Source organism: Amycolatopsis sp. NPDC031561, from assembly GCF_055580625.1.
Genome location: NZ_JBVILA010000009.1, coordinates 1 through 57,671 on the forward strand (window position 1 = coordinate 1; position 57,671 = coordinate 57,671).

Annotated in this window: 38 protein-coding genes and 1 rRNA gene (1 of these 39 running past the window's edge); 13 read left to right on the forward strand and 26 right to left on the reverse strand. The window is 67.3% G+C overall.

The genetic code is table 11. The features are described from left to right. From ACZ5IK_RS19835 to ACZ5IK_RS19850, 4 genes are all read right to left on the reverse strand, one after another. Nucleotides 1-74, reverse strand: a 16S ribosomal RNA gene (locus ACZ5IK_RS19835); the annotation flags it as partial. Between the two features lie 397 nt (nt 75-471). After that, nucleotides 472-2,034, reverse strand: a complete 1,563-nt coding sequence (locus tag ACZ5IK_RS19840; protein WP_465488990.1) for an amidase — start codon at nt 2,032-2,034, stop codon at nt 472-474. 11 nt (nt 2,035-2,045) lie between these two features. Continuing rightward, the gene (gene glnA, locus ACZ5IK_RS19845) at nt 2,046-3,389 is read right to left on the reverse strand and encodes a type I glutamate--ammonia ligase (RefSeq protein WP_037303423.1); all 1,344 of its coding nucleotides are present in this window, start codon (nt 3,387-3,389) and stop codon (nt 2,046-2,048) included. A 68-nt stretch (nt 3,390-3,457) separates the two neighbouring features. After that, nucleotides 3,458-4,723, reverse strand: a complete 1,266-nt coding sequence (locus tag ACZ5IK_RS19850) for an MFS transporter (protein WP_465488991.1) — start codon at nt 4,721-4,723, stop codon at nt 3,458-3,460. Nucleotides 4,724-4,811: 88 nt separating this feature from the next. Here ACZ5IK_RS19850 and ACZ5IK_RS19855 point away from each other — a divergent pair, with 88 nt between their 5' ends. Beyond that, on the forward strand, nt 4,812-5,480 hold the full coding sequence (locus tag ACZ5IK_RS19855; protein WP_465488992.1) for an LppX_LprAFG lipoprotein: 669 nt from the start codon (nt 4,812-4,814) through the stop codon (nt 5,478-5,480). A gap of 79 nt (nt 5,481-5,559) precedes the next feature. Here the strand turns inward: ACZ5IK_RS19855 and ACZ5IK_RS19860 are convergent, their stop codons facing one another. After that, nucleotides 5,560-7,116 carry an alpha/beta hydrolase gene (locus ACZ5IK_RS19860; RefSeq protein ID WP_465488993.1) on the reverse strand — a complete coding sequence of 519 codons (1,557 nt, stop codon included), beginning with the start codon at nt 7,114-7,116 and terminating at the stop codon, nt 5,560-5,562. Between the two features lie 52 nt (nt 7,117-7,168). Then, complete coding sequence (locus ACZ5IK_RS19865) at nt 7,169-8,740, reverse strand: alpha/beta hydrolase (RefSeq protein WP_465489186.1); 1,572 nt, start codon at nt 8,738-8,740, stop codon at nt 7,169-7,171. 149 nt (nt 8,741-8,889) lie between these two features. On the opposite strand from ACZ5IK_RS19865, the gene secA2 reads away from it, so the two are divergent. Beyond that, complete coding sequence (secA2, locus tag ACZ5IK_RS19870) at nt 8,890-11,217, forward strand: accessory Sec system translocase SecA2 (RefSeq protein WP_465488994.1); 2,328 nt, start codon at nt 8,890-8,892, stop codon at nt 11,215-11,217. A gap of 223 nt (nt 11,218-11,440) precedes the next feature. Next, a complete protein-coding gene (locus ACZ5IK_RS19875; RefSeq protein ID WP_465488995.1) occupies nt 11,441-13,198 on the forward strand; it encodes an NAD+ synthase in 1,758 nt (585 codons plus the stop codon). Here ACZ5IK_RS19875 and ACZ5IK_RS19880 read toward each other — a convergent pair. After that, nucleotides 13,169-13,795 (reverse strand): VOC family protein, encoded by a 627-nt coding sequence (locus ACZ5IK_RS19880; protein WP_465488996.1) that lies wholly within the window; start codon nt 13,793-13,795, stop codon nt 13,169-13,171. The genes ACZ5IK_RS19875 and ACZ5IK_RS19880 overlap by 30 nt on opposite strands. Nucleotides 13,796-13,892: 97 nt before the next feature. Here ACZ5IK_RS19880 and ACZ5IK_RS19885 point away from each other — a divergent pair, with 97 nt between their 5' ends. Then, complete coding sequence (locus ACZ5IK_RS19885; RefSeq protein WP_465488997.1) at nt 13,893-14,429, forward strand: methylated-DNA--[protein]-cysteine S-methyltransferase; 537 nt, start codon at nt 13,893-13,895, stop codon at nt 14,427-14,429. On the opposite strand, the gene ACZ5IK_RS19890 is transcribed toward ACZ5IK_RS19885, so the two are convergent. Both ACZ5IK_RS19890 and lysX read right to left on the reverse strand, forming a co-directional pair. Beyond that, nucleotides 14,426-15,013 (reverse strand): DinB family protein, encoded by a 588-nt coding sequence (locus ACZ5IK_RS19890; RefSeq protein ID WP_465488998.1) that lies wholly within the window; start codon nt 15,011-15,013, stop codon nt 14,426-14,428. The two genes, ACZ5IK_RS19885 and ACZ5IK_RS19890, sit on opposite strands and share 4 nt — an antisense overlap. A gap of 148 nt (nt 15,014-15,161) precedes the next feature. Next, nucleotides 15,162-18,479, reverse strand: a complete 3,318-nt coding sequence (lysX, locus tag ACZ5IK_RS19895) for a bifunctional lysylphosphatidylglycerol synthetase/lysine--tRNA ligase LysX (protein WP_465488999.1) — start codon at nt 18,477-18,479, stop codon at nt 15,162-15,164. Between the two features lie 255 nt (nt 18,480-18,734). Between lysX and panB the strand changes: the two genes are divergently transcribed. The 3 genes from panB (at nt 18,735) to pip (ending at nt 22,053) form a co-directional block, all read left to right on the forward strand. After that, nucleotides 18,735-19,610 carry a 3-methyl-2-oxobutanoate hydroxymethyltransferase gene (panB, locus tag ACZ5IK_RS19900; RefSeq protein WP_465489000.1) on the forward strand — a complete coding sequence of 292 codons (876 nt, stop codon included), beginning with the start codon at nt 18,735-18,737 and terminating at the stop codon, nt 19,608-19,610. Nucleotides 19,611-20,029: 419 nt separating this feature from the next. Then, nucleotides 20,030-21,004: a right-handed parallel beta-helix repeat-containing protein gene (locus tag ACZ5IK_RS19905; RefSeq protein WP_465489001.1), complete on the forward strand. Its 975-nt coding sequence runs from the start codon at nt 20,030-20,032 to the stop codon at nt 21,002-21,004. 89 nt (nt 21,005-21,093) lie between these two features. After that, nucleotides 21,094-22,053: a prolyl aminopeptidase gene (pip, locus tag ACZ5IK_RS19910; protein ID WP_465489002.1), complete on the forward strand. Its 960-nt coding sequence runs from the start codon at nt 21,094-21,096 to the stop codon at nt 22,051-22,053. A 1,797-nt stretch (nt 22,054-23,850) separates the two neighbouring features. On the opposite strand, the gene ACZ5IK_RS19915 is transcribed toward pip, so the two are convergent. From ACZ5IK_RS19915 to ACZ5IK_RS19930, 4 genes are all read right to left on the reverse strand, one after another. Continuing rightward, nucleotides 23,851-24,318 carry an SUKH-3 domain-containing protein gene (locus ACZ5IK_RS19915; protein ID WP_465489003.1) on the reverse strand — a complete coding sequence of 156 codons (468 nt, stop codon included), beginning with the start codon at nt 24,316-24,318 and terminating at the stop codon, nt 23,851-23,853. A 170-nt stretch (nt 24,319-24,488) separates the two neighbouring features. Next, nucleotides 24,489-24,812 carry a hypothetical protein gene (locus ACZ5IK_RS19920; protein ID WP_465489004.1) on the reverse strand — a complete coding sequence of 108 codons (324 nt, stop codon included), beginning with the start codon at nt 24,810-24,812 and terminating at the stop codon, nt 24,489-24,491. Between the two features lie 256 nt (nt 24,813-25,068). Beyond that, nucleotides 25,069-25,524 (reverse strand): SUKH-3 domain-containing protein, encoded by a 456-nt coding sequence (locus ACZ5IK_RS19925; RefSeq protein ID WP_465489005.1) that lies wholly within the window; start codon nt 25,522-25,524, stop codon nt 25,069-25,071. 1 nt (nt 25,525) lies between these two features. Beyond that, nucleotides 25,526-35,113, reverse strand: a complete 9,588-nt coding sequence (locus ACZ5IK_RS19930; protein ID WP_465489006.1) for an RHS repeat-associated core domain-containing protein — start codon at nt 35,111-35,113, stop codon at nt 25,526-25,528. A 442-nt stretch (nt 35,114-35,555) separates the two neighbouring features. On the opposite strand from ACZ5IK_RS19930, the gene ACZ5IK_RS19935 reads away from it, so the two are divergent. After that, nucleotides 35,556-38,534 (forward strand): PQQ-dependent sugar dehydrogenase, encoded by a 2,979-nt coding sequence (locus ACZ5IK_RS19935; RefSeq protein ID WP_465489007.1) that lies wholly within the window; start codon nt 35,556-35,558, stop codon nt 38,532-38,534. A 51-nt stretch (nt 38,535-38,585) separates the two neighbouring features. On the opposite strand, the gene ACZ5IK_RS19940 is transcribed toward ACZ5IK_RS19935, so the two are convergent. The 5 genes from ACZ5IK_RS19940 to ACZ5IK_RS19960 form a co-directional block, all read right to left on the reverse strand. Further along, nucleotides 38,586-39,392, reverse strand: coding sequence for an ABC transporter permease (locus ACZ5IK_RS19940; protein ID WP_184899918.1), 807 nt, complete (start codon nt 39,390-39,392; stop codon nt 38,586-38,588). A gap of 9 nt (nt 39,393-39,401) precedes the next feature. Then, nucleotides 39,402-40,286, reverse strand: a complete 885-nt coding sequence (locus ACZ5IK_RS19945; protein ID WP_465489008.1) for an ABC transporter permease — start codon at nt 40,284-40,286, stop codon at nt 39,402-39,404. Nucleotides 40,287-40,364: 78 nt separating this feature from the next. Then, complete coding sequence (locus ACZ5IK_RS19950) at nt 40,365-41,570, reverse strand: ABC transporter substrate-binding protein (RefSeq protein WP_465489009.1); 1,206 nt, start codon at nt 41,568-41,570, stop codon at nt 40,365-40,367. A 27-nt stretch (nt 41,571-41,597) separates the two neighbouring features. Further along, on the reverse strand, nt 41,598-42,713 hold the full coding sequence (locus ACZ5IK_RS19955; protein WP_465489010.1) for an ABC transporter ATP-binding protein: 1,116 nt from the start codon (nt 42,711-42,713) through the stop codon (nt 41,598-41,600). Further along, the gene (locus ACZ5IK_RS19960) at nt 42,710-44,131 is read right to left on the reverse strand and encodes a gamma-aminobutyraldehyde dehydrogenase (protein ID WP_465489011.1); all 1,422 of its coding nucleotides are present in this window, start codon (nt 44,129-44,131) and stop codon (nt 42,710-42,712) included. Before ACZ5IK_RS19960 ends, ACZ5IK_RS19955 begins: the two co-directional genes overlap by 4 nt. Before the next feature lie 164 nt (nt 44,132-44,295). On the opposite strand from ACZ5IK_RS19960, the gene ACZ5IK_RS19965 reads away from it, so the two are divergent. Continuing rightward, nucleotides 44,296-45,039 carry a FadR/GntR family transcriptional regulator gene (locus tag ACZ5IK_RS19965; RefSeq protein WP_101612597.1) on the forward strand — a complete coding sequence of 248 codons (744 nt, stop codon included), beginning with the start codon at nt 44,296-44,298 and terminating at the stop codon, nt 45,037-45,039. A gap of 32 nt (nt 45,040-45,071) precedes the next feature. Beyond that, entirely contained in the window at nt 45,072-45,803 is a 732-nt protein-coding gene (locus ACZ5IK_RS19970; RefSeq protein WP_465489012.1) for a cache domain-containing protein, read from the forward strand. Here ACZ5IK_RS19970 and ACZ5IK_RS19975 read toward each other — a convergent pair. Next, complete coding sequence (locus tag ACZ5IK_RS19975) at nt 45,787-47,274, reverse strand: PucR family transcriptional regulator (RefSeq protein ID WP_465489013.1); 1,488 nt, start codon at nt 47,272-47,274, stop codon at nt 45,787-45,789. The two genes, ACZ5IK_RS19970 and ACZ5IK_RS19975, sit on opposite strands and share 17 nt — an antisense overlap. Before the next feature lie 109 nt (nt 47,275-47,383). Between ACZ5IK_RS19975 and gabT the strand changes: the two genes are divergently transcribed. Both gabT and ACZ5IK_RS19985 read left to right on the forward strand, forming a co-directional pair. Further along, on the forward strand, nt 47,384-48,715 hold the full coding sequence (gene gabT, locus ACZ5IK_RS19980) for a 4-aminobutyrate--2-oxoglutarate transaminase (protein WP_465489014.1): 1,332 nt from the start codon (nt 47,384-47,386) through the stop codon (nt 48,713-48,715). After that, a complete protein-coding gene (locus ACZ5IK_RS19985) occupies nt 48,712-50,142 on the forward strand; it encodes an aldehyde dehydrogenase family protein (protein ID WP_465489015.1) in 1,431 nt (476 codons plus the stop codon). Before gabT ends, ACZ5IK_RS19985 begins: the two co-directional genes overlap by 4 nt. A gap of 55 nt (nt 50,143-50,197) precedes the next feature. Here ACZ5IK_RS19985 and ACZ5IK_RS19990 read toward each other — a convergent pair whose 3' ends face one another. Beyond that, nucleotides 50,198-50,959 (reverse strand): helical backbone metal receptor, encoded by a 762-nt coding sequence (locus tag ACZ5IK_RS19990; RefSeq protein WP_465489016.1) that lies wholly within the window; start codon nt 50,957-50,959, stop codon nt 50,198-50,200. Continuing rightward, nucleotides 50,956-52,365 carry an RNB domain-containing ribonuclease gene (locus ACZ5IK_RS19995; RefSeq protein WP_465489187.1) on the reverse strand — a complete coding sequence of 470 codons (1,410 nt, stop codon included), beginning with the start codon at nt 52,363-52,365 and terminating at the stop codon, nt 50,956-50,958. The genes ACZ5IK_RS19990 and ACZ5IK_RS19995 overlap by 4 nt, the downstream gene beginning before the upstream one ends. 134 nt (nt 52,366-52,499) lie before the next feature. Between ACZ5IK_RS19995 and ACZ5IK_RS20000 the strand changes: the two genes are divergently transcribed. Then, the gene (locus tag ACZ5IK_RS20000) at nt 52,500-53,465 is read left to right on the forward strand and encodes an ATP-binding protein (RefSeq protein ID WP_465489017.1); all 966 of its coding nucleotides are present in this window, start codon (nt 52,500-52,502) and stop codon (nt 53,463-53,465) included. Between the two features lie 455 nt (nt 53,466-53,920). Here the strand turns inward: ACZ5IK_RS20000 and ACZ5IK_RS20005 are convergent, their stop codons facing one another. The 5 genes from ACZ5IK_RS20005 to ACZ5IK_RS20025 all read right to left on the reverse strand — a co-directional run. After that, a complete protein-coding gene (locus tag ACZ5IK_RS20005; RefSeq protein ID WP_465489018.1) occupies nt 53,921-54,118 on the reverse strand; it encodes a hypothetical protein in 198 nt (65 codons plus the stop codon). Between the two features lie 34 nt (nt 54,119-54,152). Beyond that, the gene (locus tag ACZ5IK_RS20010; protein ID WP_465489019.1) at nt 54,153-55,283 is read right to left on the reverse strand and encodes a hypothetical protein; all 1,131 of its coding nucleotides are present in this window, start codon (nt 55,281-55,283) and stop codon (nt 54,153-54,155) included. A gap of 102 nt (nt 55,284-55,385) precedes the next feature. Next, nucleotides 55,386-56,384 (reverse strand): C40 family peptidase, encoded by a 999-nt coding sequence (locus ACZ5IK_RS20015; protein ID WP_465489020.1) that lies wholly within the window; start codon nt 56,382-56,384, stop codon nt 55,386-55,388. Between the two features lie 4 nt (nt 56,385-56,388). Next, a complete protein-coding gene (locus tag ACZ5IK_RS20020) occupies nt 56,389-56,985 on the reverse strand; it encodes a hypothetical protein (RefSeq protein ID WP_465489021.1) in 597 nt (198 codons plus the stop codon). Nucleotides 56,986-56,988: 3 nt separating this feature from the next. Next, nucleotides 56,989-57,671, reverse strand: partial view of a magnesium transporter gene (locus ACZ5IK_RS20025; protein ID WP_465489022.1) — the 3' end only. 1,483 nt of this gene lie beyond the right edge of the window; 683 of the gene's 2,166 nt are visible here — the last part of the coding sequence; its start codon lies off the right edge, out of view; its stop codon occupies nt 56,989-56,991.

A 57,671-nucleotide genomic window follows, 5' to 3' on the forward strand; every position in this document is an offset into this window, starting at 1 on the left:
CTTCATCGTTCGACTTGCATGTGTTAAGCACGCCGCCAGCGTTCGTCCTGAGCCAGGATCAAACTCTCCAACAATGTCAAATTTGATCGAGGCAAATTTTACTTGCTCTCAAAGGAACCTCAAACGAGGTTCAAATACATAAGCTCTACTGGCTTAGTTCACTAGCACACTGTTGAGTTCTCAAGCAACACGCTTTGTTTCAAAGCGATATTCACAAGCTTTTGGTCGAGCATGCCGAATCCTACGTTGTTAGCCGTAGGGAGTCGGCGGCCGCTCGTGGGCCGACGTAGAACGTTACCTGGTCCGGTTCGCGGTGTCAACCCGCTCGGCCCGTGTTCCTGGCCTGGGGCTTTTCGGCCCCGGTGGCCCGGTGTTCTTGGCGACGAAGAGAAGATTACATGCCCCGGAACCCCCTGAAAACAGGGGGGTCACTTAAGGACATCGCCGCAGGTCAGCCGGTATGGACCCCCGTCATCCGACGGTCTTCAGGTAGCGAGGCGGTTTGCGGGCGGGGACGACGCGTTCGAAGTCGGCCGCGTAGGAGAGCACTCGGGCGTCCGTCCACCGCCCCGCCATGAACGAAACCCCGACCGGGAGCTCGCCGACGAAGCCGGCGGGCACGGTCACCGCCGGATACCCCGCGACCGCGGCCGGCGTCGACGACGGGATCACGTCGTTGTCGCCGGTCTTGCAGTCGGTCTTCCAGGCGGGCGGGTTCGTGGGCGCGGCGATCGCGTCGAGGCGGTACTTGGCGAGGGTCTCGTCGATCGAGCGTTTCGCCAGGTCGGTCAGTTCGCGGCGCATGGCCAGATAGCCGGGATCGGACGGGCCGGGTGCGGCGAGTGCCTGCTCGAAGAGTTCCTGCCCGGCGAAGCAGGTCTGCTCCAGCGGGTCGGACCGGTTGTAGTCGATCAGCGCGGCGAGGTCGCGCGGCCCTTGCGGGCGCGTGGCCAGGTAGCGATCGATGTCCCGGTGGAACTCGGTGAGCAGTGCCGGGAACTCCAGTTCACCGAGCCTGGCCTGGTACGGCGGAGTCACCTCGACGACTTCGGCGCCTGCCTTGACCAGCGAACTCCTGGTTCGCATCATCACGGCGTCGACGTCCGGGCCGAGGACCGGCAGTCGCCAGAGTCCGATCCGGGAGCCCTTCAGCACGCCGGGACGGAGGTGTGCGGCGTAGTCGGTCGGCTGATTCGGCGGGTACGCGCCGGTGGCGGGGTCGGCCGGGTCGCGGCCTTGGAGCGCGGAAAGGGTCAGCGCGACGTCGACGACGTGCCTGGCCATCGGGCCGGCGGTGTCCTGCTCGGCCGAGATCGGCACCACGCCGGTGCGGCTGACCAGGCCGAGGCTTGGTTTGTGTCCCACGGTCGAGGTCATCCCGGCCGGGCAAACGATCGAGCCGTCGGTCTCGCTGCCGATCGCGACCTGGGCGAGTGACGCGGCGACACCGGCGGCGGATCCGGCGGACGACCCACAAGGATTGCGATCGAGCACGTACGGGTTGTTCGTCTGCCCGCCGACGCCTGACCACCCGGAAGTGGGTTTGGCGGCGCGGAAGTTCGCCCACTCGGACAGGTTCGCCTTGCCGAGGATCACCGCGCCCGCCTCACGCAGGCGGCGGAGCAAGGTCGCGTCTTTCGCGGGCTTGCTGCGCAGGGCGCGTGAGCCGGCGGTCGTCTGCATAGAGCGGGTGTCGACGTTGTCCTTCACCAGGACCGGGATGCCGTCGAGGGGGCCGCGGGTCTTGCCCGCCCGGCGCCTGGCGTCGCTCTCCGCGGCTTGCGCGAGCGCGGCCGGGTTGACCGCGATGACCGCGTTGACCTTCCGGTCGACCTTGTGGATGCGATCGAGGTAAGCCGAGGTCAGACCGATCGCCGTCAGCCGTCCGGAGGACATCCGGGCCTGGAGCGCGGGGATGTCGGCGGCGTCGAGATCGAGAGGTTTACCGGTGGCGGAGGCTGCGGGTGCGGCACTCGCCGCGATGGTCGCGGCGACCAGTGTCGTCAGAACTCGGAACACCGGTCGCCGCACCATCAGGTCTCCTTCTAGAGCACCGGAAGCAGGGTCCGCAGTTCGTACGGGGTCACCGCACTGCGGTAGTTGTCCCATTCAACACGTTTGTTGCGCAGGAAGAAGTCGTAAACGTGCTCCCCGAGCGCTTCGGGCAGAAGTTCCGATTTTTCCATTTCGGACAGGGCCTCGCCGAGGTTCTGCGGGAGCTGGGCATATCCGGCCGCGCGGCGTTCGGCGTCCGAGAGCTGCCAGATGTTGTCCTCGGCGGGAGGTGGCAGCTCGTAGCCCTTTTCGATGCCTTTGAGGCCGGCGGCCAGGATGACCGAGTACGCCAGATAGGGGTTGCAGGCCGAGTCGAGCGTGCGGATCTCCACGCGGCGTGACGACGCCTTGCCGGGCGAGTACATCGGCACCCTGACCAGCGCGGAGCGGTTGGCCCGGCCCCACGAAACGGTCGTCGGGGCCTCGCTTCCGCTGATCAGCCGTTTGTAGGAGTTCACCCACTGGTTGGTGACCGCGGAGATCTCCTTCGCGTGGTGCAACAGCCCCGCCACGAAAGCTTTACCGGTCGCCGACAACTCGTACGGGTCTTCTGCGTCGTAGAAGGCGTTGCGATCGCCTTCGAACAGGCTCACGTGGGTGTGCATCCCCGAGCCCGGCTGGTTGGTGAACGGCTTCGGCATGAACGTCGCGCGGACCCCTTGGGTGAGCGCGACCTCCTTGACGACGTAGCGGAAGGTCATCACGTTGTCCGCCATGGTCAGCGCGTCGGCGTACCTGAGGTCGATCTCCTGCTGGCCGGGCGCGCCTTCGTGATGGCTGAACTCGACCGAGATCCCCATCGCCTCGAGCGTCTCGATGGCGTGGCGGCGGAAGTGCGTCGCGGTCGCGTGGCTGGCCTGGTCGAAGTACCCGCCGTTGTCCGCGGGCTCGGGTTCGCTGCCGTCGTCCGGCAGGCTGGCGAGCAGGAAGAACTCGATCTCGGGGTGGACGTAGCAGGTGAAGCCCGCTTCGGCCGCCTTCGAGAGTTGCCTGCGCAGGACGTGCCGGGGGTCCGCCCACGACGGGGAGCCGTCCGGCATCGCGATGTCGCAGAACATGCGCGCCGAGTACGGGCCGCCGTCCGGGGTCTCCCACGGCAAGACCTGGAACGTGGCCGGGTCTGGCTTCGCGACCATGTCGGATTCGTAGACGCGCGCGAATCCTTCGATGGCCGATCCGTCGAAGCCGATGCCTTCACTGAAGGCGCCCTCGAGCTCGGCGGGAGCCACGGCGACGGACTTGAGAAACCCCAGCACGTCGGTGAACCAGAGCCTGACGAAACGGATGTCGCGCTCTTCCAAGGTACGGAGCACGAACTCCTGCTGGCGATCCATGGCCGCACCCTAACGAGAACGTGTTAACGACATGTTTCGCGACGCGCCGATCGACCGGAAGTGGTGGATCACCCCACCAGAACCGGCTCGGGCTTGGCTGCCTTCGTGATGGCCAGCGAGGCGACCGAACCGAGCACGGCGAGGCCCGCGGCGATGTACCAAGCGAGCGCGTAGCTGCCGGAGGAGTCGCGGATCGCGCCGGCGCCGAAAGCCGCGAGACCGGCTCCGAGCTGGTGACTGGCGAAGACCCAGCCGAAGACGATCGGCCCGGCGGCACCGTATTGGCGGACGCAGAGCGCGACCGTCGGTGGAACCGTCGCCACCCAGTCGAGGCCGTAGAAGACGATGAACGCCCACATGCTCGGTTCCACCGATCCGCTCAACAGCTGAGGAAGAAGCGCGAGTGAAACCCCGCGAAGGGCGTAGTAGACGCCGAGCAGGATGCGCGGGTCGACCCGGTCGGTGAGCCAGCCGGAGGCGATGGTGCCGACGACGTCGAAGATCCCGACGAGGGCGAGCAGGCCGGCGGCGGTGGTCTGTGGCATGCCGTGGTCGTGCGCCGCGGGGACGAAATGGGTGCTGACCAGGCCGTTCGTGGTGGCGCCGCAGATCGCGAAGCCGACGGCGAGCAACCAGAACGTCTTGGTGCGTGCTGCCGAGCCGAGGACGGTGAGCGCCCGGCGGGCGGAACCACCGGTGCGGGTGACTGGAGCGACTTCGCCGGGCTCGGCGCCGTACGCGGTCGTTCCGACGTCGGACGGGTGATCGCGGACGACCAGGAGGACGACGGGGACCACGGCCAGGGCGGCGATGGCGATGACGAGTGAGGCGGTCCGCCAGCCCTCGTCGATGGCGAGGTTCGCCACGATCGGGAGGAAGATCAGCTGGCCGGTGGCGCCCGCCGCGGTGAGGACCCCGGTGACGACGCCGCGGCTGCGGACGAACCAGCGGGCGGCGACCGTCGCGGCGAAGCTCATCGCCATCGAACCGGTGCCGATGCCGACCAGAACGCCCCAGCAGAGGATGAGCTGCCAGCTCGCGCTCATGAACACCGTGCCGCCCGCGCCGATCGCGACGACGAACAACGCCGTCGAGGCGACGCGTCGCATGCCGAAGCGCTCCATGAGAGCTGCCGCGAAGGGCGAGAAGAGGCCGTAGAGCACGAGGTTCACGGAGACGGCTGACGCGATCGTCGCGCGCGACCAGCCGAACTCGTCGTGGAGCGGGTCGATGAGCACGCCGGGGGCCGCGCGGAAACCGGCGGCGGCGAGCAGGGCGATGAACGCGGCGGCGGCGACGAACCACGCACGGTGGAGCCGGGTCTCAGGGTGCACGGGTACAGCGTCATCGGCGGCGGCTCCCGGCGGAAGCGGCTGGAAGGACACCGTGCGCAAGATTCGGGCCAAGCCATAGGCTCTGGCCATGCGCTGCCGTCACCTCGTGCCGGCGCTGCTGCTCACGATCGGGATCATCGGCGGCTGCGCGGGATCGCCCCCGTTGCCGTCCGCCCAGGAATTCGTGAGCGCGGCGGCCGACTCCCTCATCTCGTTACGCAGCGTTCGCTTCACTCTCGGGGTGAACGGCGTGGTCACCGGGTTGCCGGTGCGGGGGCTCGATGGCGAGGTCAGTCTCGAGGGTGGCGCGGTCGGTAATGCCGACCTGCAGGACGACTTCGAACGGATGAAGGTCAAGTACCGGCTTTCCGGGTCGGAGATCACGCTCAGTGGGCCTGACGGGGAGCGGGTGATTCCGGCTTCGGCGCCGTATACGCCTCAGGCGATGCTCGGGGCTGAAGGCGGGCTTCGGCGACTGCTGACCGGGGCGACCGAGCTGAAGGGCGAGCGGTGGGAGCGGGTGCAGGACACCGACTCGTTCCGGATCGCGGCGAAGGTGCCCGCGGCGGTGATCGGCGGGATCGTGCCGGAGATCAGGTCGGACGTGTTCGTGAAGCTGTGGATTTCGAAGGACGGGCCGCGGCGGCTGGTGCGGGTGTGGCTGCAGGTGCCGCCGACGAGTCCGCAGGACTTCGCGGTGATGCTGGAGCTGGCGTTGACCAGGCATGACGCGGTGGTCGTCGGGGGCGGGCGATAGCAAAGGTCCCCTGCTTCCCTGGCGGGGCGAAAGGCCAGGTCAGCGGGGGTGGCGACAGCAAAGGTCCCTTGCTCCCCCGCTAGGTGCAGCGGGTGTCGGGGGCGGGCAGCTTCCCGTCGATCAGGTAGGCGAAGCCGGCGCCGTCCACGCAGGCGTTGCCGTCCAGGAAGACGGTGTGCTGCGCGCCCTCGAACGTGAGCAAAGCTCCCTTGAGGTCCCGCGCCAGGTTCACGCCGGACGCGTACGGGGTCGCCGGGTCATCGGTGGTCGAGATGACCAGCGGACGCGGCAGGCCTTCGATGTCCGGTTTGTGAACCTCGGAGGTGGCGGGCACCGGCCAGACCGAGCAGATGTCGAGCTCGCTCATGTCCGGGGTGCCACCGGCGAGGAACGGCGCGCCCTGCAGCATCCGCTCGTGGGCTCCGTCGATTACGCGCCGGTCGGTGATCCGCGTGCTGTCGACGCAGCGAACCGCGAAGTACACGTCGAGGATCCCGGTGTACCGGCCGTCCGACTCGCGGCCGTAGTAGTTGTCGGCGAGCGCGACCAGGGTTTTGCCGGTCCCCCGTTCGAGCTCGGCGAACCCGTCGTTGAGGAACTTCCACGCGTCCTGCGAGTACAGCGCGGCGCTGGTGCCGGTGATGGCGTCTTCGAACGACAGTTCGCGGTTCCCGGCCGGGACCGGCTTGGTGATCAGCGGTTGGACCAGGTTCTGGAACGCCTTCGTCACCGCGCCCGCATCGCGGCCGAGCGCGCAATCCGCGCGGGCGACGCACCATTCGCCGAATTCGGTGAACGTGTTCTGGAAGCCGGCCATCTGCGTGACCAGCGATTCGGCGGTGTCGAGTCGAGGATCGACAGCGCCGTCGAGGAGCAGCGCCCGCACCTTGTCCGGATAGGCCTCGGCATACGCGGTCCCGATCTGCGTGCCGTACGAAAAGCCCAGGTAGGTGAGTTTCTCGTCGCCGAGGGCCGAGCGCAGGACGTCGAGATCGCGGACGACGTCCCTGGTCCCGATGTTGGCGAGTAGCTCCTTGCCGTGCTTCGTGCGCTCGGCGCACTTCGCGGCGTACGCCCTCGCGTCGGCGAGTTGCTTCGCGATGCCGTTCGGGGTCGTGTCGCTTTCCGAATCCTCCGCGCGGTCCGCGTCCCGTTCCGCGTCGGTGAGGCACACGAGTTGCGGATCGCTGGTCCCGACGCCGCGGGGATCGAAACCGACGACGTCGAAGCGTCCGGCCAAGGTCGCCGCGGGCGGCGACTTCGCGATGCGCGCGGCCGCCGAGACGCCCGAGCCGCCGGGCCCGCCCGGGTTGACCACGAGCGAGCCGATCCGCTGGTCCGCCTTCTTCGCCTTGTGCCGGAGGACGCCGATCGAGATTGTTTCGCCGTCCGGCTTCAGGTAATCGAGCGGCACGGTGAGCTTCGCGCAGTCGAACGCCTTGTCCTTGAAGGACTCACACGCGCCCCACGCCAACTTCTGCTCGGTGAACTTCTCGAGCGCCTTCGGATCCGGAGTCGGTGACGCCGTGGTCGGCTGGGGCGCCGACGCGGGCGGCGGCACAGGCTGCGGCGGCGACGTGCACGAAGCGACGAGCACGACGACGGCGAGCGTGGCCGGGACGCGGCGAAGGCTCATCTCGCGATCTTCGCAGCGTCCCAGCGGCTTATGGCCCTTCGCGCCGAACTCGTTACTTGGCCGCGCAGCGGGTGCCCTCGTCCGGCACGGCGCCGTTCACCAGGTAGTCGATGCCGATCCGGTCGACGCACGAGACGCCCTGGAGGAACACCGTGTGCTGGGTGCCCTCGAACGTCAGCAAAGCTCCCTTGATCGCTTTCGCGAGGTTGACGCCCGCCTGGTACGGGGTCGCCGGGTCGTTCGTCGTCGAGATGACCAGCGTCTTCGGCAGGCCTTCGACGTTGGGCTGGTGCGGCTCCGAGGTGTTCGGGACCGGCCAGAAGGCGCAGGCGTCGCGGGCGGAACCGTCCGGCCTGCCGTCGTCGAGGAACGGCGCCGCCTGCCCGTACCGCTTCTGCGCGTCGAGGATCTTCGCCGGATCGGTGACCCGCGGGTCGTCGACGCACCGGATCGCGACAAACGCGTCCTGCGTGGTCCCGTAGCGGCCGTTGGCGCCGCGTTCGTTGTAGAGGTCGGCCAGCCTCTCCAGGCCGTCACCGCGCTGACGTTTCAAGTCGTTGAGCGCGGTGTTCAGCGGTTCCCAGAGATCCTGCTGGTAGAGGGCCTGGATCACGCCTGTCGTCGCGTCCTCGTACGACAGTTTCCGGCCGTCGCTGACCGGCACCGGGAAGTCGATCAGCGGTCGCACCAGGTCCTGGAACGCCTTGGTCACGCCTGCCGCGTCACGCCCGAGAGCGCAGTCTTCGCGCGCGGCGCACCAGTTCGAGAACTCTCCGAACGCCTTGCCGAAGCCCTGCCCCTGCGCGACCAGCGATTCCACCGCGTCCTGCTCGGGGTCGACGGCACCGTCGAGCACCAGCGCGCGGACGTTCGCCGGGAACGCCTCCGCGTAGGCGGATCCGATCCTCGTCCCGTACGAGTAGCCGAGGTAGTTCAGCTTCGGGTCGCCGAGGACCGAACGCAGGATGTCGATGTCCTTGACGACGTCGCGGGTACCCACGTTCGCGAGCATCGAGGCGCCGTGTTCGGTCCGCTGAGCGCACCTGGTAGCGAACTCCTGGGACTCGGTCTCCTGCTTTTTCACCCCGTCGGGTGACCCGTCCGTCTCGCTGTCGTCCGCCCGGTCCGCGTCGCGTTCGGCGTCGGTCAGGCAGCGGATCTGCGGCTGGCTCGCGCCGATGCCGCGCGGGTCGAAACCGACGACGTCGAAGCGTTTGCCCAGCTCGTTCGTCGCCGTCCGCGAGGCGAGACCGGCCGCGGCCTCCATGCCGGAAGCACCCGGTCCACCCGGGTTGACCACGAGCGACCCAATCCTTTCGTCGGTTTCCAGCGCCTTCCGACGCAGCAGGCCGAGCGTGATCGAGTCGCCTTCAGGCTTCGCGTAGTCGAGCGGGACGGTCAGCCGGGCACATTGTGCGTCCTTCACTCGAAACGCCGCTTTTGCGTCATCGGATGTCGCGTAGGGTGCACAGTCGGCCCAGGTCAGACTCTGTCCGTAGAACTTCTCGAGTCCTGCGGGCACCGGTCCGGTCGGAGCGTGCGATTCGGTCGCCGGAGGCGGCGGCTGGGTTCTACCCTCTCCCGACGAGCACGCGGTGAAAGTGACCGCGAGCAGGCCGGACAGCGTGATCGCGGCGAATCGACGGGCACGGGACCTGGCGCTGACATGAGTGGACACGGTTGGATCGTGCCATCGGCCGTGGAACTCGGCCGCACCACCACTGCGTTGGTGATACGAGTGCGGACGGCAGAAGAACAGACGGGAGCACAGGGGTGGCAGCACTGATCAGCCGGGTGGGCAAGAAGCTGCGCCGGATCATCCAGCGGCCGGGCAGCGTCGAGCTGACCCGCTACGAAGCGCTGCTGCCGGCCATCGAGAAGCTCGAGCCCGAGTTGGAGAAGCTCTCCGACGAGGAGCTGACAGAGCGGGCCGGCAAGCTTCGGAACGCCACGTCCTTCGGCAACGACCAGCTGGTCGAGGTCTGCGCGCTCGGCCGCGAGGCCGCTCGGCGCGCGCTCGGCGAGCGTGCCTTCGACGTCCAGCTGCTCGGCACGATGGGCCTACTCAGCGGGCATATCGTGCAGATGGAGACCGGTGAGGGCAAGACGCTGGCGGGCGCGCTGGCAGGCGCCGGGTACGCGCTGCGAGGGAAGCACGTCCACGTCGTCACGGTGAACGACTACCTCGCCCGCCGTGACGCGGAATGGATGGGCCCGATCTACGACCTGCTCGGCGTCTCCGTCGGCTGGATCGAGCCCGCTCACTCGCGCGACGAGCGCCGCGAGGCGTACGCGAAGGAGGTCACGTACGGCGCCGTCAGCGAGATCGGCTTCGACGTGCTTCGCGACCGCCTGGTGACCCGCGAAGAGGACTTGGTCCAGCGCGATCCCGAGGTGGCGATCGTCGACGAGGCCGACTCCGTGCTGGTCGACGAGGCGCGCGTGCCGCTGGTGATGGCGGGGTCGATCGACCACACCGACGCCGACGAAGAGGTCGCGAACATCGTCCGGCGGCTGCGGCTCGGGCTGCACTACGAGACCGACGCCGACGGCCGCAACGCCTGGCTGACCAAGGCGGGCGCGTCGGTGGTCGAGAAGGCCCTCGGCGACGACATCAACCTTTACGACGACACGGGTTCGGACCGGCTGCCCGCGGTGAACGTGGCGCTGCACGCGCACGCGCTGCTCACCCGCGACGTCGACTACCTCGTGCGTGACGGCAAGGTGCAGCTGATCAACGCCGCGCGCGGCCGCGTCGCCGAACTGCAGCGCTGGCCGGACGGCCTCCAGGCCGCCGTCGAGGCGAAGGAACAGGTCAAGGCGACCGACCGGGGCGAGATCCTCGACTCGATCACCGTGCAGGCGCTGCTCGCGCGCTACCCCGAGGTCGCGGGCATGACCGGTACCGCGGTCGCGGTCGCCGAGCAGCTGCGCGAGTTCTACAAGCTCGAGGTCGCGGTCATCCCGCCGAACACGCCGAACATCCGCGAAGACCAGGAGGACAGGATCTTCGGGTCGCCGTCGCAGAAGCTGCGCGCGATCGAAGAGGAGATCCGGCGGGTGCACGAGAGCGGGCGGCCGATCCTCGTCGGCACCCAGGACGTCGCCGAATCGGAGGAACTGGCCGAGAAGCTGGCGAAGGTCGAGCTCGAATGCGTCGTGCTCAACGCGCGCAACGACGCCGAGGAAGCCGAGATCATCGCCGACGCCGGCAAGAAGGGCGCTGTCACCGTTTCGACCCAGATGGCCGGCCGAGGGACCGACATCCGGCTGGGCGGCAAGGACGGCGACGGTCGCGACGAGGTCGTCGAGCTGGGTGGCCTGCACGTGATCGGTACCGCCCGCTACCCGTCGAGCAGGCTGGATGGACAGCTTCGCGGCCGGTCCGGGCGGCAGGGTGACCCGGGCAGCGCGGTGTTCTTCGCCAGCCTGAACGACGAACTCGTGCTGTCGAACGCGCCGGACGTGCCCGAAGGCATCAGCTCCGACGTGGGCAGCGGCGAGGTCACCGACCCGGCGGCGCTGCGGCAGATCAACCACGCGCAGCGCGTCGCCGAGGGTGTCGACCTGGAGATCCACCGGAACACCTGGCGCTACACGCGGCTGATCGAGCGGCAGCGCGGCGAGCTGCTCGAGCACCGGGACAAGGTGCTGCGGACGGCGCACGCGGCGGAGGTGCTGGAGAAGGCGCACCCGGAGAAGTTCAAGGAGCTTTCAGAGGCCGTCGACGACGAGGCTCGTGTCGAACAGCTGGGCCGTGAGGTGCTGCTGTTCCACATCGACCAGCTGTGGTCGGACCACCTGGCGTTCCTGACCGACGTGCGGGAGAGCATCCATCTCCGCGCGCTGGCGCGGGAGACGCCGATCGACGAGTTCCACCGCGCGGCGATCCCCGAGTTCCACAAGATCATCCCGGAGGCGGCCGAGCGGGCGGCGAAGACGCTCGAGGAAGCCGAGATCACCGAGAACGGGATCGACCTCGGTGACGCGGGCGTGCGGCGGGCGAACACGACGTGGACCTACCTGGTGCACGACAACCCGTTCGACTCCGACTTCGAGCAGACCATCAAGAAGGTGCGGAGCATGATCAAGCGGAAGTAGCTCCGGGTCCGGAACGCAGCGGGGGACCTTTGCTATCGCTCTCCAAAAGAGAGTGACAGCAAAGGTCCCCCGCTCTCTTTTTCGGCGAAACCCCAGGTCAGGCGTCCGGCGATAGCAAAGGTCCCTTGCTCCCCCGCCGGTCACGCCCCGGCGAACAGGACCCAGGTGGGCGATTCGGCACATCCACTCGTCCCGGCGGACGCCGGTGGGTGAGAATGACGGCATGCCGCAACTGCGCATCGCACTGGCCCAGGTCAACACCACCGTCGGGGACCTCGAGGGCAACGCCGAACTCACCGTCGAGTGGACCCGCAAGGCCGCCGAAGCAGGCGCTCACATCGTGGTCTTCCCGGAGATGTCCCTCACCGGCTACCCCGTCGAGGACCTTTCCCTCCGCCCGACGTTCGCCTCCGCCTCGAAGCAGATGGTCGAAGCGCTCGCCCGGCGGCTCGAGGAAGCCGGATGCGGCGAGGTGCTCACCTACATCGGGTACCTCGACCTGGACGAGGCCGGCCCGCGCGACGCGGCGGCCGCGCTGTACCGCGGCGAGGTGGTCGCCCGCCAGTTCAAGCACCACCTGCCCAACTACGGCGTCTTCGACGAGCACCGCTGGTTCAAGCCGGGCCACGACCTCGAGGTCGTCCGCTTCCACGGCGTCGACGTCGGCATGGTCATCTGCGAGGACGTCTGGCAGGACGGCGGCCCGATCTCCGCGCTGGGCAAGGCCGGGGTGGACCTCGTGGTCGCGCCCAACGCTTCGCCGTTCGAGCGCGCGAAGGACGACATCCGCCTGCCGCTCATCGCCCGCCGCGCGGCCGAGGCCGGGGCGCCGCTGGTGTACACGAACCAGGTCGGCGGTCAGGACGACCTCGTCTTCGACGGCGATTCGATCGTGGTCGGCGCGGACGGCCGGTTGCTGGCGCGCGCTCCGCAGTTCGTCGAGCACCTGCTCGTCGTCGACACGGACCTCGTCGCGGGCGGGCACACCGCCGAAGGCGAGTTCGAGGGTCTGCGGGTCAAGCGCCGCGTCCTCAGCGAGGAGCCGGTTCCGGCCTACAGCCCGAGCAGCGATTCGGCGATCAGCGAGCCGCTGTCGGACGAGGCCGAGGTCTGGCACGCGCTCGTCGTCGGCCTGCGCGACTACGTGCACAAGAACGGCTTCTCATCGGTGACGTTCGGTTTCTCCGGCGGCATCGACTCGGCGGTCGTGGCGGCGCTGGCCGCCGACGCGCTCGGCGGCGACAACGTCTACGGCGTTTCGATGCCTTCGGAGTACTCCTCGGGGCACTCGAAGGACGACGCCGCGGATCTCGCCCGCCGCATCGGCGCGCACTATCGCGTCGAGCCGATCGCGGACATGGTCAAGATCTACGTCGAACAGCTTCAGCTGACCGGCCTCGCCGAAGAGAACATCCAGGCCCGCGTCCGCGGCATGCTGCTGATGGCACTGTCCAATCAGGACGGTCACCTGGTGCTCGCCACCGGCAACAAGACCGAGCTCGCCGTCGGCTATTCGACGATCTACGGCGACGCCGTCGGGGCCTTCGCGCCGATCAAGGACCTGTTCAAGACCTACGTCTGGCATCTGGCCAAATGGCGCAACGCGGAAGCCGAAAAGAACGGCGAGACCCCGCCGATCCCGGAGAACTCGATCACCAAGCCGCCGTCGGCCGAGTTGCGGCCCGGGCAGCTGGACAGTGACTCGCTGCCCGACTACCTGATGCTCGACGACATCCTCGACGACTACATCGAGGGCGACCGCGGTTACGTCGACCTGGTGGACGCGGGCTTCGAGCCGGAGACCATCGATCGTGTGGTGCGCATGGTCGACAAGGCCGAATACAAGCGCCGCCAGTACCCGCCGGGCACCAAGATCACGTTCAAGGCGTTCGGGCGGGACCGGCGGCTGCCGATGACCAACGGCTGGCGCGAGGGCGCGGTCGTGACCCGCTCAGCTCAGCGTGACCTGCTTCCCGGCTGAGTTCTGGAGCACGGCCACCAGGCCGGGCTTCGCGTCGCGCCGGACGAGCATGTCCATCCCGAGCGCCCGGACCGCGGACTCCACCGCGGCGGGCTCGGGGTGGACACCGGTGACCAGGAGCAGCGGAATCGAGGGGAGTCCCCGCGTCGTCGGATGCGGGGTGTTCCCCCAGTCGATGAGAAAGGGCGCGAGCCCGTTCAAGCCGCCGGCGCCGGTGAGGCGCCAGGTCAGCAGTTCGCCGTCGTCGGTGGCGCGCGACATCTCGAACGCCTCTCCCGGGTCGTAACCACGTTCGCGGGCCTCGGCGATCGCGTCGTCGATGCCCTGAACACGCGCGGCCCAGGTGACCAGGGCGGGCTCGGTCAGCTCGTCGATGCCGAACGGCCGCGGCCCGGCGTGCCCGGGTTGGTCCGGGTCGGGCCCCACCACTTCGAGGTAGGCACCGGCGCCGAGATCGGCCAGATAGTTGGCCGTGCCGAGCCCGACATGCCTGCCCCCGCGTACGGGCGTGACGCCGGTCAGATCCGCGACGCGCGCGACAGCGTCTTCGAGATTCGGCCCGGCGTAGACGAGGTGATCAAGCACGAGGTCGGTCATGCCCATAGTCCTATCGCAGCCGTCACGTCCTTGGCACTGAGGTGTCGCCAAATGCGGCTAAGCCGAAACTGTCGGACCTGTCTCGTACCCTGGATTCATGACGGCACCGGGCTACGCCGTGTTCGGCACCGCGATCGGCGACTGCGGCATCGCGTGGAGCGAACGCGGGGTCATCGCGGTCCAGCTACCCGAAGGCAGTGAAGAGAAGACCAGGGCGCGGCTCACCGCACGCCTGCACGACGCGGTCGAGTCCGCGCCGCCGGCGGAGGTCCAGCGGGCGATCGGCGACGTGGTCTCGTTGATGAACGGCAAGCGCACGGACCTCACCGGCGTCGAACTCGATTACGAGGGCGTGCCGGAGTTCCATCACCGGGTGTACGAGTTCATCCGCTCGATCCCCGCGGGCAAGACGCTGACCTACGGCGACATCGCGAACATCCTCGGCATGCCCGGTGGGGCGCAGGCCGTGGGGCAGGCGATGGGCCGTAACCCGTTCCCGATCATCGTGCCGTGCCACCGCGTGCTCGCCGCGGGCGGCAAGGACGGCGGGTTCTCCGCGCGGGGAGGGGTCGCCACCAAGCGCCGGATGCTGGTCATCGAAGGCGCTTTGGCGGACGAACCGACGTTGTTCTAAACGGTCTGGGCGGGCGACCACGGCTTGAGCCAGGGCGTCTCCGGCCAGCCTTCCGCGGCGGCCATCAGCGGGATCGCGGTCGCGCCGTCGATATGCTCGCGGATGATGTCGGCATGCCCGGCGTGCCGTGCGGTCTCCTCGATGAGGTGGAGCAGCACCCAGCGGACAGACCAGGCCTCGACGTCCTTCGGATACCAGGGCACGCCCTGTGGCACCGGGACCGGCTGGCCGAGGTCGGCGATCCCGGCGATGACGTCCGAGGTGCGGCGGGCGACCTCGTCGTAGCGCGCGTAGACGCTTTCGATCGTCTCGTCCGGCGCCATCACGTAGCCCGCTTCGTACTCCTTCATCGTCTCTTCCATCGGCTTCGCGGGCTTCTGGAGGATGATGTCGAGCCAGCCGTCTTCGACGTGCGCGGTGTGCTTGATCAGGCCACCGACACTCAGTGAGCTTTTGGTCGGGACGGCTCTGGCCTGTTCTTCGGTGAGGCCGTGGGCCGCGATCCGCAGGACGTGGCGCTGCTGCTCGAGGTAGGCGAGGAGACCTTCGCGCTCGTCGGCGACCGGGGGAACGTTTCCAGCCATGGTGGCTCCTTCCATCGGGAAGGAGATCTTTACATCCGGCTCCGACTTCCCGAAGCGATTCGGCCAGGAAGAGAGCAGGGGACCTTTGCCATCGCTCGTTAGTGAGGCTAACGAGCGATAGCAAAGGTCCCCTGCTCCCCCACCGCCGCTACGACTGGGGACGCACGAACGGGAACAGCACCGTCTGCCGGATCGACGCACCGGTCAGCATCATCAGCAGCCGGTCGACGCCGATGCCGAGCCCGCCGGTCGGCGGCATGCCGTGTTCGAGCGCGAGCAGGAAGTCCTCGTCCAGCTCCATCGCCTCGACGTCCCCGCTCGCCGCGCGCAGCGACTGGGCCTCGAGCCGCCGCCGCTGTTCGAGAGGGTCGGTCAGTTCGGTGTAGGCCGTGCCGACCTCGGAGCCGAACGCGATCAGGTCCCAGCGCTCGGCCAGCCGCGGGTCCACGCGGTGTTGCCGGGTCAGCGGCGAGACGTCGGTCGGGTAATCGGTGTAGAAGGTCGGCAGCACGGTCGCGCCTTCGACGAGATGCTCGTGCGCCTTCAGCACGAGGTCGCCGTGACCGGCCTCCTCGTTCACCGGCACCCCCGCCGCACGGCACAGCCGCTGGAGTTCGGCGACCGAGGTGCCCGCGTCGATCTTCTCCCCGAGTGCCGCCGAAACGGCCTCATGGACCGGGATCACCGGCCAGTCACCGGAGATGTCGTACTCGATGACCTTCCCGTCCGGCCCCGGACGGCGGACGACCTGCGCGCCGTACGCGGCCTCCGCGGCATGCTGCACGAGTTCACGCGTCAGCGTCCGCATCGTGTTGTAGTCGGCGTACGCCTGGTACGCCTCCAGCATGGTGAATTCGGGATTGTGCGTCGCATCGACGCCTTCGTTGCGGAAGTTCCGGTTCAGCTCGAAAACGCGCTCGACCCCGGCCACGCACAGCCGCTTCAGATACAGCTCGGGCGCGATCCGCAGGTACATCCGCATGTCGTAGGCATTGATGTGGGTGACGAACGGCCGGGCGTTGGCGCCGCCGTGCACGGTCTGCAGCATCGGCGTCTCGACTTCGAGGTAATCGTCCTGGTGCAGTCGTTCCCGCACCGCACGCACCACGGTCGAACGCATCCGCAGCATCGCCGTCGAATCGGGGTTCACCGCGAGGTCGAGGTAGCGCTGCCGCACCCGCGTCTCCGGGTCGGTGAGACCCTTTCGCTTGTCCGGCAACGGATGCAGGCTCTTCGCCGTGACGGTCCACTCGTCGACGAGCACGGAAAGTTCGCCGCGCCGTGACGTCACGACCTGCCCGCTCACACCCACGTGGTCGCCGAGGTCGACGCCTCGCCGCCACCCGCCGAGATCGAGCACCGACGCGTCGAGCATCAGCTGGATCTCTCCGCCGAAGTCCTTGACCCGCGCGAAACAGAGCCCGCCGAGGTTACGCATCGCGAGCACCCGTCCGGCGATGCGCACCCGGTGACCCGTATGAGTGTCCGGGCTCAGATCGCCGAACTTGGCGACGACGTCGCCGAGCTGATCCTCCCGGGCGAAACCGACCGGATAGGGGTCGATCCCGGCTTCCCGCAAGCGATCCAGTTTCGCCATCCGCACGCGGACCTGGTCGGGCCGCCGCACCTGTTTCGGCGCGGGGGTGGCCGCGTTCGCGTCGATGCGATGGACCTCGGCGACGAATTCGTCGGTGACCGTCTCGAGTTTCAGCGCCCGGGCCGAACGTCCGGTGGGGACGAATCCTTCGAGCGCACCGGCGACGATGCCGACCCGCGGCAGCCGTCGAGCCGAGGAATAGCAGAGGAATCGCGGTTCCCAGTCGGGTCCGTACTTGGCGTTGGACCGGTAGAGCGACTCCAGCTGGAAGAATCGTGACGCCATGCTGAGGACACTGCGCCACGCGCGCAGCACCGGGCCGGCGCCGATCCGCTCCCCCTCGGAGAAGACCGCGCGGAACATCGCGAAGTTCAGGGAAATCCGTTGTGCGCCAAGGCGCGAGCTCGCCGCCACGACCTCGGCGATCATGTACTCGTTGAGCCCGTTTTCGGCGTCGCGGTCGCGCCGCATCAGGTCGAGGGACAGACCGCGCCGGCCCCACGGGACGAACGACAGCATGCCGCGAAGCTCGCCCTTGGCGTCGTACGCCTCCACCATCACGCTGCGGCCGTCGCTCGGATCACCGAGCCTGCCGAGCGCCATCGAGAACCCGCGTTCGGTCTCCGCGCCACGCCACTGCTGCGCCTGCAGCAACAGCCTGGCCATCTCGTCGGCCGGGATTTCGCTGTGACGCCGGACTTTCGTGGTGTATCCGGCCCGTTCGATCCGTTTGACCGCTTGGCGGACCGAGCGGCGCTCCGGCCCGGCGAGGCTGAAGTCACGAACGTCGAGGACCGCTTCGTCGCCGATTTCCAGTGCGCGCAGACCCGCGTCGGCATAAGCCTTCGCGCCGCGTTCACTCGCACCGAGTACGCCGGGGGTCCAGCCGTAGGTGCGTGACTCGTTCAGCCAGGCGCGGACCGCGTCCGGCCAGGCGTCGGGATCGCCGATGGGGTCGGCACTCGCGACGCTGGTGCCCGCGAGCACGCGGTAGGCCACGGCGGCGCGGCCGTTGGGCGAGAAGACGACGCTCTTCTCGCGCCGGGTGGCGAAATACCCCAAAGAGTCGCCTTCGCCGTGTTCGGCGAGAAGGCGGCGTACGCGCAGTTCCTCCTCGTCTGTCCTCAAGCGACGGCTGCGTACGCCGCGGAAAAGCGTGTACAACGCGGCCGTCGCGACGGCGGTCGCGCTGAGGTCGAGCACGAGGTCGAGCCAGGCGGGGCCTTCGCCGATGCCGACGCGGCGCAGCTGGATGTTCTCACCGGTCGTGTGGTTGACGACCCACGCGAACCGCTCCCAGGTGTCCGCGAGGCGGCCGGGGAAGGCTTCGCTCAAGCCCCAGCCGACGAGGATGACCGCGGCGAGGCCACCGAAGAGGACGGTGAAGCCGTCACGCCAGGCGCCGGGCGCGAGCCGGGCGGGGAACGCCGGGCGGATGATCCAGAGGAACGCGATCATGCCGATCGAGATCAGGTCCGCGATGGCCAGCACCCACACCTGGTGCGGGATGTGCCGGACCTGCCACGGACCCAGCTTGAGCAGCTCGGGCGACCACAGCAACGCGGCTTGGAAAGCCAGGGTCACCGCCAGGCCGCCGAACTGGAACAGCAGCAACGTGTAAAGAGCGGCGCGTTTGCGGCGGCGGAGCGCGGCGCCGAGGACGACGAGCAACAGGACGATCACGAGACTCGCGTTCGTCGGGATGCTCAGTGCCGAGAAGGCGACGTCACCCGCCTTGAGCACCGGCCCCTTCACGCCGCCGGCGAGGAGGAGGATCACCGAGAACACGGCCGCGAGCTGCACGAGGGTGGCGACGATGCCGCCCGCCCTCGCCTTCCACGGCGGCACACGGCTCGCTGGGTTTACCATTCTGGCCTTTCGCGGTACTCACAGGTGATCGACAGCTGCTCTTACTTGACGTCAGACAACCCCGTGTGGTTGTCAACGATCATCATCCTCTGGTCTCAATTTCGTCGTTCGCAGGCGTGACGCTGCCTCGACACCGCGGTGTGAAGCTGGTCGCAGGGCCTTGGGAGCGCCATTGGCGCGTGTCACGCTTTGACTTGTTCAGCTCCACGACCCGGGGACCTCATCGAGGCCTCGAGGGAAGGACGGTCGACAAGGATGTCTGCCACTGAAAAGGATTCCGGCGAGCTCGTTGCTCCGTACGGGACCGGCGCGGCGCCCCAGACCACGTCTGGGAAGAAAGTCCGCGTACATCACCTTCGCGAGATGAAGGAGCGCGGCGAGGCCTGGCCGATGCTCACCGCCTACGACATGTACACCGCCGCGCTGTTCGACGAGGTGGGCATTCCCGTGCTGCTCGTCGGGGATTCCGCGGCGAACAACGTTTTCGGCTACGACACGTCACTTCCGGTGACCGTGGACGAGCTGCTTCCCCTGGTCCGCGCGGTGACCCGATCAGTGAAGCGGGCACTGGTCGTGGCCGACCTGCCGTTCGGCTCGTATCAGCTTTCGCCGCAGCAGGCGCTGGAGACGTCGGTGCGGTTCATGAAGGAGGGCCGTGCGCACGCGGTGAAACTCGAAGGCGGACGGAAATTCGCGCCGCACGCCGAAGCACTGACGTCAGCGGGTGTCCCGGTAATGGGACATATCGGATTCACCCCGCAGAGTGAACACAATCTGGGCGGTTACCGGGTCCAGGGACGCGGCGAAGCGGCCGACGCGCTGCTCGCCGACGCGCTCGCCCTGGAGGAGGCCGGCGCCTTCGCGGTCGTCATGGAGATGGTGCCCGCCGAAGCGGCGAAGCGGATCACGCACGAACTGAAGATCCCGACCGTCGGGATCGGCGCGGGGCCGGACTGCGACGCGCAGGTGCTCGTCTGGCAGGACATGGCCGGGCTCCGGCGCGGCAAGACTCCTCGCTTCGTGAAGAAGTACGCCGACCTCGCCAGCGTGCTGGCCGGGGCCGCGACGGCGTTCGCGGAGGACGTCCGGCGAGGCGAGTTCCCGGCTTCGGAGCACTCTTTCCACGACTAACCCACCTCTGACCTGCAAAAAGAGAGCAAGGGACCTTTGCTATCACTCCCGTTGGGGAGGGCGATAGCAAAGGTCCCTTGCTCTCTTCGGACCGGCCGGGTTGCGGCGACTGTGTGGTTTTCGGGTCATCCAACGCACCAAAATCCACACAGTCAGTACACATCGCCACGCGGAGTACAGGGTGTGTGGAAATAGGGACGTTGAGTGTCCCTATTTCCACACACCCCTCCCCGTCTCGTCGCCCGCGATAGCAAAGGTCCCTTGCTCTCTTCCTAGGCGGCCTGGGCGCGCCGACCCTCCTTTAGTTGTTCACGTATATGAACTTCAATCATGTCCTTGACTCACGTTCGTAAAGAGGCTTAACGTCTAGCCGTCGCCGCCACGACCGAGCTTCGATCCCTCGACGAGGAGGACCACGGATGCGTGTTCGTGAGCGGGTTCTGACCATCGCGACCGGTGCCGCACTGCTGTCGACGCTGGCGGCATACCCCGCACAGGCCGCGACGGTCCGCGTCGGGACTTCGGAGCAGCTGACGGCGGCGCTCGCCTCGGTCACTCCCGGCACCATCATCGAGCTCGCGGCCAACACGACCTTCTCGGGCAACTTCAAGGCGGCGAAGAGCGGCACCTCCGGCAGCCGCATCACGCTGAAGGGTCCTCGGAGCGCGGTCGTCAAGGCCTCGGCCGGGCGCACACTAGAGCTCACCGGCAGCTACTGGAACCTGACCGGCTTCACCCTCACCGGCGGCCAGAAGGGTCTGATGGCGACGGGCGTCAAGAACACCGTCGTCGACGGCATCAAGGTCACCGCCGTCGGCCACGAAGGCATCCACTTCCAGTACACGAGCACCGACAACGTCGTGAAGAACTCCGAGGTGACCGACACCGGCCGCGAGTTCGCGGGCTACGGCGAAGGCATCTACTTCGGTTCCGCGAAGGGCAACTGGCCGGGCGGCACGCCCGACCGGAGCGATCGCAACAAGGCGCTCGGCAACAAGATCGGCCCGAACGTGCGAGCCGAGTCGATCGACATCAAGGAAGGCACCACCGGCGGTGAGCTGCGCGGCAACGTCTTCGACGGGACCGGGCAGAGCGGCGAGCACTTCGCCGACAGCTGGGTGGACCTGAAGGGCAACAACTACGTGGTCGCGGACAACCGGGGCAGCAAGGTCTTCGTGCACGACGCGACCTACGGCGGCTTCGAAGTCCATGTCCAGCTTGACGGCTGGGGCCGCGACAACACCTTCTCCGGCAACACCGCGGACGTGCAGTCCAGCCACGCGTACGGCTTCTATCTCGTGAAGGCCGCTACGGGGAACAAGGTCTGCGCGAGCAACAAGGTGACCGGCGCCGGGAAGGGATTCGCGAACGTGGCCGCCACGGCGGGCTGCTGACGCGATCGAAGACCGGGGGCCCGCTCAGCCCGGCGGCGGGGGCGGGCCCCCACCCTTCGGACACTCGCCGATTCGGGCAAAGTGTCCGTATGGACGATTTGTACCCGCCCATCCACGTTCGCGCCGAAGGCATGCTCGACGTCGGTGACGGGCACCGGATCTACTGCCAGGAAGCGGGGAACCCGGACGGCAAACCGGTGGTCGTCCTGCACGGAGGCCCTGGTAGCGGCATCTCGCCGATGTCCAGGCGGCATTTCGATCCCGAGGTCTACCGGGTCATCCTGTTCGACCAGCGCGGTACCGGCAAGAGCACTCCGCATATCGGCGAGCCGGACGTCGACCTGTCGGTCAACACCCTCTGGCACCTCGTCTCGGACATGGAAAAGCTGCGCGAACGGCTGAATCTCGAACAATGGCAAATCTTCGGCGGCTCGTGGGGCGCGACCCTCGCCCTCGCTTATGCCGAGACCCATCCGAGCCGAGTCACCGAGATCATCCTGCGCGGCGTCTTCACCGTCGGCCGCGGTGAACTCGACTGGATCTACGGCGGCGGTGCCGCGAACCTCTTCCCCCGCGAGTGGGAAGCCTTCCTCGCCCCGATCCCCGAAGAACGCCGTGACGACCCGATGGCGGCCTACCGCGAACTCGTCTATCACCCCGATCAGGTCATCCGGGAGCGTGCCGCCATCGCCTGGAGCACCTGGGAAGGCGCGATCGTCTGCCTGCGCCCGGATCCGGCCTTCCGCAACCAATACGCGTCACCGGACTTCGCGGTCACGTTCGCGCGGCTCGCTTTGCACTACTTCTGCCATGGGGCGTGGCTTGAGGAAGGACAGCTGATCCGCGAGGCCGGCAAGCTGTCGGGGATTCCCGGCGTGATCGTGCAGGGGCGGTACGACGCGGTGTGCCCGCCGGTGACGGCGTACGAGCTGCACCGGGCTTGGCCGGACTCGAAGCTGGATCTGGTCGAGGCGGCCGGGCACGCGGTGACGGATCCGGGGATGCTGGCGGCGCTTCGGGCCGCGACGGATTCTTTCCGACCGTTTTGACCAAGGCCCCTGAGTCGAGGTGCCCGCGCCTGCCAGGCAGCGAAACCTGGAACTCCTGCAAGCGTCACGGTAATGCGAAGGCCCCGCCAGCCCAGCTGGGCGGAGCCTTCCTTCGCCCCCGTTATCTAGGCAATCGAGACAACATCCGCGCGAGTTCGTCTGGAAACTCTGTGATGTGCGGTTCGGCGCAAAACCTCACGGTGCAAGCCGCAGAGGCAAACTCCATCGCCGGACACTCTCCGTTCGACATCATCTTCGCAGAAATTCCCAAAGGGACCACAAAGTTCGCTTGAGCCTCATCTGTCATCGAATCAAGAAAATTGGTTTCTTCCGAGAAGACGAACTCCGCGATTGAATCCAAACCCCCACCAGGTCGGAAATGTTCACTCGACAGGATGGTTCAATCATGTCTTCGTATTCAGCGAAGCCGAAACGATTTATACGAAGATGCTGCCTACTCATATCATTTCCCACGACAACCGATTCCCTGGCGATCCAGTCTAGGCTGACATACTAACGCGCAAGGCCGGCAGGTGCGCCTTATACGCCACCTGGCGGAGAATTCAAGCCTCTCACTTTCACCACCACTCGAACTCACTCCTCGGATTCCGGCAGCACCCTCAGCTTTGATGAGACACATGGTCTCTGCACATCCCGAATAGTAGCGGCCGCCCTCCGGCGCGAATTCCCGCACGAGGAAACCTTGCCCCGGAATTGGAGCGGTGAGGCTGTCAATGCAGGTCGTAAGGTCGCAGTTGTGAATGAGGACCGGCGTCTGACCCACGACGACGTACTACGCGTGGTCCGTGCCGACGGTCAGGTTGTCGAATCCTTAAGCCCCGATCTCCTCGACCATGAAGCCATCATCACTTGCTACAAAGTGCTCCGCAAACACGTCGAACAGGGCACACTCTCAGTAACCTACAAGGATGACCCCAAGCTTTGCCGAGATCTTACGCGACCTGATGGACAACCGCGACCTGTCGCCCGGGCCATTAGCCGAGCTTCAGCCCGCGCCGAATCGTCAATTCGGCAATTAATGAATGAATATATTGTACCATCGACTGAAATAGTGAGAGAATCACTCCGACATTGCGAAGCCCTGACCAAATCGGCGAGCTAGCTTTGATTGCAATCTCGCTTTCAGCTGAACAAATTCGACGAATACTTGACATTGCCCACAACCTGAAGGCGGAGCCTTAAGGTAAATGGCTGACACGGTCCGCCAACTCCTACTGAGGGCCAACATACGATTACCCGTAATCACAGAGCCCTTTAAGCTGCATCACTTCAAGTCATCACACGAAATCATGACAATCTCATCGCGCAAAATATAGATAATTTTACGTCTCAAGCAATGGAAAGTATTCGACGAGCTTTCCATCTACTTCCCTCACGCTTGCAGAGCCACAATCAGGACGGCGACCTCAACATTAAGCCCCAATTGCCATCCCGCAGTGTAGCCACCTGGAACAACTTAAAGCTCCACACCTGACATAAGCCGCCCAGACTGTTTGATGGTCAATTCGCTGATCAAAATTCGATCCGAATATCAATCTCATCAAGGGGGCCCGAGCCATCGACGCCATGGGGACGCCCCGGCGACCAGGACGACGATCCTGACGCCCCAGCCGCCACGGCCGTCATCCGCTGACGTTGCCGTCAAATACCGCAGAGCCCTCATCGACATCCCTGTCGATGAGGGCTCGTGTGCGGTTTTCAGGGTTCTGAATCCTCAGCCGAGAGGGTGTCGTTTTCTGAAGAACCCAAGTTCATCAAGGCTGCCGCGCATCCTTCTCACTGAAGCGTCCACTCGCCCAATGAAATTGGTCGAATCCCAGCCCTCATCATCGAGAACATTGCATTGCGATCTTCCCCATATTGATAGACCGATGAATCGAACCCTGCATAGAACCTTCCGCCACTTCCCGAGTACACGGTCAAATGGAAGCTGTCCACGCCAATCGGGAATAGAGGGGTGTCAGCCACCTCTGCGCATCGGCGAGCCACGTCTGCATCACGGGTGGTGCAGACCGCGGACGGATCAAAATTCGTCCAGCTTGAGATCCTCTCCCCCGCGATAACGAGGGCTGGGAGATGGTCGATCCTCAGGCCAAGATATTCACCCAAGAACTTCCTTGCCTCCTCATGACAGGCGAAACCGACACGCTCCAGACCCGCCACGATGGCGTCCGTCTCACGGCGAAACCCAGCCCCCTCCCAGCCACACGACCTGAGGAATTTCTCCAACTCCGACTCGCGCATCCTTTTTCACCTCGATAGGTCTTTCGCTCCACGCCGAACAAGAACACTCCGACAGGATAAGCACGCCGCTTCTGGGGCACCCGTGGCACTGCGAACGGTCAAGAACTCGATGTCACTCAACCGTAGCGAGCGCCCGACTTGATCCTCAAAATCGGCTCCATGTTCGGCGATTAGAGAATTGCAGGCCCGGATCTCGGCACAGTTATCGGCTCCGCGGCCAGCGATCTGCCCACCATCCGCAAGAACAGAGTCAATCTCGGGCTCGAAATAGACCGAGCTGCCGCGCTCATTGTGGCGTCCGCGGGCGCCGATTGCGCTGCTGCGCTAGCGTCACGTCCGCAGTTGTGCGTCAGGACCGGCGTCTGACCTGCAACGACGAAGTACGTATGGTCACCATCGACCGTCAGGTTGTAGACCCGCCGCGTCTCAGACCAAGACCGCGTACCCGTAACAGTCGCATCCCGATGATCACCGGCCTCCAGCCGATGACCCAAATCTGGTCGAGACGGCCGGGGATGGAAACTCTATCGCCGAATATTTTCTATTCGACGATCAGAGAATCGATCACCCGATCGCGAAGTCGTTATTCCTTGACGCGGTTGAGATCTGGGTCATGGGTTCTGATCCATCGGCACGGCCTCCACGCTCCCGTAGCCGCGAAATCCGATGATCACCAGCTCCATCGACTCCTTCACCAGGACCACGCCCGCCATGAGATCCTTGATCAACTTACGAGACCCGAGAAGTAAGTTAAGCTTTTGGATAGCTATCGTAAATTGTTTCTGGCGCAATACCCAAGACTAGAGATTCAATTCCAGCACAGCCAGACCCGAACTTTCCCAGCCAATCAACGACCACATAGATTGTACCATCTTCGTCAATTCCAAGAAATGATCTCCCCTCGTCAAGTTCGCCGACAGGGACTATAACCTTTCCGATCAGGTTTCCCCATTCAAGAAATCTCTGTTCTTCACCTAAACAGAGGCTCGGGTCAACACTAAAGGCTTCCCTGGCTCGCGAAATACCCTTACCGCCGAATTCAACAGAAATCTTCCCAAACTCAGCCAGGAAAACCCTTGCTGGATCGTGCACCATAATTCCAGCTTCCACCAGGCGGGCATGCCAGTTTGAGATATCAATTCTTCTTCCAGGAAACCATCCTGCGGCAAGCAAGACGTCCTTTACTTCTACAGAAAGGTCTGCCACTCTAGCCACCCGTCGTGAAATTGAGATCAAAATGCTCTCTAAGCGCCTTGCAACTACTACATGGACCTATCGGGGTTCCGTGTTTGGCATGCTCGACACTGCCTCTAATCAAGACTGCAGCGGCATCAGCTCCCACCGGACTCTCCCCATTGAAGAGTGCTTGCGATAGGCAGACGACCAAACCACATTGCCCATGCCCATTGCCACGCTCCCCGGGCAAAACCGTGTTCAACACGACCTGCACGGCCGGGTGCACGCGGACCCTTGCTCCCCGAACGCTAGCACTACCAAAGATTTGCCCACCAACCAGTTGAATAGCCTCTGCCACAACAGGCCTCGACGCGTCGGGGCGGATTGTCGCCGAAGCATCTGCTACACCCTGCGCCGCTCCTAGTGCCCCTCCATCGCAGTTGTGCGTCAGGACCGGCGTCTGACCTGCAACGACGAAGTACGTGTGGTCACCATCGACCGTCAGGTTGTAGACCCGCCGGGTCTCAGACCAAGACCGCGTACCCGTGACAGTCGCATCCCGATGATCACCGGTCTCCAGCCGATGCCCGGCCTTCAGATCAACAGCGTGCGACCACCGCTTCTCCGACTCCACCCAGAACGGATGCTCATCCGTCGCCACCACAGACCCACGATCGGCCCCACTCGCGACACCGACCTCCACCAACGTCCGCTGACTCGCATGCGAACGAGCATCCGTCACCACCCGAACCGCAGAACGCCCCGTCGTCGGATCCTTCGCCAGGACCCTGTCCCCGACCTTCACATCCTTGATCGGCTTACGAGACCCATCACCCATCACCACCAGGGTGCTCGGATCGAAGCTGTTCCCCGTCTCGCACTTCCCCGCCGGGCTGCTCGACGACTCGTCGTGATGCTTACCCCGCCCCTTGTTCCGCCCAGCCAAGCCAGCCAACCCGGCCAGCACATCTTCAGGAGAAGCACCCGACTGAGCGATCTCCGACACGGCCGTCACGGTCTCGGCGACGTTCTGGACGACGCTCCCGTCCCCCACCACCTGCTTCTTGAAGAAGTCCGTCACCTGGCCGGCATCCTGCACGTTCGCCTTGAACGACTGCACGATCCGAGCAGGCATCAACGGCGACGACGAGACCAGGTCCGTCCCCTTGAAGACCGGCTTCAATGCCGCCTTCAACGTCGGGATCGGATTCCGCTTTGCCGCCTTCTCCGCGGCGCCCCGCGCAGCGGCGGCAGCGGCCTTCTTCTTCGCCAGGATCGCTGCGGCCCGCCTAGCCGCGGCCGCGGCGGCCGCAGCAGCCGCCTTGCGGGCAGCCGCGACAGCGGACGCCTTACGAGCGGCGGACGCGGCTGCGTCGCCCGCGGTTCGACGGGCCGCGCCCGCGACGTCGTCGCCGTAGCGGCGGCCGAGAGCGACTGCGTCGTCGGCGTAGCGACCGGCCCGGCGACCGCCGCCGATGAAGTCACCGGCCTTGCGCGCCCATTTCGCGGCGGTCGCGGCGTTGCCCCCGAACGGGATGGCACCCGCGGCCGACCACGCGGCGTTCTCCCAGTCACCCTCCACCGCGTAGATCGCGGCGTTGGCCAGGTCGGCGATCTCACCGATGCCGGGGATCATGCCCGCCACGTCCAGCGCGGTGTGCACGATGCCGCCCGCCTTGTCCCACAGGTCACTGAACCAGCCGTGGCCATCGGGATCGAAGAAGTTCAGCGGCGAACCGAGCACGTAGGAGTACCGGTTCGCGCTGATCGACGGCGAGTACGGCAGCTCGATGCTGTCGCGAGAGGCGAAGGTCCCGGAACCCGGCTGGTACCACCGCGCCCCCATGTTGACGTTCCCGTTGTCGGGATCCGTCCAGTCACCCTGGAAGCCGACCGACCGTGCAGTACCGGTCGACGCGATCCGCTTGCCGTACGGGTCGTACGCTGTCGAGTCGACGACGCCACCGGAAGCGGGCGCCAGGGCACCGACGACGTCACCGTGCCGGTCGGAAAGCGTGAGCCGGGAATCGGACCCCTGCGAGAGCGACAACAAGCCACCGTCGGGACCGCGACCGAAGCGCGAGACACCGTCGCTGACCGCGTCCCTTTCCATGCCCGCGTATGAGAACTGCTGTCCACCGCGGGTGGCGAGCCGATCGAAGTCGTCGTAGGTGTACTCGGTCGAGCCGAACTTCACTAGCCTGTCGAAGCCATCGAAGGAGTACTTCTCCTCCAGCCCCGATGAGGTACGTGAAGCCAGCGAACCGCGCGGCGTGTACGCGTACGTGTAGTCGCCGTCCGCGAGGACGCGGTTCCGCTCGTCGTAGCCGGCGACCTTCTCGCCCGCCTTGACCCGGTTCCCGGAGTCGTCCCAGCCGTACTCGGTCGCCTTACCCGCCGGATCGGTCCACGAGAGCATCCGCCCCTGGTGGTCGTACGAGTAGCTGTTCTGACCGGAACCGGCCAGCCCCGTGGTGCCCTTCGTCTTGACCCGGTCGTTCGGGTCGTAGGTGTAGGCGATCGAAGAGAGAACCGAACCGTTGACTTCCTTGAGGACATCGGACTTCGGCCGCGCGAGGTTGTCGTACTCGTAGGTCCGGACCCGGCCGGCGCCGTAGTCGACGGTCTTGACCTTTCCGGCCTCGTTGTAGCCGTAGGTCAGCCTGCCGCCGGTCGCGCCGTCGGTGACGGAGTCCAGACGCCCGTTGAGATAGCCGTAGCCGGTGGTCCCGGCGGCGTCCGTGCGCTTGTTGACACGTCCGGCCGCGTCGTACTCGAACGACGAACTGCCGGAGGTGCCCGTGGCGGTCAGCAGACCACCTCGGTCGTTGTAGGTGTACCCGTTCTGTCCGGCCACCATCAGACGGCCGTCGGCGTCGTAGGCGCGCTCCTTGGTCTTCGTCGGAGCTTCCGCGCCCGAACCTGACTCGGTGAGCATGCGGTTGAGGGCGTCGAAGGTCCGGTCCCGGGTCACGTTGCCGGGTGCGGTCAGACGCGTCGCGTTCCCCGCCGCGTCATAGGACTGCGTCCAGGTCCGGTCCGTTGCCGCGGGGTGCGCGGCGGTCGACGGCTCGATCACCGACTCCGGCAGGTTCAGGCTGTTGTAGGTGAAGACCGTCTTGTTTGCCCGGCCGTCGGTGAACCTGGTGCGGTTTCCTGCCGCGTCGTACCCGAAGGACGTCGTGATCGACTTCCCCTCGGCGACGGGTTCGACCTGGCCCGAAAGCCGGTTCGCCGCGTCGTAGGAGAAGGTCGTGACGCGCTTTTCCCAGTCCTCCGCCGTCTTCACGTTCCCGGCGAGGTCGTAGGTGAACTTCCGTTCCCGCAACGGGGGCTGGTTCGCGGTCCAGCCGGCCTCGACGTCGAACTCGGACACCTGACGGCCGGCCAGGTCGTAGTTGAGGCGCTTCGTGACGCCCGCGCCGTCACTCACCCGGACCAGGCGGCCCTGCCGGTCGTAGCCCCGTTGGGTCTTCACTCCCGCCGGATCGACCGCGGTGATCAACTGGTTCAGCTTGTCGTAGGTGCTCTTGCTCTTCTCACCGGCGGGGTTCTCGACCAAGTCGATGTTGCCCGCGGCGTCGTACCGGTACTTGGTGGTGTAGCTGGTAGTGGTCGAGGACGGTTTCGGGAACCGCTCCACCGCGGTCGACGTGACCTTGCGGCCCAGTTCGTCGTACGTCGCCTCGACACGGGCCCCGGTCGGCGAAGTCGCCGAAAGCGGGAGGCCGGTCATCGTGTACGAGTATTTCCACACACCGCTCGCCGTACCGTCGGCCTGCGGATCCTGCCGTTCCAGCAGCCTTCCCAGCTGGTCGTACCGCAACTCGGTGGTGTGGGTCCGCGAGTCGATCTGCTTGATCACACGCCCCACGGCGTCGTACCGGATCTCCTTGCTCGGGGTGATCGGCGCGGTGCCCCCGGGTGGTGTGTACGACGGCAGGCTCGACTTGACCAACTGGCCGAGCCGGTCGTACTCGGCCGTGGTGACCCGGCCGACCGGGTCCTTCGTGTGCGTGACCGAGCCGAAGGTGTCGTACCCGGTGATCATGGTCGCCTGTGTGTCGGTGGCCGCGCCACCGCCGGATTCGGTACGGACTCGCGGGCCGGTGGCACGGATGGGCCTGGCCAACTCGTCGTAGTCCATCTTCGTGGTGAACGCGGACAAGGGTTCCTGCCCGAGGTTGCCGCGGGGATCCGTCACGGCCGTCGGCAGTCCGCGTTCGTCGTACCGCCACCGCGTGATCAGGCGTTCCTGACCATTGTGGACGGTCTGCTGGATCCGCTTCCCGTTCGAGTCGTAGGCGAACTCCGTGGTTTCGGTGACGTTCGGCTGGCCGGCGCCGACGTTCGAGGAGTACCCGGACTTCTCCGACCGGATGACGTTGCCGCCGCGGTCATAGGTGAACTGCGTACGCCGTTCGAGACCGCCTGAGTCCTCGTTCGTCGCCGTGAGCCTGCTGACGGCGTCGTACTCGTAGGTCGTGGTCCTGTTGCCCGCGGTGATCTGCTTGGTCAGGTTTCCGGCGCCGTCGTAGTCGTTGTTCTCCAGCACGAGGTCGCGGACGTTCCCGGTGACCGGATCGCGATAGCCCTCCGCCACCACCTGGCCGATGAGGTCGTTGGCGTAGTAGTGGTTCCTCGTCGTCCTGCCCATCGCGTCGACGTGCAGGGTCTGCCTGCCCGATTCGTCGTACCGGAAGGACTCGAGCACCGTCGGCTTGGAACCGCCAGGATCGGGATCTCCCTCGCCGTCGCCGGGCCTGCCGTCACCATCGGCCGGGTCGACCACGCCGCCGTGCCAGCCGTGCAGCCGGACCTCCGCGACCTCGTTCCGGGCCGTGTACGCGTACGACCTCTTCACACCGCTCGCGTCGACCACGGACGTCCGGTTGCCGAAGACGTCGAAGCCGTACCTGGTTTCCTTGCCTTCGGGGTTCACGACGTGGACGAGCCTGCCGTGATCGTCGTATGCGCGCGTCGTCACCCGTGCCCGATCGCCGCCGGTGAGATCCAGGACCTCTTCCCGCTCGACGTTCCCGTCCTTGTCGTAGGACGTCACGGTCTTGGCACGGTGTTTGACCCCGGTGACGGAGTTCGTCGTCTCCGGCCCGGTCTCCGCGATCACCCGGGAAAGCTCGTCGTACTCGTACGTGGTCTTGACGCCATCGGGATACGCCGCCGTGTAGACCGTGGCCGACGTCTTGCGCCCACCGACGTCATAGCCGAACCGGGTACGCATTCCGGCCTGTTCCTGGATCTCGCCGAGATCACCCGAGCGGTAGTACCGGTAGACCGTCGTGTCGCTGAGCGCGCCACGCGTCATCAGCAGCAGGTCCGCCGGGACACGGTGGAGCGGGTTGTCGAGCGCCTGCTCGGTGCCGTCGGTGTAGGTGTGCGTGACGGACCCGCCGTCGGGCATCTGCTGGGTGAGCAGATCTCCCTTGGCGGTGTAGAGGTACGTCGTCAGGTACCGGTTGTCGGTGGCGTTCGTCGACCTGCCGTCCCGGCTCCACGCGACCTTGTCGTTGGTCGGGTCGAGGGGATTGCCCGGGTTGAGGAAATACCCGAAGTACTCGGTCTGGCACTTCGTGGCCATCGAGCAGGTCCGCTTGCTGGTCACGTTTCCGCGTTTGTCGAAACCGAGGACGACCTCGTTGAGGTTCTCGGAAACGATGGTGCTCTGGTTGCCTTCGTCGTCGTAGGCATAGCTGCGGATCCCGTAGCCTGCCTCGCCCGGCGGCTGGCCGGGGTTGTCCTCCGGACGGACGCCGAGGCCCAGCGGGGTGACCATCCGCAGGATCCGGCCACGGACCGGGTCGTAGTCGTAGGTGTGGTCGCGGTTCCCCGGATCCGTGAACTTCACGGTCCGGATCAGGTTGTTCTCCTCACCGGTGATCACCGGGGCGCCGAGCCTCCACACCCCGCCGTTGCGGTCGGTGTAGGCCTTCACCCGCTCGTTGACCGTGTCGTACTCGACCTCCGTGGCCACCCTGCCGCTGGGAAGCACGATCTTGCTCAAGCCTTCGGACGGCTGCGCGGCTTGGAAGTGTTCACGGACCACGCTGTCGCTGAGCGGCTTGCCGTAGACGGCGATCTCGTCGATCGCCCCGGCGAAGTAGCCGTGGTCGTTGGCGGGCTTCGCGGGCCAGTTACCCGCGATGAACCCGGCCCCGGCATAGACCTTGGTCTGGTTGCCGTGGTCGATCACGCCCTGTTTCGTCCCGGCCTGGACGCCGTCCAGGTAGAGCCACTGCGTCGCCAGGGCCCCGGAAAGCACCACGTGGTGCCATTTCCCGTCGTTGACCGACGCGGCGGTGCGGATCGGATTGGTCGTTCCGTCGGCGAACTGGCCGTACAGCTTTCCGTCCGTACCGACATAGAGCGCCGGGGTGTAGGCGTTCTGGAGCGCGCCGGTGATCTCGTTCTGCTGGTAGCCCAGCAGGACACCGGAACCGGTGGTCTTGAACCACAGCTCGACCGCGAGGTCCCTGCTCTTCTTGACCACGCCGTCCTGCAGTTGCAGTACCGAACTCGACCCGTTGAACGTCGCGGCGGTGTCGGCCGAGCCGGGCAGCGCGCCGGGAGCACCGAGGACGACGTTCTTGTACTTCCCGTTGTCCTTGCCCCGGTTGAACGCCACCTGGCTGACCGCGACGTCTCCGGTCGCGTCACCGAGCCGCCAGTACGCGTCGGGCGACGCGTCGTTCACGACCGTGCGGAACCTGGACTGGTCCGTGTACTGGTATTCGGTGGCGTTCCCCCGGGGGTCTTCGACCCGCCGCAACCGGTTTCCTTCGTAGAAGTACTTCCAGTTCCGGATTTGGCCGTTGATCTCGGTGGCGAAGACGTGCGCGACCTTGCCGCCTTCGACCAGGAAGACCAGTTGCCGCTCGCTGGCCAGGTCGAGGACGCGGGACAGGTTGGCCCCGTCCCACTGCACGATCGCACCACGCCCGACACCGTCGGTGTACCCGGTCAGCCTGCCCGCCGAGTCGAACCGGTAGGTGGTCGCGGTCTTGTCGGTGAGCCGCCATCCACCGTCCGGCGTGGACGCGAAGTCCGCGAAACGCCCTTGCGGAGGGGCATAGGTGCCGTCGGGGTTGAGACCGAAGCGCAGTTGTTGCCCGTCGGGATAGGTGACGAGGGTGTTCCCCGCGTAGTCGCGGACCACCTTCATGTCGTATTTCGTCGCCCAGCCCGTGCCGAACCAGTGGTCGCGCCGCGGGTCCAGCGAGTTGTACGTACGGGTCACGCTCAGTTCGGGGCCCGCCGTCGGCAGCTGGACGTCGACGGCGCTGGAGTAGTAGTTGCCCACCATCGGGTCGAAGTCGCGATCGGATCCGCTGTGCGGCGTCATCGCCATATGCGAGGTGATCGCCGGCTGGGGAACCGCGCTGAGGATCGCGCTGAACGGAAGCGGTTCGCTCTCGTTGGCGCCGTCGAAGGCGAACGACCGCCAGAGATAGATCTTGTTCCAGGACAGCTTCTTGTCCGGAACCGTCCACGTGGGATTCGCCTGGTACGCAGAACTGAAGCACTCGACCGGAGTGTCGTCGTCGCCCTTCCGGCACACCTCGAACCGGTACTTCAAGGTGCTGCCGGGCGGAGGGTCGACGTCGATACCGTTGGCCCACAGCTGCGGTGTCAACGTCTGGACGGACGCGCCGTTGGGCGGGTACTGATGTTTGATGAACGGTGGCACGTCGTAGACGTCGAGCCCGATTCGGGCCGGTGCGACCTGGTGATCGGTGAAGTAGTCGCCCGGTTTGCGGAACACGCTGAAGTCGAGCAGGTAGCTGCCGACGCCGATCGGCTTGATCTCGGCGTCGAGCGTCACGGACGCCCCCCGGGCCACATCGCCGGGAAGCTCGGCGGCCACCTGAGAACCGAGCGAGTTCCCGCTCCGGTCGAAGATGCGGTAACCCAGCGCGAAGTCGGCGCGAGTCCACGCCTGCGCGCCGCGGTTGGTCACGGTGATCTTGACCTTGCCCGGGCTCGTGCGGGTGACCGGCGGTTCCGGCGTCGCACGGTCGACGCGGTACTCGGCGTTGTACGGCGAGTGCGTCACGTACAGCCGGGGCGGGTTCGCCGTACCGAATCCGGTGAACCGCTTCCACGCGGCCGGATCATTCGGGGCCTGCAGGGCGAGGCCGTGGTTCGCCGCGCCGCCCGCCCACTGCTGGACGAGGTTTCGCCCGTCGACACCGAGATCGACGAGTTCGTGCGCGGTCGGGCAGTTGGACCTGGTCGCCAGCGGGGCCATGTAGCCGTGCGAGAACACACCGCTGCCGAGCGGGCCGCCGATCGGCGGCGTCCCGGAGGAACCCCAGTCCGCGGTGACCGGATGCACGTACATCGGGCGGGGCGCGCACGAGCCGGACCAGAAGTTGGTCAGCTGCAACTGGGCACCGAAGATCCGGTTGTCCTTCAGATCCCCGCCGATCCCACCGAACCGGAGATAGCTCGAGGCCGTTTTGCCGCCACTACGGCCGACCCGCAGTTCGGTCGCGTTGAGGTGACGCTGACCGTTCTCGACAACCATGTTGCCGGTGCTGACCGACTCCTTGACCACGGTGGGGTCGACCCGCACGGGATAGACCCGTGCCGGGTCGCGCAGCCACGCGGAGTCCAGTTCCACGCGCAGGATCTGGCGGCCGTCACGGGACACGAGCCGATAGGTGACACCGTAGGACGTCGCGGGCTCGCCGCTTTCCTGGCGGCTCGAGTCGAGCATGTAGCCCGCCGGGACACGCAGGACGGTGGCGCCGGCTCGGTCGACGAAGACCACGGCGCCGTCGACGATCCTCGCTTCGAGGCCCTTCAGGTCGAGAGCGAACTCCCAGGCGTGAGGGGCGTCGGGACGCTTGAGGACGAACCATTCCTTGGCCGCGCCGGCGGAGAACTCGACCTGCAGGTCGGCGTTCGGCAGGACGTCGGGATAGCCGACGGTGGCACCCTCCGCGCGTCCGGCCGAAGCCCGCGCCCCCAGCAGGGTGAAGGCGACTTCCTGCCCGGCGCCCGGGTCGACCCGCATCGAGCCCGCCGTTTGCCCCAGGTGGACCTGGAGCGCGTCGCCCGCCTTGCGCCAGCCACCGGCCTGATCCGGCACCGCACGTGCGTCGATCGCGCCGTAGCCGCCCTCGGGCAACGGATAGTTCAACGGATCCTGGCCGTACACCGTGGTCTGCGTGCCGTCGGGGTTGTCGTAGACGCTGCTGTGGGAAGTGCGCTGCTGCGGCAGTTCCCTGCTGGCCTTGTCGTCGAATCCACGCACCTGGGTGGCGGGCGGTGGAACGGCCTTGGCGCTACCGCGCTTGTCCGCGGCGGGTTCGGGGAAGGTCAACGGCGGGTACTTCGACTGCAGTGAAGCGGCCGTCGCGCGGTTGATCGCGGGCGCGGTGGGGCTGTCCGGGGTCGGTCGATCCGGAACCCCTTCCGCCGATCCCGACTGCTGCTTGGGCGCGTTGGCCCCGGCCGCGGCGTCCGCGTCACCCGAGGACGGGAATCGTTGCGACGCCACCGGCCCCAGCGTCGCGACCAGCGCGACGATCAGCAGCAAGGCGAGCGTCGCCCGGAGTCTTGCGCGCAGGGCAGGTCTACGACGGATCCGCTTCATGATTTCCCCCCTTGGGATGCCCGACGAGGGCATCCCTCGGCTCCTTCAGAGCAGGTCGGCAAGTTGATATTGGTGGGGAGCGAAGGCGTCCGGCAAGGCCCTTTCCCGAAATTGGGCCGAATGGCCGTGACCGAATGGACATGCCCGACCGACCAAGTAGGCATCGAACTGGCGTTCGACAGCCAAAATTGACTGTCGTGGCCGATGATCTTCGTCACAAAACACCACTTGCCACTCTTCGAATCACACCTTTGGCCGAATGACGGCACTTCGAGCAGCCGCTAGCGTCCGGCGTGCTTATAGCCAGAAGCGAGGGCGCTGGGGGCGGATCGTCGCGTCGCGTTACAGAATGAGCAACTCTGTCGCGCCGTCGCAATTTTGTGCGTTTGTGAGCACTTTTTTCCGCACGTGGCACTCTCCGTATTCGGAGAAGGAAGGTCCAATGCGGACTCGAAGATCCCTGATCGTCTCCGCGGCCGCCACGGCCCTGCTCGGCACCGTGGTGGTCACGGCACCCGCGGCACACGCCGCCCCGGCGCTGCCTCCGGGGTTCGCCCTGTTCGACACTCCCACCGGCCACCAGGCCGGAGATCTCACCGACGCCGCCTACCTCCCGGACGGAAGCGCGCTGACCACCGGCCGTCTGGGGTCCGTACAGCTGGTACCGCAAGGCGGTCAGCCGGTCCAGATCGCCTCGCTTCCAGTGCACACCGCTGGTTCGCTCGGCCTCACCGGCATCGCGGTGGCGCCGGACTTCACCACCAGCCGGGCGGTCTATACCACTCGGGCGGTGTCGACGGGATCCTCCGCGGTGTTCCGTCTCAGCAAGTGGAAGGCCGAAGGATCCGACGCTCCGACGTCGTTGTCGGAAGAGTTCACCGTCCTCGAGTTCCCGGTCAACGCGGACAGCAAGGGCATCCAGGACGTGGCCGCGGACCCTGCGGGCACCTCACTGTGGGTCGCCGTCGGTGACAACGCCGCCGTCCGGTCCCACACCGACGCCACGAAGGACAACGTCGACAAGTTCGCGTTGCGCGCCTTGGACACGGCCCATCCGACGGGCAAGATCCTCCGCGTCGACCTCACCGGCCGGGGCGTGCCGGAAAACCCGTTCTACGACACGACCGCTACCTCGTCTTGGAAGAGCCGCAACTACGCGAGCGGGCTGCGTGATCCTCGGATCGCACTGGACCCGCGCGGCGGCGTGATCGTCACCGACGTCGGCTGGGCGGCCCGTCACGAAGTCGACCTCGCGTTCCCCGGCCAGAACCTGAAATGGCCCTGTTGGGAGGGCACGACCCGGACTCCGGGCTATCGCGACACGCCGGAGTGCAAGAATGTCGCGAATGCCGCACCGCTCGGCGAAACGGTGCACGGCGCCACGGATACGATCGTCGGCGGTGTTCCTTACACCGGAGTTTCTTATCCCGAGGCTTTCCGTGGAATTCATTTCGTAGCCAACAAGGGTGCGCAAACTCTTTCCACTCTGGGGTTCGACAACGGAGGCACGGTCACCCAGCCCATCACCACCGTCGCTTCCGCGATCGGTGACCCGGTGTCGGTCCTGACCGCCCCCAACGGCGACATCGTGCTGGCCGACGCGGCCGGGGCGAAATTGCGCAGGCTGAGCTACACGCCCGTCAACAAGGCTCCCCGCGCGGCGTTCACCGCGACCACGGACCCGGCCACAAGCACGGTCTCGTTCGACGCGAGCACGTCGGACGACCCGGACCGTGAGGCTCTGAGCTATCAATGGACCTTCGGTGACGGCACCACCGGAACCGGGAAGACCGTGAGTCACACGTACTCGGCGGGCGATCCGGTGACGGTGACCCTCGCGGTCACCGACCCGCACGGCGCCCCGTCCAACACCAGCCGGACGGTCGTCCCGACCGAGGCGAGCCCCACCGTCGAACTCCTCCCGCCGACGTCGACGGTCTTTTCCACCGGTGAAACGGTCTCGCTCGGTGCCACGGGGGCAGATCCGGGCGACGGACCGCTCACCGTGAACTGGCGCGCGGATCGCGTGCACTGCCCTCGCAACGCCGCTTGTGAGATCAACCAGCTCAGGACCGCCACCGGACTCACGTTCTCGATGAGTTTCCCGAACGAGAACGACACTCGCGTCGTGATCACTTCGTCGGTGGAGAACGGCCGCAACGTCGTCGCCAGCAAGCAGTACGTCGCGAATCCACGACAGGCTCGCCTCACTGTCGTCGGGAACCATCCGGCCCAGATCAAGATCGGCGCGAACCAGGACGCCGGCCGTCTGGTGACGGTGGGAGCGGCGGTGCTGATCACCGCGCCGGCGACCTCTCTCGACGCGGCGAAGTTCGTCAAGTGGGCGGACAACCAGAGCACGGAGCCGGCCAGGCAGATCGTCATGCCCAGCGGCGGGCTCGGTCTGCGGGCGGATTACCAGACCCCGATCGAGAAGCGATACGCCGACGAGGCACCCCTCCGCACCCTGATGGGAACCCCGGTGGGGGCGGAACTGATCGAGGGTGACGGGCACTGGCAGCTGTACACGTCGGGCCGTCTCTACTGGACACAGCAGCACGGCGTGAAGGCCGTCTCCGGGGAGATCCTGACCAAGTACGTCACGCTCGGCGCGCATGCCTTCCTGGGGTCGCCGAAGACCGACGAGCTGGTGGGCGCGCTCAACGGACGCTACAACGATTTCACCGGCGGCCCGACCACGGGGGACGCCTCGATCTACTGGCATTCGACCATCGGGGCCATGGCGATCCACGGCGAGATCCGGACGAAGTGGCGGGCGGCCGGCGGCGAGGGCGGACCGCTCGGTTACCCGACCAGCGACCAGCTGACCACGCCGGACGGGGTCGGCAGGGTCAACCACTTCTTCAAGAACAACGCCTCGATCTATTGGACGCCCGCGACCGGCGCCCACTACGTCATGGGCCGGATCTGGCAGAAGTGGGGAGGCCTGGGATACGAAGTGTTCTTCGGCTACCCGACCACCGATGAAGTGGCCACGCCGGACGGCGTCGGGCGGTACACGCACTTCAGCGGGAACGGTTCGATCTACTGGTCGCCTTCCACGGACGCCCACGAGATCCACGGATCGATTCGCGATCGCTACAAGGCGATCGGCTGGGAGAGCGCGGTCGGCTATCCCCTCACCGATGAGGCCTGGACACCCGGGAACACGGGGAAGTACAACCACTTCCGCCAGGGCGGCTTCGATCACTCGATCTACTGGCGTTGGGGAACCAACGAGGCGTGGGAGGTCAAGGGGGCGATCCGGCAGCGCTGGCAGAGTCTCGGCTGGGAGACGTCGTATCTCGGCTTCCCGACCAGTGGCGAGGAAACCACATCGACAGGTAAGCGCAGCAACTTCCAGAACGGCTACATCACCTACAACGGAACGACGGGAGCGGTCGAAGACCGTCGGTACTGAGTGAAACAGAACGCCGGTGCGGGCTTACGAAGCCGCACCGGCGTTTTCCTTCTACAACCGCCCACCGGAAGTCGTGTCGCCGGAAAGCCGTTGCGCCAGGTAGACCGGGATCGTCGACGCGAGGATCAGCACCGCCGCCACGACGTTGACGATCGGCGCCTGGTTCGGCCGGAACAGGTTGTTCAGGATCCAGATCGGCAGGGTCTCCAGCCCGGTCCCGAGGGTGAACGTCGTGACGATGATTTCGTCGAACGACAGCGCGAAGGCCAGCAGACCGCCGGCCAGCAGAGCCGAGCGCAGCATCGGGAACGTCACCAGCCGGAACGTCGTGAGGCCGTCGGCGCCGAGGTCCATCGACGCCTCTTCGAGGTTGCCGCCCATGCGCCGCAGGCGTGCGACGACGTTGTTGAACACCACCACGATGCAGAACGTCGCGTGCGCGACGATCGCGGTGAACAGGCCCAGGTCGATGCCGAGGATCGTGCGGAACGCGTTGTTCAGCGCGATACCGGTGACGATGCCAGGCAGCGCGATCGGCAGGATGATCAGCAGCGACACCTGATTGCGGCCGAAGAACCGGTACTTCTGCAAGGCGAACGCCGCCATCGTGCCCAGTACCAAAGCGATCGCCGTGGCCGCGAGTCCTGCTTGGACACTCGTGCCCAGCGCGTTCAGCGCGCCTTCGTTCTCCGCGGCCCGGCCCCACCATTCGAGGGTGAAGCTCGACGGCGGCCAGCCGAAGGTGGTGTCCGCGTTGAAGGAATTGAGCAACACCACCAGCAACGGGAAGTAGATGACCGCGAGGCCCAGAACCAGGGCCGCCAGCAACAGGTATTTGGTCGTCCGGGAAAGCCGCATCGCGCGCTCCTACAGGTTGTCCAGCGCGCCCGTGCGGCGCACGGCGGCGAGGTAGGCGAGCATGATCACCACGGGAACGGTCGCGACGGTCGCCGCGAACGGCAGGTTGTTGGCCGCGCCGATGTTGTCGTAGACGACGTTCCCGAGCATCTGCGACGTGCCGCCGACGATCTTCACCGCGATGTAGTCGCCCAGCGACAACGAGAACGTGAAGATCGAACCGGCGACGACAGCGGGGAACGTCACCGGCAGCACTACCGAGCGAAACGTCCTGAACGGCCGCGCGCCGAGATCGCCGGAGGCGTCCACAAGGGAATCGGGGAGCCGCTCAAGTCCCGCGTAGATCGGCAGGATCATGTACGGCAGCCACAGATACGACAGAGTGATCACGGTCGCGAGCACGCCGTAGCCGGGGGTGTCGAGGCCGAACGGGTTGAGCAGCCAGTGCAGGACCCCGTTGCCGGACAACATGCTCCGCCACGCGTAGGCCTTCACCAGGTAGCTCGCCCACAGCGGGGTCATCACCGCGATCACCAGGAGCCGTCGCGCCCGCGGTGAGGCGAATTTGGCCATGTAGAACGCCATCGGGAACGCGATGATCGCGGTGATCACCGTGACCAGCGCGGCGATCCCGACCGTCCGGAGGGTGATCGTGCGATAGACCGCGTCACTGAACAGGGTGACGAAGTTGTCCAGCGACCATTCGGTGACGACCTGGCCGGTGAAGACGTCAGTGTGCCAGAACGCGGTCACGAACAGCGCGGCCAGCGCGCCGAGGTAGGCGAGGCCGAGCCACAGCGTCGGCGCGGAAAGCAGCATGGCCAGCCGCAGCCGGGGCTTGCGATAAAGGAAGGCGGAGGCTTTCCGCCTCGGTGAATCGAGCGTCGTGGTCATCATGTCCACCTACGGGGATGGGACCGGGAGCGGCCGGCGTTGGGGGGGCACCACCAGCCGCTCCCGGAGTTCGGGAGGTCAGCCCTTGATCTCGGTCCAGGCGCGCGTCCACTCGCCGTAGTCCTTGCACTTGACGTCGGTGCGGCCGTCGAGGCACTGCGTGATCGGCGTCGTCCAGTAGTGGATCTTCGCGGCGTACGCGGCATCACCGGCGTGGTAGGTGTCGCAGTGCGCCTTGTTCTTGGTTTCGGTGCACGCCTTGGGGTTCGAGGGCGATTCACCGAAGTACTCGGCGACCTGGGCATTGGCCTTCGGGCTGACGATGTGGTTCAGCCACTTGTAGGAGCACGTCTTGTGCGGGGACTTCGCCGACACCATCCAGGTGTCCGACCAGCCCGTCGCGCCTTCGGACGGCAGCACGGATTCGACCGGCGCGCCCTCGCTCTTGGTCAGGTTCACCGTCACCTGCCAGGCGGTGCCGACGACGGCGTCGCCGCTCTTGAGCGCCTGGCTTTCCTTCAGATAATCCGACCAGTACTCCCCCACCATCGGACGCTGCTGCTTGAGCAGGTCGACGGCGGCCTGGAACTGCTTGTCGTCCAGCGCGTACGGGTTCTTGATGCCGAGTTCGGGCTTGTGGGTCTGCAGGTACAGCGCGGCGTCGGCGATGTAGATCGGCGAGTCGTAGGCGGAGATCTTGCCCTTGTACGGGCTGTTCGCGTCGAACATCACCGACCACGACGTCGGCGCCGGGCTCACCTTGTCCGTCCGCCAGGTGAGCAGGTTCGCGCCCCAGCCGTGCGGCACGCCGTAGGACACGTTGTTCACGCTGTTCCATGGGCGGTTCTTGAGGAAGTCGAAGACGTCGGCGTAGTTCGGTACGAGCGCGGTGTTCACCGGTTCGACGTCTCCGGACGCGATGAGCCGCAGCGAAGCGTCACCGGAGGCGGAGATGACGTCGTACTGTCCGGTCTTCATCAGGCTCACGGCTTCGTCGGAGGTGCCGAACGCCTTGACGTTGACCTTGCAGCCGGTCTCCTTCTCGAAGCCGGTGACCCAGTCGACGGCCGGGTCGTTGGAGCCGTTCTCCGCGTAGCCGGGCCAGGCCAGCACGTTGACCTGGCCTTCGGGCTGACCGAGCTGGGCGAGCGCGTCGAGTTTGGGCGGAGTGAAGCCCTGTCCGCCGGGTGCGGCGGCGGTCGAGTTGGATCCCGAGGTTCCGCAGGCGGCCACGAGCAGGCCGGCGCCGAACAGCCCGGCGAGCGCGAGTTTCCTGTTCTTCATTGAACGACCTTTCGGTGCTGGGGAGAACTAACCGGCTTCGGGGACGCGGAAGCTGTGTTCGTGCCGCCAGCTCAGGCGGACACGGCCGCCCTCGAAGTCCGCGGGTTCGGCGGTGTTCTGCCGGACCACGGAGAGCTGGCCGCCGGCGTCGAGCGTGACCTCGTAGCGCACGGTCGCGCCGGCGTAGACGGTGTTCGTGACGGTGCCGGTGGCGCTGGTTTCGCCGACGTCCGCCGCTTGCGAGAGATCCGCGTCGATGCGGATCTTTTCGGGGCGGATGCTGAAGACCCCGGGCTTGCCGATGATGTTTTCGGCGCCGCCGCCGCTGAGCAGGTTCGAGGTGCCGACGAACCCGGCGACGAACGCCGACGCCGGCCGTTCGTAGACCTCGACCGGTGAGCCGACCTGTTCGATGCGGCCGGCGTTGAACACCGCGATGCGGTCGCTCATCGTCAGCGCCTCGTCCTGGTCGTGGGTGACGAAGATGAAGGTGATGCCGACGTCGCGCTGGATCTGTTTGAGCTCCGTCTGCATGGTGTGACGCAGTTTCAGGTCGAGCGCGCCGAGCGGTTCGTCGAGCAGGAGCACCTTCGGGCGGTTGACCAGGGCTCTGGCGAGGGCGACGCGCTGCCGCTGCCCGCCGGAGAGCTGGTCGGGTTTGCGGTCGCCGAACTCGCCGAGCCTCACCGTGTCGAGGGCGTCCTTCGCGCGCTGACGCCGCTCGGCGCGGGGCACGCGTTTCACCCGAAGGCCGTACTCGACGTTCTGACGCACGGTCATGTGCGGGAAGAGCGCGTAGTCCTGAAAGACCGTGTTGACGTCGCGGTCGAAGGGCGCGAGACGGCTGACGTCGCGGCCGTGGAGTGCGATCGTGCCCGCCGTCGGGAGTTCGAAACCGGCGATCATGCGCAGCACGGTCGTCTTGCCGGAACCGGACGGGCCCAGCATCGAGAAGAACTCGCCGGGCGGGATGTCGAGGTCGACGCCGTCGACCGCGTGGACCTGGCCGAACTCCTTGCGCAGGCCGCGCAGCCGGATGGCCGGGTCCCCGCCGCCGGAGGCGACAGCAAAGGTCCCTTGCTCCCCCTCGGCGGAGGCGGGGTGCGTTTGCTGAGGCATGGCGTGCCTTTCGGTGGTCGTCACAGCGCGCTCATCACGTGCTTGACGCGGGTGTAGTCCTCGAGGCCGTAGAGCGAGAGGTCCTTGCCGTAGCCGGACTTCTTGAAGCCGCCGTGTGGCATTTCGGCGACCAGCGGGATATGCGTGTTGATCCACACGCAGCCGAAGTCGAGCTTCCCGGCCAGCCGCATCGCCCGCTGATGGTCGGTGGTCCACACCGACGACGCGAGCGCGTAGTCGACGCCGTTGGCCGCGGCGAGCGCTTCGGCTTCGGAGCCGAACCGCTGGACGGTGATGACCGGGCCGAAGACCTCCGTCCGGCTGATCTCGTCGTCCTGGCGGACGCCGGAGATCACCGTCGGCGCGTAGAAGTAACCCTCGTCCCCAAACCGTTTACCTCCACAGTGGACTGTCGCGTGAGAGGGAAGCCGATCGACGAATCCGGCCACCCTTTCGAGTTGCGCGGCATTGTTGAGCGGCCCGTAGCTGACCGACGTGTCGTCGGGTTTCCCGGTGGTGGTCGCCCGCGCCTGCCGGATGAGCGCCTCGACGAACGCGTCGTGGACCTCGCCGTCGACCAAAACGCGGGTCGCCGCGGTGCAGTCCTGGCCGGCGTTGAAGTACCCGGCGGCGGCGATGCCTTCCGCGGCCGCCTCGATGTCAGCGTCGGCGAAGACCACTACGGGCGCCTTACCGCCGAGCTCGAGATGTACACGCTTCACGTCCTTCGCCGCCGAAGCGGCGACTTCGATCCCGGCGCGCACGGAGCCGGTGATGGACACCATCGCGGGGATCTCGTGCTCGACGAGCGCGCGCCCGGTGTCGCGGTCGCCGCAGATCACGTTGAGCACGCCGGGCGGCAGGAATTCGGCGCAGATCTCGGCGAAGAGCAGGGTCGACGCGGGAGTCGTGTCGGCCGGTTTGAGCACCACCGTGTTCCCCGCGGCGAGCGCGGGAGCGATCTTCCAGACCGCCATGAGCAGCGGGTAGTTCCACGGCGTAACCTGCGCGCACACGCCGATCGGTTCTCGGCGGACGAAAGAGGTATGCCCTTCCATGTATTCGCCCGCCGACCGTCCTTCCAGGACACGCGCGGCCCCCGCGAAGAACCGCAACTGGTCGACGATCATCGGCAGTTCTTCCGCCGCGGTGAGCGCGATCGGCTTGCCGGTGTTCGCCGATTCGACGAGCACGAGGCCGTCCGCGCGCGCTTCGACGGCGTCGGCGATCTTCAGCAACGCGAGCTGGCGCCGCGCGGGCGTGGTCTCACGCCACTGTTCGAAAGCGGCGGCCGCGACCTTCAGCGCGCGATCGACGTCCTCGGGGCCGGCGACGGCGGCGGTGCGATACGGGCGGCCGGTGACGGGATCGACGATGTCGGCGACCTCGCCCGACGCGGATCCGATGTACTCACCGCCGATGAAGTGCTTCAACTGCTGCACGAGAGCTCCTGGCTACTGGGCCTGGGGGCGTGAGGCGATAGCAAAGGTCCCTTGCTCCCTTGTGGGGCGGCGAGGGAGCTAAAACATATAAGTCCAGATGTTAAATGACAAGACGATGGGGCAAGATTGGTTCCATCGGGTAGCGGTACGGGCGAAGGGCCACCATGCGTAAGGGGATGTCGCACAGCGCGCGGTCAGCGATGTTCGCGCCACTCGACCAGATCGGCCGGGCGGAAGCGGTCACCGCGCGGCTGGTCGACGCCATCACGCTCGGACTGCTGGCCGACTCGGAACAGCTGCCGAGCGAAGCCGAACTGGCCGCCCAGTTCGGCGTATCCACCGTGACCGTTCGCGAGGCGCTCGTGGCCTTGCGGCAGCAGGGCCTTGTCGAGACGCGACGCGGCCGAGGCGGCGGAAGCTTCGTGAAGACGCCCGTGGACCCTTCGGCTGCTTCGTGGCGAGAACGCCTTCGCACTGTTTCGCTGTCGGACCTTCGCGACGTCGGCGACCACTACCTCGCCATCGCCGGCGCCGCCGCCAAACTCGCCGCCGAGCGGAGTTCGCCCGAGGACATCGAGCGGCTCGAGCTGGCGACCGAGGACATCCGCATCGCGACCGGCGCGGAAGCGTCGCGCGCCGAACGCCAGTTCCACCTCGAAGTCGCCGCGGCCGCGCAGTCGCCGCGACTGACCAGGGAGGAAGTGCAGTTGCAGAGCGAGCGAGGCGGACTGCTGTGGCTGCCGCTCGAGCCGCACGGCACCCGGGAGAACGCCTACGCCGAACACCGCGCGATCACCGCCGCCATCGCGCTGGGCGACGGCGAGCTGGCCAGGAAACTCACCGAGGAGCACATCCTCGAGGCGATAGACCGGCTGGCGGACGTGCATTTAGACCTTCTGGCCCCTTAAGCTGCGGCATCCGCGCATCCGAGGTGAGCATCGTGAACGACACACCGTCCGCCGGTTCCGAGGTCGTCGAGCAGGTATCGGCCCTGGTCGAGGACGTCTTCGGCAGACTGAAGCCGGTTCTGTCCGGCGCCGAGGGGCTGCTGGCCGCCTCCGATGCCACCGCCGACGACCTGACCCGGCTCCGGCCGCAGGTCTTCGACGTCCTCGGCGGCCTGGTCGTCGGCGCGGGGTTCATCAGCGCGCCGAACGCGCTGGCCGACCAGGAATTCGGCTTCGACTGGTGGACCGAGACCGGGGACGCCGAACCCGTCCAGCTCGTCATCAGCCTCGACCCGGCCAGCGACAACTTCCTTGACTACACCCGGCAGTCCTGGTTCACCGTCCCGCGTGACACCGGCCGCCGCCACATCAACGGACCGTACGTCGACTACCTCTGCACCGACGAGTACACGCTGACGTTCACCGTCCCGGTCCAGCGGAACGGCTCGTTCGCGGGTGTCGTCGGCGCGGACATCCACGTGCGCGAGGTCGAGCGCCTGCTGCAGCCGAAACTGCGCGCGCTCGGCGGCCGCGCGGCACTGGTCAACGCCCAAGGCCGGGTCATCGTGTCGAACAACGCGCGCCAGGCCACCGGTTCGCTGGTGCGTGATGTCGACGTCCCCGCGTGGTGGTCATCCGGCGCGGAACCGGGCACCACCGAGAGCGGCGCGACGCTGCGGCGGTGCGGGGACTCCCCGATCGCGCTGGTCAGGTCCGAGCGCTGACCTGCAGCGCGAGCCAGAATTCGGCGCGCACACCGGGGGAATCGAGGTCGCGACCGGTCAGCTCGGCGACCTTGCGCACGCGGTTGCGCAGGGTGTGCCGGTGCACGCCGAGCCGCGCGGACGCCAGGTCCCAGTGACCGTGGTGTTCGAGCCAGCAGGTCAGTGAGGCGACCAGTTCGCCCCGGCCGGTTTCGTCGTGCTGCCGCAACGGCGCCAGCAGGCTGTCCGAAAACGCTTGTGCCGCTTGGGAATCGACCAGTTCCAGGAAACCGCGCCCGGCATGGTCGGCATAAGGGACGAACTCCACTCCCCTGGCTTTCGCCACTCCTGCCGCCTGCTCGGCTTGGCGTACCCCGAACGCGAACTCCGCGATGCCGATGATTTCGGAGGAGCCGCCGTGCAGACCGCCGACACGGGCCGCGAGCCGCACCACTCGCTCCGAGACGCGGGGATCCGCGACAGTCGCGGCGACCACCGCGGTGCCCGAGTGCGCGAAGAACACCTCGTGCGCCTCGGTTTCCGTTTCGAGCAGAGCGTGCAACGCCTGCCTCACCCCCTGCGTCCCCACGAAGGCGTGAACCCGCCAGGGCGCGTCCGGAGCATCGCCCCAAACCGTGGAAAGGGCGCTCGTCACGATCTCGTCCTGCCCACTCACCAGGAGGTCGAACAACCCGGTGCGCAAGTACCGCAAAGCGGCCACGTGTTCACGATTCTGTTCCAGTGCAAGGGAAAGAAGGGACACGGCGGTGTTGACAATGTGCTGCCCCGCGGCGTCGAGCGGCCCACGTGTCCCGACGACGAGCACGCCGCGCGCGCGGGTGTCGAGCGTCTGCAGGACGACCTCGTGCTCCCCCACCGCCGTCACGAGCGTGCCCGCGCGCAGGCGCGCGAGGTCTTTTCGCACCTCGTCGACGGAATTACGAGCGGAGGCAGGCGCCGCTTCGGTGACCCGGCCCGCCGAATCGAGCAGGAGCACCCAGCCGTCGACCAGCTTCGCCAGTTTGCGGACGACCCCGCCGGGACCGCCCTTGCCGACGGCGGTCCTGGTCAGTTCCTGCTGCCCCTTGCCCGTGCGGACGAGCGAGGCGTACTCGTCGGCGGCGACCGCGCGGGAGACCGCGCGCGTGATCGCGATGAACGGCGTCTTCCTCGGCACTTCGAGAACCGGGAGCCCGACCTCCTCGGCGGTGTCCACAAGGGACTGAGGGATGCTCTCGTGACTGAGGCCGACTCCGAAACCGAGCCCCGCCACGCCCGCGTCGACAAGTCTCCGGATGTACTCCGGCGCCGTGGTCTCATCGAGCGAGAGTCCGGTGGTCAGGAGCAGCTCGCCGCCTTCGAGGAAGGCCTGCGGATCGGTCAGTTCGGTGGGGTGGACCCAGCCGATCGGCCGGTCGAGCCCGCTTTCGGCCGCACGCACGCGCAGGCCGAGCGGTCGTTCGGCCGCGAGGGCGCGGAGCGTCAGTGCCATGTTGTCCAATTCTACGCCTCGACATGGACAAGATGTCGAGCTGACGCGGCCCGTCCGGGCTCTCATCCTGGAGGGCGACCCCGTCCCTCGCGCCCGCAGGAGTTTGGCCGTGACCGCCACCACCGAAACCCAGCGCAGGCTGCGCACCGAGATCCCCGGCCCCGCCTCGCGCGCCCTGCAGGAACGCCGCGCCGGCGTCGTCGCCGCGGGCGTGAGTTCGGTGCTGCCCGTCTACATCACCTCGGCCGAAGGCGGCCTGCTCACCGACGCCGACGGCAACGTCCTCATCGACTTCGGTTCCGGCATCGCGGTGACCAACGTCGGCCACGCCGCCCCCGCCGTCGTGGACCGCGTCCGCGAGCAGGTGGGCCTGTTCACGCACACGTGTTTCATGGTCACGCCGTACGAGGGGTACGTCGAGGTCTGCGAAGCACTCGACAAGCTGACGCCCGGCACCCACGAGAAGCGTTCGGTGCTGTTCAACTCCGGTGCCGAGGCCGTCGAGAACGCGGTGAAGATCGCCCGCGCCGCGACCGGCCGCCAGGCGGTCGTCGCGTTCGACCACGCCTACCACGGCCGCACCAACCTGACGATGGCGCTGACCGCGAAGTCCATCCCCTACAAGCACGGTTTCGGCCCGTTCGCGCCCGAGGTCTACCGGGTGCCGGGGTCGTACCCGTACCGCGACGGCCTGTCCGGTCCCGAGGCTGCGCGCATCGCCATCGACCGCATCGAGAAGCAGATCGGCGGCGACCAGGTCGCGGCCGTCGTCCTCGAACCGGTGCAGGGTGAGGGCGGGTTCATCGAGCCCGCTCCCGGTTTCCTGCCCGCGCTCTCGAAGTGGTGCACCGAAAACGGCGTCGTGTTCGTCGCCGACGAGGTGCAGACCGGCTTCTGCCGCACCGGCGAGTGGTTCGCGTCCACGCACGAAGAGGTCGTGCCCGATCTGATCGCGACCGCCAAGGGCATCGCGGGCGGGCTGCCCCTGGCCGCCGTCACCGGCCGCGCGGAACTGCTCGACGCCGTCCCGCCGGGCGGGCTCGGCGGCACTTACGGCGGCAACCCGATCGCGTGTGCCGCGGCGCTCGGCTCGATCGAGGTCATGCGGCAGGAGAACCTCGCGGCGTCGGCGAAGCGCATCGAGAACACGGTGCTGCCGCGTCTGCGGGCGCTGGCCGAGGAGACCGGCGTGATCGGCGACGTCCGCGGCCGCGGCGCGATGCTGGCCGCCGAGTTCGTCAAGCCGGGCACCACCGAACCCGACGCCGACCTCACCAAGCGCGTCGCGCAGGCCTGCCACCAGGCAGGCGTCGTCGTCCTCACCTGCGGCACCTACGGCAACGTCGTCCGGCTGCTGCCGCCGCTGTCCCTGTCCACCGAACTGCTCGACGAGGGCCTGTCCGTCCTCGAGCACGCTGTCCGCACGGAGGCCGTCAAGTGAGCACTTTTCCTTTTTGGGTAGCCGGAAAACCGGTCACCAGCGACGAGACCGTCGTCGTCCGCCACTCCTTCGACGGCAGTGAGGCGGGCTCGCACCACGTTCCGTCCACTTCGGACATCGAGACCGCGGTCCAGGCCGCGCACGACGTCCAGGACGAGTACGCCACGCTGCCCGCCCATGTGCGGGCGGGCGCGTTGGACCACGTGTCCCGAGTTCTGGGTGAGCGGTCCGAAGAGATCGCGCAGCTGATCACGGCCGAGTCGGGCAAGCCGCTGAAGTGGTCGCGCGGCGAGATCGGGCGCGCGGCGTCGACGTTCCGCTGGGCCGCCGAGGAGGCCCGCCGGTTCTCCGGCGACCTGCAGCGACTCGACACCGACCCGGGCGGCACCGGAAGGCTCGCGCTGGTGCGCCGCGTACCGAAGGGCCCGGTGCTGGGCATCACGCCGTTCAACTTCCCGCTGAACCTGGTGGCGCACAAGGTCGCCCCGGCGATCGCGGTCGGCGCGCCGATCGTGCTCAAGCCGGCGCCCGCGACGCCGCTGACCGCGCTGCTGCTCGGAGAGATCCTGGCCGAGACCGATCTGCCCGCCGGCAGCTGGTCGATCCTGCCGGTGAGCAACGAGGAATCGGCGAAGCTGGTTTCGGATCCGCGGCTGCCGGTCGTGTCGTTCACCGGTTCCGTGCCGGTGGGCTGGGGCATCCGCGACAGCGTGCCGCGCAAGCACGTCGCGCTCGAACTCGGCGGCAACGCGGCGGTGCTGGTCTGTCCTGATTGGACGGATCTGGACTTCGCGGCACAGCGGATCGCGACCTTCGCGATGTACCAGGCCGGGCAGTCGTGCATCTCGGTGCAGCGCGTGTACGCGCACGCCCATGTCTACGACGAGCTCCGGGCGAAGGTGCTGGAGCAGGTGCGCGCGCTCGGGACCGGCAACCCGCGGACGGACGGCGTCGACGTCGGGCCGCTGATCAACACCGCCGCCGCCGAGCGGGTCGAGTCGTGGGTCGCCGCGGCGGTCGACGCCGGCGGCGAGCTGCTGACCGGCGGCAAGCGCGACGGCGCGACCGTCGAGCCGACCGTGCTCGCGAACGTGCCGGAGGACGCGTCGGTGATGGCCGACGAGGTCTTCGGACCGGTCGTGTCGATCACGCGAGTGGAGTCGGTGGAAGACGGCGTCCGCCGGATCAACGACTCGCGCTTCGGACTGCAGGCGGGCGTGTTCACCCGCGACCTTCCGACGGCGTTCGACGTGTCCGCGAAGCTGCGCGTCGGCGGCGTGCTCGTCGGCGACGTGCCGAGCTTCCGGGCCGACCAGATGCCTTACGGCGGTGTGAAGGACTCCGGCGTCGGTCGCGAAGGCCCGGCGTCGGCGATGGCCGACTTCACCGAGGAACGCGTCACCGTCCTCACCGGCCTGACCCTCTGACCCTCCCCGCGTTTCGTCCTCTAGTTGCGGTGGTTCGTGGCACGAACTACCGCAACTAGAGGACGAGTTGCGTGAGGTGGGCGTGGGCTTCGACGAGCGAAGGGCCGTACCAGGTGAGGTGGCGTCCGGAGATGAGGACGTGCTTCGCGCCGGGGAACGCTTCGGGCCCGTCGTCCGCGGTGAACTCGTAGGGCTCGTCGGGCAGTACGAGCAGGTTCGCCTCTTCGTCCGCGAAGCGCGCTTGGAGCTCTTCTAGTTTCGGACGCGGGTAACGCTCCTCGTCGTCCTTGTAGACGTTGCCGATTCCGACGCGATGCAGGACGTCGCCGCCGAAAGTGTCGCGGCCGAGCACGATCCACGGCTTCCGCCACACCGGCACCACCGCGCGGAAGCGCTCCGGCAGCGTCTCCCGCCACACCTCTTCGGCCTCGACCAGCCATTCCGGCTCGGTGAGGTCGTAGGCCTGCGTCAGGATCCGCCGGATCGAGGCGAGCGCGCTCGGCACGGTCGCCGACGCCTCCATCACCCAGACCGGAATCCCGTTGGCGCGCAGGCGTTCCACGTCCTCCGGCCGGTTCTCCTCGGAGTTGGCCAGCACCAGATCCGGGGCGAGTTCGAGCACTTTGTCCACGTTCGGGTACTTCGAACCCCCTACCCTCGGGACGTCCAAGTCGACCGGATGGGTGCAGTAGTCCGTGGCGCCCGCGAGCCTTCCCGGCGCGCTGACCTCGACGGCCTCGGTCAGCGACGGCACGAGCGAAACCACCCGCGCCGCAGGCCCCTCCAGCGGGACCACTTCCCCGAGGTCGTCGATCATGCGCGCTCGAAGGACAGTTTCCGCTTGTCGACGTCCACCGCGGTGAGCCGGACGCGGATCCGCTCGCCTTCCGGCAGCTTTTCGCCGGTGCACTTGGACATCACCGGCGGGTCCTCGACCAGGATCTCGGCCTTGGTCTCCTCCGCGCGCAGGACGATCGCGCCGAACTCGCCGCCGATGTGCTCCGCCATCACCCAGACCTCGACCTGGTCGATGCAGGCCCGTTCGACCTTGGCCGCCAGCGTGTCGGACGCGGTCATCTGCTCCGGCACCTCCTTGAGCGCCGCGCGGACCCACGCGGGCACTTCGCGGCCGGCGCTCACGGCGAGGCAGATCTCGGTGGCGAACCGGTCGACCAGCCGCCGGATCGGCGCGGTGACGTGGGCGTACGCGCCGCCGATCCCGGCGTGCGTGGTCAGCGCGGGGAGCTCGCCGTCGAACGCGGTGTACCCGGCGCCGCGCAAAAGCCTTGTGGTGTCGGCGAAAAGCGCCATGGACGCGGGCTGGCCGGGATCCAGCGCGGCCAGGAACTCCGACGCGCTCTTGCCTTCGGGCCACTCGATGTTCAGCGCGTGCGCGGACCGGCGCAGCCATTCGACCGCCTCCGCGTCGGGCTGCGGCAGCGTGCGCAGGACACCGATCCCGGCGTCGATCATGATCTTCGCCGCCGCCATCCCGGTGAGCAGCGAGATCTCGGCGTTCCACGCGTCGACGTCGTTGCGCGGCCGCTGGATCAGCGCCCAGCCGCCGTCGGGATCCCCGCTGATCTCCTGCTCCGGCAACTGCAGTTCGACCGCGCCGCGCCGGATCGCGAGCTCGCGGCGCAGGCGGCCCAGCTCCGGCAGCGCGGCGACCGACGGATGCGGGTTCCCCGCGTCGATCGAGGCCTGGACGGTTTCGTAGTCGAACTGTTCGGTCGACCGGACCAGCGCCCGGCGGACGTGGGTGGCGGTCGGTTCACCCTGGGCGTCGACGTCGATGGTCCACAGCACGGCGGGCCGGGTCTCCCCCGGCAGCAGGCTCGCGGCGCCTTCGGACAACACCGGCGGGTGAAGCGGGACGTTGCCGTCGGGCAGGTAGAGCGTCTGACCCCGGCGGCGTGCTTCCTTGTCGAGCGCGCCACCCGGCGGGATGAACGCGGCCAGATCGGCGATCGCGTAGTGCACCCGGAAGCCGCCGCCCTCGGCGCGCTCGATCAGCACCGCCTGGTCGAGGTCCTTCGAGCCGGGCGGATCGATGGTGACGAAGGGCAGACCGGTGGCGTCCTCACGTTCCCCCGCCGACTCGAGCGGGTCTACGACCGCCGCCTCCGCCTCGGCTAGCACGTCGGGCCCGAACGTCTCCGGCAGCGAGAACTCGGCTCGCAGGTGACCGAAGTCCCCTCCGGCCGCGTGTGTCCTGATCACGAGTGGAGGCACCACTCAACCCTATCCCGATCCGGCCCGGTTGATCGCCCGTTCGGGCGCGGGCCGGTCGGGTGTACGTTACGAGCCGAAATGAAAACCGATACCCTTTTCAAAACGACAGGAAGGGCCGTGGCGTGAAGATCGCGTTCGTCGGGAAGGGCGGCAGCGGCAAGACCACGCTGGCGTCGCTGTTCACCGCGTACCTGGCCGGCGGCGGGAAACCGGTACTGGCGATCGACGCGGACATCAACCAGCACCTCGCCGTCGCGCTCGGCGCGAGCGAGGAAGAGGCCATCGCGTGGCCGACGCTGGGCGACAACATGAGCCTGATCAAGGAATACCTGCGCGGCGACAACCCGCGGATCGCCGACGCGGCCTCGATGATCAAGACGACCCCGCCGGGACTCGGGTCGCGGCTGGTCCGGCCGTTCGAGGACAACCCGATCTTCCAGGCCTGTTTCCGCGAGTTCGGCGGCGTGCGGCTCGGCGTCACCGGGCAGTTCGACGAGGACGACCTCGGTGTCGCCTGCTACCACTCGAAGGTCGGCGCGGCGGAACTGCTGCTGAACCACATGGTCGACGACGCGGGCGAATACGTGGTCATGGACATGACCGCCGGCGCCGACGCCTTCGCGTCCGGGCTGTTCACGCGGTTCGACGTGACGTTCCTGGTGTGCGAGCCGACCGTGCGCAGCGTCGGCGTGTACCGGCAGTACGCCGACTACGCGCAGGACTTCGGCGTGCGGCTGGTCGTCGTGGGCAACAAAGTGACCGAGGACGAGGACATCGAGTTCCTGCGCGACGAGGTCGGCGACGCACTGCTGGGCTGGATGGAGAACTCGCGGCACGTCCGCGCCGCCGAACGCGGCCGCGCGCGCCCGATCGGCGAACTCGAGGCGCACAACCTCGGGACGCTGGGCTCGATGCTCGCGACCGTCGACGCCGAGCAGCGGGACTGGGCCCGCTATCAGCGTCAGGGCGTCGAGTTCCACCTGCGCAACGCGCGGGCTTGGGGCAACGGGCGGGCCGGGGAGGACCTCACGGCGCAGGTGGACCCGGAGTTCGTGCTGGGCCCGGTGCTGGCTCGGCAGGACGCCTGACCACCTCGTGAGTGGTAAGGGCGGTTCTGGTGGACCCGTATTTGTCTCCTGATGTCGTCTTGGTGAGCTTGTAGGGCTTTGTGCTGGATGCCGATGTGGGTGAGTGGGGAAGATTTGGGACGTTGAACGTCCGGAATCTTCCCCACTCGACAGGTGCTGGAGTGTCCGGGCTTGATCAACGGAGGTTTGGGGACGTTGAGTGTCCCCAAACCTCCGTTGATCAAGCTCCGAGACCGGAAGACCCCTCGACGATGAAGGAATTGGGACACTCAACGTCCTGATTCCTTCACACTCGACCGCGCCGCCGCTGCCACTTCGCATGTGCGCTGGTCAGGTGCGGGGTAGGCAAATGCCGGTCGGTTCTAACCGTCCTCACCACTCACGAGACCCACCACGACTCGGCGCTCTGGTCGCCAGAAGACCGCTCTAACCGTCCTTACCACTTACGAGGTGGCTCAGTCACCGTTCCACTTGGCGTCTTCGGCGTCGGCCTGCCGCGTGCGTTCCTTGGCGATGTCCAGGGCGCGCCTGGCCGTCGCCTCGTCCGGGTACGGGCCGAGGAGGTCCACGCTCCGGCCTCGTTCCAGGTGCTCGACCTGGTTCGTCTTGGTGTTGTAGTACCAGCCCTGATCCGGGTTCGGGTCGCTCGACATGGGTCTAGCGTGACATCACCCGGACGTCCTGTCATCACTTGCGGTAGCGGTACGGGATCTCCGTGGGATCGCCGGTCGGGCCGAACTCGCCGCCCTCGGGCTGGTCCACCTTCGAGCTTTCCGGCACGTTCTCGCCGAGTTCGTCGAACCAGCCCCGGTGCAGCGGAACACCACGCGGCGGCGTGGCGGGCTCCGGCGCGCCGGGGGCGCCTTGCGGCGGCGAAGAGGGCACCGTCGGCTGCGGCAACGGACCCGCGTTGGGCGGCATCGCGGCAGGCGGCGGAGTCGTGACCGGAGGCGGTGTGGCAGGCGGCGCGGCGGCAGGCGGCGGGTTCACGGGCTGCGAACTCAAGGGCTGCGGCAACTCCGGCTGCGGCTCGGCCTGGGGTGGCGCGGCGGACTGCGTTTCCGGCGTGGCCGGAGGCGCGCTCACCGACGGGGGCGGCATCTGCGCGGGCTGGGGCCGGATGGGCGGCGGAGCGAGCGGGGGCTGCGCCTGAGGCGCAGCGGGCGGTGGTGCCTGCGGGGCCGCATGACCTCCCGGCAAAGGCGGCGCGGGCGGCCCGGCGGGCGGGGCGACCGTGCGCCACACCGGCGCGGGTCCGATGTTCATCGGCGCCGGGGCGCGGGGCGGCTGCCCGGTCACGGGCGGCGCGGCCAGCGAAGGCGGCGGGGGCGCCTGACGCTGCGCGGGCTTCGGGATCGGATCGAGGCAGGACACGAGCACCGTGGTGCTCGCCGGGTCCTCGATCTTCCGGCCGCTGCGCTCGCGGTAGATCATCTCGCCTTCGGTGTCCATCTCGACCAGGTAGCCGGCCTCCGCCAACTGCTCCTCGTCGAGGTCGACGAGCTTTTCGTAGCGCGACGGGACGACGCGGTAGATCGGCCACGCGAGGTGGGCGTTCTCGTGGTGGAACTGGGCCAGCAGGGCGGCCATCTGCTGCTGCCAGGGCAGCGACATTCCCTCGGCCAGCGACCTCGGCAACACGACGTAACCGGGGTCGACCCCCGGCCAGCCCTGGTTCAGCTGGTCGGCCAGCGGCGTGCTCGACGCCGGCCTGGCGGCCTGCCGCGCGGGCTGGGGAGTACCGAAAAGATCGCGGGGATCGACCTCCGGGCCGACTCCCGCCGCGGGCTTGCCTCGCCTTCCGAATTTCCGTGCCACGTTCTTCATCCTCTGCCAGTGTGCGGCCGCTTGCCGGTGGACAGGCCGCCACTTCGGGTGAATCCGATGGTCCCGCGGTCGCGAAACCACGCGTTCACCATGCTAAACGCCAGGACGGACCGCCTGCGCGACCACTTCGGCCTCGTCGAAGGAGAAGTCGCGGATATGGACCGGGACGCCGGTCTGCTGCGCCTCGACGATCTTGCCCTCACCCAGGTACATCATCACGTGGTGGATGGTCGCCGGGTTCGACGGGACGGTGGCGAGGAACAGCAGGTCACCCGGCTGCGCCTGGCGGACCGGCAGCATCGCGCCCGCCTTGTACTGGTCCCGTGAGACCCGCGGAAGGATGATCCCGGCCGACTCGTAGGCCCGCAGCATCAGCCCGGAACAGTCGTAGCTGTTCGGTCCGGTGGCGCCCCAGATGTACGGCTTGCCCTGCTCGCCGAGGGCGAACTTGATGGCCTCCGCGGCGGCCTGGCTCGGCGGCACCACGCTGCCGACGCTCGTGCCGCAGCCGACGACGTCGACGATCTGGCCCTCGTTCTGCACGAGGAGCGCCGCCATCGGCTCCCAGTTGTGGTACCGGTCGGGGAAGCCGGACCGCTCCACCCGCTGCGCGGCGTCACCGGGACGCATGTTCTCCCAGTCCGGCACCGCGAGCAGTACGTCGTAGAACTTGTTGACCTGGTACGGCGGGTCGGTGACCTGCGCGACGGTGCCCCAGCCCATCGACGGCCGCATCTGGAAGATGCCGAGCGAGTCGCGGTCGCCGTGGGTCAGGTTCCGCAGCTTGGACTCGGTCATCCCGGCCTGGATCGCGACCTGCCACGCTCGCGGCGACAGCGTCCGCTGCTTGCCGATCGAGATGATCAGCGCGACGATCCCCCGCTGTTCTTCGTCGAGTTTGTTGATGTCCGAAGAACCGCGATCGGTCTGGCCGGGCAGGGTGGGCCCGATCGACGCGTCACAGGAGGTCTTGACGACGCTGCCCGCCTGCGCCTCCATGTGGTCGGTCACCACCTTGGAGACCGTGCTCGTGGTGACCACCGCGGCGAAGACCGCGGCGATCAGCACGCCGACGATGATCCCGATCTTCATCGGGTCAGCTCGCTTGCGTGAACTTGGTGACCCGCCACCCGAAGTTCAGCTTGGCGACGGTGACCCGGACCTTGGGCCCGTCCGTCGGGACATCCACCTCCATCGACCCGGCGAGGGAAGACACGACCTGAGGCTCCCCGGTCACCTTCGTGGCGGTGATGTTCGCGGGATCCACCGTCGTCATTTCCCCGGCCAGGTATTCCTCGGTGGTGTACGGCCGTAAGCCGTTCAGCCACTGCTCGGTCGTCGTACCGTCGGGATGGTTCGCCCATGCCGTCACCCATTCCTTGGCGACCCGGACACCGCTCTGGTCAGGTGGTGCGGAAGACGGTGGCGGCTGGGTGGTCAGCCGCGGCGGCAGCGTCGACGTCACGGTCACCGGCGCAGCGACGCCGGGACGCGAGGTGGAGGTCGCCGAAGAACCCGTCCCGGCGGTCGTCTGCCCCGGTTTTCCGACGGCCTTGGGCAGCAGGATGCCGACCGCGGTGAGCAGCACCGCGAGGACGACCAGCGTGCCGATGAGATGCCGGGGCGAGCGCAACGGCCAGCCCCACAGTCTGCGATAGACCGCGGTACGCCCGCGGTTGGTCCGGATCGGCATGGATCACCGACCCACGGCGTGGTCGGTGTCGCGGACTTCCTCGCGGACCTCGAGCCCGCGCGAAGGCCGGTACAGCACGAAGACCGGCTTGCCCGCGACGACTTCGGGATCGACCCGGCGAGGACGCGGCGACGACGGACCCGGTTGCACCGGCACGGTGCCCGAATAGTCGGGAGTCGCGTAGCCGCCACCGGCGGAATTCATCCGCGACGGCACCACGACCGGCTCCGGTTCGTCACTCCAGCGCCGATCGGCGACCGGTGAGGTGTCGACCCGGCGGCTCGGGATCTGGACAGGGCTCCGCCCGCCGGAGGTGAACATGGAGTCGCCGGGACTGCCTGCGGACGGGTTGTACTGGCCGAACACGGGAACGCCTCCGCCGCCACCGGCGGGAAGCGCGGGCATGCCGCCGCCACCGCCGACCGCGCCCGGCCACGGCGCCCCGGACCAGGCCGCCGCGGGCCGGATCGCGCCGGAACCGTTGTCTAGCCGCTGGGAGCTGGCGAAGATGGTCGCCTCCGGCCGGAACCGCCCGCCGCCTACCGTCGCGCCGACAGGACCGCGAAGGTCGCCGTCGACGACGTCGTCGGTGTCGCGGACGTTCTGCCAGAACGCGTCCTGCGGGGTCGCCTCGTTGTTCTTCTTGCGGAAGCGGGAGAAGAGGCCGCCGCGTGGCGAGGGCACCG

Coding starts and splice junctions, on each gene's coding strand:
- ACZ5IK_RS19840 (WP_465488990.1), bottom strand. CDS start 2,034: ATGGTGCGGCGACCGGTGTTCCGAGTTCTGACGACACTGGTCGCCGCG.
- glnA (WP_037303423.1), bottom strand. CDS start 3,389: ATGGATCGCCAGCAGGAGTTCGTGCTCCGTACCTTGGAAGAGCGCGAC.
- ACZ5IK_RS19855 (WP_465488992.1), top strand. CDS start 4,812: ATGCGCTGCCGTCACCTCGTGCCGGCGCTGCTGCTCACGATCGGGATC.
- ACZ5IK_RS19860 (WP_465488993.1), bottom strand. CDS start 7,116: ATGAGCCTTCGCCGCGTCCCGGCCACGCTCGCCGTCGTCGTGCTCGTC.
- ACZ5IK_RS19875 (WP_465488995.1), top strand. CDS start 11,441: ATGCCGCAACTGCGCATCGCACTGGCCCAGGTCAACACCACCGTCGGG.
- ACZ5IK_RS19880 (WP_465488996.1), bottom strand. CDS start 13,795: ATGACCGACCTCGTGCTTGATCACCTCGTCTACGCCGGGCCGAATCTC.
- ACZ5IK_RS19885 (WP_465488997.1), top strand. CDS start 13,893: ATGACGGCACCGGGCTACGCCGTGTTCGGCACCGCGATCGGCGACTGC.
- ACZ5IK_RS19890 (WP_465488998.1), bottom strand. CDS start 15,013: ATGGCTGGAAACGTTCCCCCGGTCGCCGACGAGCGCGAAGGTCTCCTC.
- lysX (WP_465488999.1), bottom strand. CDS start 18,479: ATGGTAAACCCAGCGAGCCGTGTGCCGCCGTGGAAGGCGAGGGCGGGC.
- panB (WP_465489000.1), top strand. CDS start 18,735: ATGTCTGCCACTGAAAAGGATTCCGGCGAGCTCGTTGCTCCGTACGGG.
- ACZ5IK_RS19905 (WP_465489001.1), top strand. CDS start 20,030: ATGCGTGTTCGTGAGCGGGTTCTGACCATCGCGACCGGTGCCGCACTG.
- pip (WP_465489002.1), top strand. CDS start 21,094: ATGGACGATTTGTACCCGCCCATCCACGTTCGCGCCGAAGGCATGCTC.
- ACZ5IK_RS19915 (WP_465489003.1), bottom strand. CDS start 24,318: ATGCGCGAGTCGGAGTTGGAGAAATTCCTCAGGTCGTGTGGCTGGGAG.
- ACZ5IK_RS19930 (WP_465489006.1), bottom strand. CDS start 35,113: ATGAAGCGGATCCGTCGTAGACCTGCCCTGCGCGCAAGACTCCGGGCG.
- ACZ5IK_RS19935 (WP_465489007.1), top strand. CDS start 35,556: ATGCGGACTCGAAGATCCCTGATCGTCTCCGCGGCCGCCACGGCCCTG.
- ACZ5IK_RS19940 (WP_184899918.1), bottom strand. CDS start 39,392: ATGCGGCTTTCCCGGACGACCAAATACCTGTTGCTGGCGGCCCTGGTT.
- ACZ5IK_RS19945 (WP_465489008.1), bottom strand. CDS start 40,286: ATGACCACGACGCTCGATTCACCGAGGCGGAAAGCCTCCGCCTTCCTT.
- ACZ5IK_RS19950 (WP_465489009.1), bottom strand. CDS start 41,570: ATGAAGAACAGGAAACTCGCGCTCGCCGGGCTGTTCGGCGCCGGCCTG.
- ACZ5IK_RS19965 (WP_101612597.1), top strand. CDS start 44,296: ATGCGTAAGGGGATGTCGCACAGCGCGCGGTCAGCGATGTTCGCGCCA.
- ACZ5IK_RS19975 (WP_465489013.1), bottom strand. CDS start 47,274: ATGGCACTGACGCTCCGCGCCCTCGCGGCCGAACGACCGCTCGGCCTG.
- ACZ5IK_RS19990 (WP_465489016.1), bottom strand. CDS start 50,959: ATGATCGACGACCTCGGGGAAGTGGTCCCGCTGGAGGGGCCTGCGGCG.
- ACZ5IK_RS20005 (WP_465489018.1), bottom strand. CDS start 54,118: ATGTCGAGCGACCCGAACCCGGATCAGGGCTGGTACTACAACACCAAG.
- ACZ5IK_RS20015 (WP_465489020.1), bottom strand. CDS start 56,384: ATGAAGATCGGGATCATCGTCGGCGTGCTGATCGCCGCGGTCTTCGCC.
- ACZ5IK_RS20020 (WP_465489021.1), bottom strand. CDS start 56,985: ATGCCGATCCGGACCAACCGCGGGCGTACCGCGGTCTATCGCAGACTG.